We start from the raw sequence: 51,126 nt of genomic DNA on the forward strand, positions 1-51,126 counted from the left end.
CGGGCGACGAAGTCACCGGTAACGAAACCCGCGTGAAAGTCGTCAAAAACAAGGTGGCACCGCCGTTCCGGCAAGCTGAGTTCCAGATCCTTTACGGCAAAGGTATCTACCACGCGGGTGAGGTTATCGATCTTGGCGTGCAGTGCAGCCTAGTGGACAAAGCAGGCGCTTGGTACAGCTATAAAGGCAACAAGATCGGCCAGGGTAAAGCCAATGCGGCGCAGTACCTGGAAGAGCATCCTGAAATCATGAACGAGATTGAAACTCAGATTCGTGATCAGCTACTGGCCAAGGCGGAGCCGAAGAAGGAAGAAGCGCCTGCCGCTGATGTGGCTACAGATAGCGATGATGATCTGCTTTAAGCCGCTACCTCCATTGCATGTGCTAAGAGGGAAACTCGATGTTTTCCTCTAATGTGGATGCTTCTGCACGTGAAGTAGCGATTCAACTACTGGCTCGGCGCGAGTATTCTCGCGCCGAGCTGGCGCGTAAGTTACAGCAAAAAACTTTTGATGCCGATGAAATCTCTGCTTGCCTAGACGCCTTGGCCGAGCAGTCGCTGCAGTCCGATGCACGCTTTGCCGAGAGCTTTATACGCTCGCGTATTTCCAGAGGGCAGGGCCTAATTCGCATTAAAGGCGAGCTTCGCCAACGCGGGGTTGACCAGGAAACTCAGGCCGCCGCGTTGGCAGCAGTAGAAGAGCGTGAAGCGGTAGACTGGTTTGAGCTTGCTCGAGAAACGCTGGAAAGGCGTTTTTCCACTCCGGGTGATTCCCCCAAAGAGCGTGCCAAGCGCGAGCGTTTTTTAGCAGCGCGTGGGTTTGATTTTGAACAAATTCGCTATGCTCTTTCCTGTTTGTAGCCCCGCTCAGGGCTGTCTATAGCCCCGCTCAGGGCTGTCTATAACCCCGCTCAGGGCTGTTACTGCCCTAGCTTACAGCGGCTTTCTTCCTGTTTATTTCTTCTCTGTTTGGGCCGTCTGTTTTGGTTTTGCCACTAACTGCGGCTTTAGTCGTTTGACAACTGCGTTATAATGGTCCCTTTGCGACCCCAGCGGGTGGCGGCGACAGCGCCCTGGGGCATCACGCTTTCTTGTTACGGATACCCTATGAAAAGCGCAGAGATCAGACAGGCCTTTTTAACGTTTTTTGAAGAGCACGGCCACACGGCTGTTCCGTCTAGCTCGCTGGTGCCGGGCAACGACCCGACGCTGCTGTTCACTAATGCGGGCATGGTGCCTTTCAAAGATGTGTTTTTGGGTCGTGACCCTCGCCCCTACGTGCGTGCCACCTCTGCTCAGCGCTGTGTGCGTGCCGGCGGCAAACATAATGACTTGGACAACGTAGGTTACACTGCGCGCCACCACACCTTCTTCGAAATGCTGGGCAACTTCAGCTTTGGCGACTATTTCAAACGTGACGCCATCCGCTTTGCCTGGACATTTTTGACCGAAACCCTGGGGTTACCCAAAGAGAAACTCTGGGTCACCGTACATATCAGCGACGACGAAGCCGAGCGCATCTGGAAAGATGAGATCGGTATCGACCCCGAGCGTTTCTCCAAGCTGGACGAGGACAACTTCTGGCAAATGGGCGACACCGGCCCTTGCGGCCCCAGTTCTGAGATCTTTTTCGATCACGGCCCGGAAGTGTGGGGTGGTCCGCCCGGAAGCCCTGAAGAGGATGGCGACCGCTACATCGAGATATGGAACCTCGTCTTCATGCAGTTCGAGCGCGATGCCCAAGGCACCCTCAATCCACTGCCGAAGCCCTCTATCGATACCGGCATGGGGCTGGAGCGTGTGGCGGCTGTCATGCAGGGTGTGCACTCCAACTACGAAATTGATCTGTTCCAGAATCTTCTTAAGGCGGCAGCAGACGCCACGGGACATAGCGATACCACCGCGCCCTCGCTACGCGTCATCGCTGACCACATTCGCTCCTGTGCTTTCTTGATTGCCGACGGCGTACTGCCCTCCAATGAAGGCCGCGGCTACGTGCTGCGCCGGATTATTCGTCGCGCCATTCGCCACGGCCACAAGCTGGGCGCGGCCGAGCCGTTCTTCCACAAGCTGGTGAGTGCGCTGGATGCCGAAATGGGTGGTGCCTACCCCGAGCTGCGCGAGGCCAGCGAGCAGATCGCCCGCGTACTGCTGAAAGAGGAAGAGCAGTTTGCGCGGACGCTGGATCACGGTATGGGCTTGCTGAACACGGCGCTCGAAGAGCTGCAAGGTGATGTGCTGCCCGGCGAAACCGTGTTCAAACTCTACGACACCTACGGCTTCCCGTTCGATTTGACTGCTGACGTGTGCCGAGAACGTGAAGTGACACTGGATGAAGCCGGTTTCCAGCGTGAACTCGAAGCTCAACGCGAACGCGCTCGTGCCGCCAGCCAGTTTGGCGCGGATTACACGGCCTCTATCGAACTGGACGGCGAAACCCAGTTTACCGGCTACGAGCGGCTGGAAGACCAAGCCACCGTGACCGCCATAGTGGACAGCGAAGGCAATGCTCTGGCGGCTCTGGAAGCGGGCCAGAAGGGCACCGTGGTGCTGGACCGCACGCCATTCTACGGCGAGTCCGGCGGCCAGGTGGGCGATACTGGCTACTTGCACGTCGATGGTGGTCGTTTTCAGGTGAACGATACCCAGAAACAGAGTGGCCACCACCTTCACCAGGGGGTAATGGTCGAAGGGAGTCTGAGTGTCGGCGCCAACGTACGCGGTGAAGTGGACGCCAGCCTGCGCAGCGCGACCATTCGTAACCACTCCGCGACCCACCTGCTGCACAAAGCACTGCGTATGGTGCTGGGCGATCACGTTCAGCAGAAGGGCTCGTTGGTCAACGCCGAGCGTCTGCGTTTTGACTTTAGCCACTTCGAACCGATGACCGCAGAGCAGCTTGCTGAGGTCGAGCGCATCGTCAACGAGCAAATCTTGGCCAACGCGCCGACCAAAATCGAGCAGATGAGCCTCGCCGATGCCAAGGCCAAAGGCGCGGCAGCACTGTTCGAAGCCAAATACGCTGATAACGTGCGCGTATTGACCATCGGTGCCGATGACTTCTCCATCGAGCTTTGCGGCGGTACCCACGTCAAGCGCAGTGGCGACATTGGCTGCTGCCACGTGGTCAGCGAAGTAGGTATTGCCTCGGGTGTGCGTCGTATTGAAGCGATTACCGGCGAAAACGCACTGGCGTATTTCCGTGAGCAAGAAGCCCGCGTTCAGCGGATTAGCGAACGCTTAAAAACCAAGCCAGAGCAAGTGGAAGCGCGTGTCGAATCGCTGGTGGAGCGCAACCGCAGCCTGGAAAAAGAGCTCGAGCAGCTCAAAGCGAAGCTGGCGAGCGCGGCGGGTAGCGATATGCTCAGCCAAGTGCAGGAAGTGGGCGGCGTGAAGCTGCTGGTAACTGAGTTGGATGGCGTGTCTGGTAAAGATCTGCGCGGCGTATTGGATCAGCTGAAAAACAAGCTAGGCTCTGGCGTGATTATGCTAGCCACTGCTGACAAGGCCGCTGGTAAAGTCAGCCTGATTGCTGGGGTCACTTCTGATTTAACTGGCCGTGTTAAAGCGGGCGAGCTGGTTAATCATGTGGCCTCCCAAGTGGGTGGCAAAGGGGGTGGGCGCCCTGATATGGCTCAAGCAGGCGGCAGTCAGCCCGATGCGCTGCCGGATGCGTTGAACAGTGTCCCGGCTTGGTTGGAAAACACACTTCGCTAAATAGAGAGGCCGGTGGCATTATTTGCTACCGGCCTTTTTGCTAGTTAGGAAAGCTGGCAACAATAATATTCACCCTCCATTCCCGAACGTAAAGGAAAAACGGCATATGGCACTATACGTACAGAAGTTCGGCGGCACTTCGGTGGGCTCTGTCGACCGTATCAAGGCCGTGGCGGAAAAAGTTAAAGGCTTTCGCGACCAGGGCCATCAGGTAGTGGTTGTTGTCTCCGCGATGAGCGGCGAGACCAACCGCCTGACCGAAATGGCCCATGCTCTGAACGAGGATCCCGCCCCGCGTGAAATGGATATGTTGCTCTCAACAGGGGAGCAGGTGACCATTTCCCTACTGGCCATGGCGCTACAGCAAATTGGCGTGTCGGCGACCTCGCACACGGGTGCCCAGGTAGGGATTCATACCGACAGCGCCTACACCAAGGCGCGTATTCAGCGTATTGAAACTGACGATCTCAAATCTGACCTGGATGCAGGGAAGGTCGTGGTGGTCGCTGGTTTCCAAGGCGTAGACGAAGACGGCAATATCACCACGCTGGGGCGTGGCGGCTCTGATACCACCGGCGTGGCGCTTGCTGCCGCCTTGGGGGCTGATGAGTGCCAAATCTATACCGACGTAGACGGTGTTTACACCACGGACCCCCGTGTATGTTCCAAAGCGCAGCGCCTTGAAAGCATCACCGTAGAAGAAATGCTCGAACTCGCTAGTTTGGGCTCCAAAGTGCTGCAAATTCGCGCTGTTGAATTCGCCGGTAAATACAACGTGCCGCTGCGGGTACTGTCTAGCTTTGAAGACGGCCCTGGCACCCTGATTGTTGCAGATTCAGACCAAGACGAGGATTCTATGGAAGAACCGCTAATCTCCGGTATCGCGTTTACCAAGAACGAAGCCAAACTCACCCTGCTGAATACGCCGGATGTACCTGGTGTGGCTTCACGTATTTTGGGGCCGATTGCCGACGCGAATATTGAAGTAGATATGATCGTCCAGAACGTTGCACCAGCTGGCGATTACACCGACTTCACCTTCACCGTGGCAAAAGGTGACTATAAAGCCACCAAAAAGCTGCTAGAAGAGACCGTTATTCCTGACCTGGGCGGCGGTGAGCTGCGCGGCGATGACAACATTGCCAAAGTGTCGCTGGTCGGCGTTGGCATGCGCTCTCATGCGGGTGTTGCCTCTAAAATGTTCCGCGTATTGGCCGATGAAAACGTTAATATCCGTATGGTCTCTACTTCAGAAATTAAAATTTCTGTCGTAATTGACGAAAAACATATGGAGCTTGCAGTTAACGCCTTACACAAAGCGTTTGGTCTCGATAAGTCCGATATCGAATCTGAATAACAATTGTGGCCTAAACCTTCTACGCTGAAGTTACTCGCTGCCGTGTGGTGGTGAGCTTTCTTTCAACGGGAGGGTAAGGTGTCATAGGGGCCAAAGCCTTTGGTGGCAGGCGTCACCATGCCGCATAATGGCATGGTGACGCCGCTGGCGGACACATCCCGTTGTATAAAACGTCTGAGAAGGAGATCAGCCATGCTCATCCTAACCCGCCGCGTTGGCGAAACGCTGATGATCGGTGATGAAATTACCGTCACAGTATTAGGTGTGAAAGGTAATCAAGTGCGCATTGGTGTGAACGCACCAAAAGATGTCGCGGTTCACCGTGAAGAGATCTATCAGCGCATTCAGCGTGAACGTAATAGTGAAAGCGAATCAGAATAAATGGCCGCCCGTGTTACGCTCATTAAAGGGCGTTTAAGCGGTGATTTTAGGCCAGCGCGAAAAAAATCGGAATAAGACTGGACACCAGTCATCAAAATCGGTAATATTCGCGCCGTGCCGTTGAGGAGAGGTGGCCGAGTGGCTGAAGGCGCTCCCCTGCTAAGGGAGTATAGGGTTTATAGCCCTATCGAGGGTTCGAATCCCTCTCTCTCCGCCAACTGCATGATGTAACATCGTAATTTGATACGCGCCCGTAGCTCAGCTGGATAGAGTACTTGACTACGAATCAGGTGGTCGGAGGTTCGAATCCTCCCGGGCGCGCCAAGTTGCAAAGCTAAGTGCTTGATGTTACACTGATTTCATTGCTTGATGAATTAGGCAATGACTGAAAAGCGCCCGTAGCTCAGCTGGATAGAGTACCTGACTACGAATCAGGTGGTCGGAGGTTCGAATCCTCCCGGGCGCGCCAGATTTCAAAACCCGCTCTTTAATGAGAGCGGGTTTTCTGTTTTCTAGCCTGACTAACGTGGCTCGCGCGTTAGTCTTGCGATCGTGTAAAGCGCCCCCGCAACTTTGCGGAAGGGCGCTTTTTTTTGGCTCGTAGGAAATGAGGTGGGTCGAACCCGCGTATGGGTCGAAAAAAAGCGCCTCGATAGGCGCTTTATCGGCAGGTTCAACGGCGGCTGGTTCAGGCACTGCGCCCGGCTTAGGCGGGTTCGCAGGCGGCGAGGGCGCTTGCGCTAGGGGTAAGGCTGCCGAGAAGTGCGTCCAAGTCGGTCAGGCGCTTCAGACGCTGAAAATGCTGGTTAGCTTCGGCATTGCCCTGGCGCATTTGTGCAAGCCACTGCTTCACCAGCGACACGACCACGCGGTCAGGAAGGTGTTGGCGCTGGAGCGCGGCGTACTCTTGCAGTACGCTGGCGCGCATTTCCCAAGTGGTTTCCGCCAAACGTTCGCCGGTTTGTTGCCAGTGGCGAATCCGAGGTGCCAGCCAGGGGTCAGCCAGCGCGCTGCGTCCGAGCATCACATCGCAGCAGCCGGAGAGCGTGCGTGCCTTCCAGTAATCCTCAAGCGTCCAGATATCGCCATTGGCCACCACGGGGATCGAGAGGTGGTGGCGCACTTTGCCAATCCACTCCCAGTGAGCGGGTGGGCGATATCCCTCGTCCCGTGTCCGGCCATGTACGACCAAGCGCGCTGCGCCGCCTGCTTCCGTCGCCTGCGCACAGGCCACCGCCAAGCGGCGATTGGCAAATCCCAGGCGAATCTTCGCGGTCACCGGAATTGCGCCGTCTAGCGCCTCTGCGACCGCTTTGACGGCCTGATAGACACGGTCGGGCTGGCGCAGTAGCGATGCGCCGCCGTCGTGGCGGTTCACCAGCTTGGCTGGGCAGCCAAAGTTGAGATCCACGCTAATGGCCCCAAGGGCTAGCGCCTGGCGGGCATTTTCGGCTAGTGCCCTAGGGGCGGAGCCGAGTAGCTGTAGATGGACGGGTACGCCGCTAGGCGTCGCTACCGGGCGGCCGGTGAGTTCGGGGCAGTGTTTGTAAAACACCCGTGGGGGAAGGCGGGTATCCACTACCCTGACAAACTCCGTCACCGTCCAGTCGAAACCGGCCTGACGAGTCAGTAGATCGCGGGTGAGCGCATCGATAACGCCTTCCATCGGTGCAAGACCGATCTTGCCTTTATGTAGTAAATTAACAACCATGACTTCCACTATGGCGCGATTGCATTCTATCCTGAATGTGGCAGGTTAGTGTATTACCCTTATTGCGCCAAGCGCCGTTAGAGGCGTTTGGCGTGCCAATAACCCTATAAAACAAGGAGAGCACGCTATGCAGGGGTCGGAGTTACTCCAAGAGGGGCTCGCTCTAATGGGCCTTGGTATGGGCTTTGTTTTTGTTTTTCTTACTATTTTGGTCATTAGCGTTACGCTGATGTCGAAGTTGATCGACCGCTTTCAGCCTGCTCCAGTGGCAGCGCCAGCGGGTCGAAATAGTGCAAAAACACCCGCCAGTAACGGCCAAAATGACGAAGTTGCCGCGGTGATCAGTGCTGCAGTGCATCGTTACCGCTCGTCCCGCCGTCCGTAAGACGCACGCTTTTGTGTGCCTATTTCGCCCTAATGGCTGTTTTTTTGTTAAATTTACTACATCCATAACGCTAAACTGTGAGCCACGACCATGAACGAAATAAAACGTCCTCTGGGAATCACCGATGTTGTCCTGCGCGATGCGCACCAATCGTTGTTTGCTACGCGCCTGCGCCTAGATGACATGCTGCCCATCGCCGAAAAGCTGGATAAAGTCGGCTACTGGTCTCTGGAAACCTGGGGTGGAGCAACGTTTGATGCGTGTATCCGCTATTTAGGTGAAGACCCGTGGGAGCGTATTCGTGCCCTTAAAGAGGCGATGCCGAACACACCTCAGGCAATGCTGCTGCGCGGCCAAAACCTGCTGGGTTACCGCCACTACGCCGATGACGTAGTTGATAAATTCGTCGAGCGCGCTAAAACCAACGGCGTTGACGTGTTCCGCGTGTTTGACGCTATGAACGACCCGCGCAACCTGGAGCGCGCCATCAAAGCGGTTCGCCAAGTCGGTGGCCATGCACAGGGCACCATTTCCTACACGGTGAGTCCGGTACATACCCTGGATAGCTGGGTAGATCTTGCCAAAACCATTGCTGCAATGGGCGCAGATTCTCTGGCTATCAAGGATATGGCGGGGCTACTCACGCCGTATACCGCTTACGATTTGGTCTCACGGCTGAAAAAAGAGCTCTCCATTCCGGTGCATTTGCACTGCCATGCGACGACCGGCTTATCCACGTCGACCATCCTGAAAGCGGTCGAAGCGGGGGTTGATAACGTCGATACGGCGATCTCCTCCATGTCGATGACCTATGGCCACAGCCCGACTGAATCCGTGGTTGCCATGCTCAAAGATACTGACCGCGACACTGGGCTGGACCTGGAGTTGCTGGAAGATATCGCGGGCTACTTCCGTGAAGTGCGCAAAAAGTACGCTTCTTTTGAAGGTTCGCTGCGCGGCATCGATTCGCGCATTCTGGTGGCCCAGGTCCCGGGCGGCATGCTCACCAACATGGAAAGCCAGCTAAAAGAGCAGGGCGCTGGCGACAAGCTGGATGACGTGCTGAGCGAAATCCCCCGCGTACGCGAAGACCTCGGCTTTATTCCGTTGGTGACGCCCACCTCACAGATTGTGGGCACTCAGGCGGTCATGAACGTCATGATGGGCGAGCGCTACAAGTCGATCTCTAAAGAAGTGCAGGCGCTGCTGAAGGGCGAATACGGCTCTGCCCCGGCACCATTCAATGCCGAATTGCAAAAGCGTGTACTGGAAGGCGGCGAGCCGATTACTTGCCGCCCGGCAGATAACCTCTCTCCAGAAATGGACAAGCTCGCGGCCGAGCTGAAAGAGAAAGCCAGCGCCGATAGCATTCGCCTTGCCGAGGGCGAGCGGGAAGTGGATGACGTGCTGACCTATGCGCTGTTCCCGCAGATTGGCCTGAAATTCCTCAAAAACCGCGACAATAAAGACGCCTTTGAGCCTGCGCCCGAAGCGCCTCAGGCAGCCGCCCCAGCTAAGGCAGAGGCTCCCGCAGCAGCACCTGCGCCTGCCGGTGGTCCGGAAACCTACACCGTGAAGCTCAACGGTAAGGCTTACGTGGTCGAGGTGTCGGAAGGTGGCGAGATTGGCGATATTCAGGAGCAGCCTGCTGCACAGTCTGAGGCCGCCGCCCCAGCGCCCAGCGGTGAAAGCATCGATGCGCCGCTGGCCGGTAACATCTTCAAGGTGAATGTACGCCCAGGCGACCAAGTGGCCGAAGGCGATGTGGTGATTATCCTGGAAGCCATGAAGATGGAAACCGAAGTGCGTGCCAGCAGTGCCGGTACGGTATCGAAAGTCAACGTCAGCGAAGGCGATAGCGTCGCTGTTGGCGATGCACTGATTGAGCTTTAAGGGCAACTCGGGAATGGATAAATTAATTACCTTATGGGAAGGCTCCGGGCTCTATAATCTGGAGCTGGGCCAAGCGGTTATGATCCTGGTAGGGCTTGGGTTGCTCTACCTGGCGATCTACAAGAAGTTTGAGCCCCTGCTGCTGGTGCCAATCGGGTTTGGCGGTATTCTTGCCAATATTCCTGAGGCAGGCTTGGCGATTTCAGCGCTGGATCAAGCGATTGAAGTCGCCAAGCCCGCCGTGCTGCAGCAAATGGCTACAGCGTTGGGCGCGACGCTAGATCCGCTGACTGGGGTAGAGGGTTGGCGCGAGACGCTGAAAGCGATTGCCCATGATTCGGCGGCGCCGGATCAGCTGCGCGCCGCGAAAGATATTGCAGTGAGCGTCGGCTACAGCGACGGCATGCTGTATAACTTCTACAAGGTTGCCATTGGTTCTGGTATCGCGCCGCTACTGATCTTCATGGGCGTAGGGGCGATGACCGATTTTGGCCCGCTGCTGGCCAATCCGCGTACGCTGTTTTTAGGGGCGGCGGCGCAGTTCGGTATCTTTGCCACGCTGTTTGGGGCGGTGCTGCTGACCTCCATGGGCATCATGGATTTCTCGCTCAATCAGGCGGCAGCGATTGGTATTATCGGCGGGGCAGATGGCCCGACCTCTATCTATGTGTCCAGCGTACTTGCGCCGGAGCTGCTGGGGGCGATTGCCGTGGCCGCCTATGCCTATATGGCGCTGGTGCCATTGATCCAACCGCCGATCATGCGCCTTCTGACCACTGAAAAAGAGCGCAAGATCACCATGACGCAGCTGCGTCCGGTCTCCAAGCTCGAAAAAGTGGTCTTCCCGCTGATGCTGTTGATCGCTGTGGCGCTGTTTCTACCGGACGCGGCACCTCTGCTAGGCATGTTCTGCTTTGGTAACCTGATGCGCGAGTGCGGTGTGGTTGAGCGCCTTTCCGATACCGCGCAAAACGCGCTGATCAATATCGTGACGATCATCCTCGGGCTCTCTGTGGGCTCGAAACTGATGGCCGATAGCTTCCTGGCGTTTGAAACCCTGGGTATTCTGGGACTGGGGATCGTAGCCTTCGGCATCGGCACCGCCGCTGGCGTATTGATGGCCAAGCTGATGAACCTAGTCAGCAAAATGCCCATCAACCCGCTGATTGGCGCGGCGGGTGTGTCTGCCGTGCCGATGGCGGCGCGTGTGGCGAATAAGGTGGGTCTGGAAGCGAACCCGCATAACTTCCTACTGATGCACGCCATGGGGCCGAACGTTGCTGGGGTCATTGGTTCGGCAGTGGCTGCCGGTGTGATGATCAAGTACCTGGGCTAAGCGGCTAGTTAGACAGCACGTCTGCCGCTATAGAACGCGGCTTACCGAGCAAGCGCTCGTGTAAGCCGCGTTTTTTTATGTTCGCTGTAGCTCAATGGATGTTTTAAGGCGGTTTTCCAGTCCGCTGATATCCAGCTCGACATCGCGTGGCCAGCCAATGGTTAAGCTCACTCCGTTGCCATCGTACTCCGCCTGTTGCACGGGCAGTGCCTGCTCGTCGCACCAAGCGCGGGCTTGCGCTTCGTGGGCGAAGCGGACCTTTAATAAATAGCTATCCCGCTCGACGACTTCCCGGGTGGGCAGCGTTTCCAGCCCGGCATTGACCGCCTGCGCATAAGCGCGTGCCAAACCTCCGGTACCTAACTTGGTGCCGCCAAAGTAGCGAATCACCACGCAACCAATTTCGCCAATCTGGCTGCCCTGCAACGCCTGGAACATCGGACGGCCTGCGGTTCCGCCGGGCTCGCCGTCGTCGGAAAAGCCAATATGCGTTTGCTCTCCAGGAGGTCCGGCGATAAACGCAGTGCAGTGATGGCTGGCATTCGGGTGGGCAGCTTTGGCCGCTTGAAGCAGCGCGTCGAAGGCGTCGGTGGTAGGAGCGTGGCACACCCAGGCCAAGAACTGACTCTTTTCAACGTCAATCTCGGCGGTGTGCCATGTCTCAGGGGCTAAATCAGGGACTCGATAGCGCAAATAGTACTCCCAGCAGGGTGGATAACGTTAATGGTGCCGGGTTTCCGTTGCGTGGTGGGCTACGCCCATTACCATGCCCAGCACCTGGATATCACAATTATGCAGGAAGACTTCGGACATCGCTGCATCTTCGGGCCATAAATGAATGCCTAAACGGCTGATAGAGAGCTGCTTCAGCGCCACTTCCCGCTGGTTAATCGTTGCTACGACGGTTTCTTGATGAGCGTCGTGCTGGTGGCGATGAATGATGATGACATCGCCGTCGAAGAGGTTGCAGTCGCGCATGCGATCGCCGCGAATACGCAGGGCGTAGGTGTTGCGACGTGTGACGCGAGGGGGTGTGCACGCTTGGCGCGCATGTGATGAGGCGCTGCGAGACGCTAGTGGGGTAGGCGTCGATGGCGCTACCGGTTGAGACAGCGTCTGAGAGGGTACGTAAGAAGGTACGTGAGACGTTACCTGAGGGGATAGGCAAATCGTCATAGTGTGTTCTCCCATGCAGCGCCCGTTGCCAAGGCGTTTGATTGAGTCGATAGCTGTAGTTTTATTCTGTGGTGTCTATTTATACAGTTGTTACAGTATAAGCCTGTTTTTGCATACAGTGCTAGTGCTGTCTCACACCTGGGTTTCTTACGCGGAAATTGAGACAGGTCACGCTGCGACCCAAGACCGCAGAGCGTGACTGGCGAGAAAGGGCCTTTCCGTGTAGAGTTCGACCCAAAATCAACGTGCCTGGAGTGTCTTTTGAGCCTGTGCCTGCAAGCCCGACAATTGGCCTGTGAACGCGACGACCGTTGGCTGTTTGAAGGGCTCGATCTCGATATCCAAAGCGGTGAGATCGTGCGCATTGAAGGCCCCAACGGCAGCGGCAAGACAACGCTGCTGAAAATACTCTCCGGGCAATTAACCGATTACCGTGGCGAGCTTTACTGGAATGGCGAACCCATGCGCCAAGCCCGTGAACATTTTCTCGCCAATTTACTCTATTTAGGTCATGCCCCAGGCGTGAAAGCAGGCCTGTCACCGCTGGAAAATCTAGCTTGGTATCAGGCGCTTAGCGGAGAAAAGGGCAGCGAGCCTGCACGTGAGGCAGCGTTGGCTGCCGTTGGGTTGGCGGGGTTTGAAGATGTTCCTGCCGGCCAGCTTTCCGCCGGGCAGCAGCGGCGCGTGGCGCTGGCACGCCTGACCCTGACCCAGCGGGCGCTGTGGGTGCTCGACGAGCCTTTCACCGCGATTGATCGCCAAGGGGTGGCGGCGCTAGAGGCGCAGCTGGTGGCGCATGCGCAGTCTGGCGGCTGCGTTCTGGTCACTACTCACCACGCATTGACCGAGTCACCTGTGCTTAGGCGCATTCAGCTGGGGTAAGAAGGAGACAGCGTTGCAACGTTCACACGCTCAACTGAGCACCCCAGAGGTGGCTATCCATGCTCCCCAGGGCGGTCTGCTGGTGGCCATAAAGGCAACCCTCAAACGCGACCTCACCCTGATGCTGCGCCGTCGTGGCGAAGTGCTCAATCCGCTGGTGTTCTTTGCGCTGGTGATTACCCTGTTTCCCATTGGTATTTCACCGGATCCAGAGCTGTTGGCAAGCATTGCGCCAGGGCTTTTATGGGTGGCCGCACTGCTCGCGGCACTGCTTTCGCTGGATAGCCTGTTTCGCAGCGACTACGACGATGGCAGCCTGGAACAACTATTACTGGCACCCCAGCCGCTGGCGGCGCTGGGGTTGGCAAAAGTGGCGGTACATTGGTTGCTGACGGGGCTGCCGCTGGCACTGATGGCACCGCTGCTGGGCATCATGCTGTCGCTTCCAGCGGGAAGCTACGCCGTGCTAGCGCTGTCGTTGGCACTCGGTACGGCCAGCTTGAGCTTAATTGGGGCGATCGGAGCGGCGCTAACAGTAGGGCTGGCCCGTGGCGGTGTGCTGCTCTCGCTGCTGGTGCTGCCGCTCTATATACCAGTACTAATTTTCGGCGCAGGTGCCGTACAAGCCGCTATTTTTGGCGAGGGTATTGCCGCGCATCTGGCGATTTTAGGCGCACTGTTAGCGCTGGCGCTGATGTTGGCTCCCTGGGCCATTGCGGCATCGCTGCGCATCAGCATTAACGGTTAGAGGACGGGAACACCATGTGGGCCTTTATCAACAAACTAAGATCACCCAAGTGGTTCTATGCCATTAGCGCCAAGCTGCAGCCACTTTTTTGGGTGGCGGCGACGCTACTGCTGCTGGTAGGCACCGTCTGGGGGTTGGCCTTTGCGCCTGCGGACTATCAACAGGGCAATAGTTTTCGCATCATTTATGTCCACGTACCCGCCGCATTCCTAGCCCAATCCATCTTTGTCTCCATGGCGGTCTCCGGGCTGGTATTCATGGTCTGGAAGATCAAAGTGGCGGATATGGTCGCCACCGTGATGGCCCCGCTGGGTGCCGCGATGACCTTCGTAGCGCTTTTTTCGGGCGCAGTATGGGGCGTGCCCACCTGGGGAACCTGGTGGATGTGGGATGCACGGCTTACCTCCATGCTGATTCTGCTGTTTCTCTACCTGGGCGTAATTGCCTTGCGCGGTGCGTTTAGCAGCCGCGATAGCGGTTCCCGTGCCGCGTCGGTGCTAGCGATGGTGGGCGTGATCAACATTCCGATTATTAAGTACTCAGTGGATTGGTGGTACACCCTTCACCAGCCCGCCACCTTTACGATTACCGGCCGCGCTGCCATGACCATGGATATGTGGGCGCCGCTGCTCATCATGGTGTTGGGCTTTTACAGTTTTTTCATTGCGCTCACACTGATGCGCACGCGTAGCGAAATTCTGCGTCGTGAAGCCAATAAGCGCTGGGTGCGCGAGCTTGCCGAGGAGACGAACTAATGGCCTTTTCCTCGCTAAACGAATTTTTTGCCATGGGCGGTCACGCGGTCTACGTGTGGGCTGCCTGGGGAGTTACTGCGCTGTTGATGCTAATGATCGTGTGGCACGCACGTCAGGAGCGCCGCCAGCTACTCAACGTGGTAAAGCGCCGGGCGCGTCGTGAAAATGCCCAGCGCAACGCTCAGCCATCGCACGCGCAGCCCCTGCAAGAGCCAGTTAACTCTGCTCAGAAGGACGTTCACTATGACGCCTAAACGTAAACAGAAGCTGTTTGTTATCTTAGGGCTATTGTCGCTCACCGCCATTGCGGTGGGGCTCACCCTGTATGCGCTGCGCGCCAACATCAATCTGTTTTTCAGCCCGGTACAAATTGCCCAAGGCGATGCCCCCATGGAGCGCCAAATTCGCGCGGGGGGCATGGTCAAAGAGGGCTCTGTGTCCCGCGACCCGGAAAGCCTCGATGTTGAGTTCGTAGTGACTGACTACGTGGATGATCTAGAGGTCTACTACAGCGGTATTCTGCCGGACCTATTCCGTGAAGGGCAGGGCGTGGTGGTGGTCGGCGAACTGCAGGCCGATGGCCGACTCTACGCCGATAAGGTGTTGGCACGCCACGATGAAAACTACATGCCGCCCGAAGTGGCGCAGGCATTGGAAGAAGCAGGCTACTCCCCGGCAGACTTTCAAGCGAAAGCTGCCGAAGTGGGCAAGCGCCTAGAGCAGGAAGGCTCCCCAGAAGGAAGCGACTATTAACGACTGCACGCACGCTGTGCGATAAAGCCTGATGCTAATTCGGAGCACCCATGTTGATTAAGATCATTCCTGAAATCGGCCACTTTGCCCTGGTCATCGCGCTACTCATGGCGGTGGTTCAGGCGGTGATGCCGCTTGCCGGGGCTGCCACGCGTCGCCCGCTGTGGATGGCCTATGGTCGTCCCATGGCCATCGGCCAATTCCTGTTTGTGACCATTGCCTACCTCTGCTTGACCGCCAGCTACATGCTGGACGATTTCAGCGTGGCTAATGTCGCTAACAACTCCAACTCTCTGCTGCCCTGGTACTACAAATTCAGCGCCGTGTGGGGTAACCATGAAGGCTCGGTGCTGCTATGGAGCTTGATGCTGGCGGGTTGGGGATTCGCGGCATCGGTCTTCTCGGGCGACTTGCCCCGCGACATGGTGGCCAGAGTGCAGGGCATCATGGGCATGGTGTGTGTGGGCTTCTTGCTCTTCATTTTGATGACCTCCAACCCCTTCGAGCGCTTGCTGCCGAACATGCCGCAAGATGGCGCCGACTTGAATCCGCTGCTACAGGACTTTGGCCTGATCGTGCACCCGCCGATGCTCTATATGGGTTACGTAGGTTTCTCGGTAGTGTTTGCCTTCGCCATCGCTGCGCTGTTGGGCGGGCGCCTGGACGCTGCCTGGACCCGCTGGGCACGGCCCTGGACCAACGTGGCCTGGGCATTTTTGACGGTCGGGATCGCGCTAGGTAGCTGGTGGGCCTATTACGAACTAGGTTGGGGCGGCTGGTGGTTCTGGGATCCAGTAGAGAACGCCTCGCTGCTGCCTTGGCTTACCGGCACGGCGCTGGTGCACTCGCTGGCGGTGACCGAAAAGCGCGGCTCGTTCAAGAGCTGGACGGTGTTGTTGGCGATCTCGACGTTCTCGCTGTCGCTGATGGGCACCTTCCTGGTACGCTCGGGGGTACTGACGTCGGTTCACGCCTTTGCCAACGATCCCTCGCGTGGCTTCTTCATCCTGATGCTGCTGGCGATCACCGTCACGCTATCGCTGCTGGTGTTTGCACTGCGTGCACCGCGCGTCAGCCATAAAGTGGGGTTCAACTGGCTTTCGCGGGACTCCCTGCTGCTGATCAACAACATCCTGCTGGTCATCATGACCGTGACGGTGCTGCTGGGCACCGTATACCCGCTGATTCTGGACTCTTTGGGGCTGGGTAAAATCAGCGTAGGCCCGCCTTACTTCAATGCGCTGTTCGTACCGCTCACCGTGGTGATGTGTGTCTTCATGGGCTTGGGGCCGGTGGCGCGTTGGAAAAGCATGAGTGGTCGTGAGCTGTGGCGTAAGCTAGGTCTCGCGGCGGCAGCTGCCATTGTGCTGGGTGTAGCCATGCCGTTGGTCTACGGCGGCGAATGGAATTTGTGGGTGTCATTGGGAATCGTGTCGGCGCTATGGATCGTGCTGCCCATGGTGCGCGACCTGTTCGACAAGACCCGTCACGCCAGCTCGTTTGTCGCCGGGCTGCGCAAGCTCTCGCTCTCTTATTGGGGAATGGTGCTGGGCCACGTGGGCATTGCGGTGACCATCGTGGGCGTTGCCGTCGTTTCGAACTACAACATCGAACGCAACGTGCGCATGTCGCCGGGCACCACCGTGGAAGTGGCGGGCTATCAGTTCACCATGACGGAACTCACCAACCGACGTGGCCCCAACTTCCTGGCCGATACTTCGATCATTCAGGTACAGCGCGGAGACGAGGGACGCAGCTTCGTGATGCGCCCCGAGAAGCGCCTTTACCTCGCCACCGGCATGCCCATGACCCAAGTTGCGCTGCGCCCTGGTTTGTTCCGCGACCTCTATGTGGCCATGGGTGAAGACCTGGGCGACGGCAGCTATGCCATGCGCGTCCAGTACAAGCCGTTTGTGCGCTGGCTGTGGTTAGGCGGCCTGCTCATGGCCTTCGGCGGCATCTTGGCCGTAGCGGATAAGCGCTACCGCCGCGCAGCCGCGCGCCAACCTGCATCCTCACGTATTAATCAATCTCCGTCACAGGAGGCCACGGTATGACACGCCGCCTGCTGTTGCTTCTTTTACCCATCGGTTTTGTGGGCATCGCGCTGTTTCTCTATCAAGGGCTGGGGCGCGACCCTTCACAGCGAGACTCAGCGCTGATGGCGCGGGATTTTCCTGCGTTCGAAGCCTCCACGTTGCGGGATGCCAACCGTCAGGTGGATCAATCGCTGCTGACAGGGGAGGTCACGCTCGTCAACGTATGGGGCGAATGGTGTCCCGCCTGCAAGCAGGAAATGCCGCAGCTGTTAGAACTCGCTGATAACGGCATCCGTATGGTGGGCATCAACTACCGAGATACCCGCGAGAAAGGCTTAGAGTTTTTAAGCGAGTTTGGCGACCCCTTTGAAGTGAATGTTTTCGACCCTGAAGGCAGCCTGGGCTTTGATCTTGGCGTTTACGGCGCACCGGAAACGTTCTTGGTGGATGCCGATGGAGTGATTCGCTACCACCATAAAGGCTACGTGTCACCTGAAGACGTTCGTGAACGCATCCTGCCGGAGGTAGAAAAATGGCGTTAATGCGTGGGATCTTCGCCGTGATGCTGCTGGCACTGGCGGGCAGTGTCGTGGCGGCAGGCATTGAAGTTCGCGAGTTCGACGACCCGGTGATGGAGCAGCGCTACCGTGACCTCACGGCCTCCATGCGCTGCCCGTTATGCGAAAACCAGGCTATCGATGACTCGGACGCGCCGATCTCTGGTGATATGCGCGAGCGGGTCTATCAGCTGCTTCAAGATGGTCAGTCGGATATCGAAATCATCAACCACATGGTGCAGCGCTTTGGGGAGTACATCCTCTACAACCCGCGCCTGGAAAACCGCACCTACCTGCTGTGGGGGCTACCCATTGGGTTGGTGGTGCTAGGCATGCTGGTCGTCGTGCTGATGGTACGCGCCCGCCGCAATGCATCTGCGAAAGCGTTGAGCGCAGAAGAACGCGCCCGCTTGGATGCTCTGATCAACCGCGAGAGGTCTTCATGACACCGCTCTGGATAGCGATTGCACTACTGTTATTGCCTGCTCTATGGCTGCTGATTGCCCCCATGCGCGGTGCCCGCGTTCTGCGCGACCAGCTAGATCACTTTGAAGCCAACGATACGTCTGCCGAGCAGAACGTGGCGATTTTCCAGCGGCGCATGGCGTCCCTGGAAGCGGCATGCGAGCGTGGCGACATCGACGACGCTCGTTTTAATGAAGATCGCCTAGAGCTAGAGCGCAGCCTGCTGGAAGATACTGCCACTCAGGCCAAGCGGCCACTGAAAGCTGCGAGCGCTGGACGGCTGGTGGTGCCGCTGGTCATGGTAGCGGTGGTGGGTGCCAGTACGTTTTGGTATCAGCAAAACGGTGCCGAAGGAGACCTGACGCTCTACGCGATTCAAGAAGAGATCAGAAACGACCCGGAAGGCTCGTTGATGATGTTCCTGGAGCGCATGGAGGCCGAAGCCGAGCGCCAGCCTAACAACCCCAACGTGTGGAGCTCGCTGTTTCGACTCTACCGGGATACCGGTCAGCCTGACAAAGCAGTCGATGCGCTGGAGCGCTTGATCGCCATCGAAGGGCGCATTCCGCCGCTGCTCGCTCAGTTGGCGCAGCTCCGCTTCTTCATGGCCGAGCGGGAGTTAACGCCCGAGGTACAGGCGCTGGTCGATGAAACGCTTGAGCTAGACCCCCGTCAGCCCACCGTGTTGGGGCTTCTGGGCATTCACGCCTTCGATAACGGTGATTATGAAACGGCCGTCGACCGTTGGCGCCGTGCCGTTGCCAATATTTCAGACCCAGAGACGGCTGCTTCCCTGCGTGATGGTATCCGTGTGGCCCAAGAGCGCATGGGTGTCGCACCGGAGCCATCTGCCGCCGCTCAGGGCCAAGGCGTGCGGGTGAGCGTCTCGCTGGATGAGGCGCTGGCAGACCGTGTCAGCGACGATGCGACGGTGTTCATTACCGCACGGGACATCGACGGCGAGCTGCCGCCGCTGGCAGTGATCCGCGCGCAGGTTGCCGATCTGCCGATGACCGTGGTGCTGGACGACACCGCCGCCATGTCGCCGCAAGCGCAAATCTCCCAGGTGCGTGAAGCGCGCCTGGTGGTGCGTGTCTCGGAATCTGGGCAGGCCACGCCGCAGCCTGGGGATCTGTTTGGCGATTTGGCGAGCGTTAGCGTCGGCCCCATTCGCGAAGACGCTACCGCCAATGTCGTTATCAACCGTGTTTTTGAATAACCACCACGTAAGCTACCGCTGCTAAGGGTCGCAATGCGCTTAACCTCTATACGTCTCGTTGGGTTCAAGTCCTTTGTCGATCCGGTCACCGTGCCCTTCGATGGCAACATGACGGCCATCGTTGGGCCCAACGGCTGCGGTAAATCCAATATTATCGACGCCGTGCGCTGGGTGATGGGGGAGTCCTCCGCCAAAACCCTGCGCGGCGAATCCATGGCCGACGTTATCTTCAACGGCTCTACCGGGCGTAAGCCGGTAGGGCAGGCCTCTATCGAGCTGAAGTTCGATAACCGCGATGGCGGCATGGGCGGTTTATACGCCCAGTACTCAGAAATTGCCGTCAAACGCCTGGTGACCCGGGATGGCCAGTCCAACTACTTCTTCAACGGCCAGAAGTGCCGCCGCCGGGATATCGCCGACCTGTTCATGGGGACCGGCCTAGGCCCGCGCTCCTACGCCATTATCGGCCAGGGGATGATCTCGCGGCTGATCGAAGCGCGCCCGGACGACCTGCGTGCCACCCTCGAAGAAGCCGCGGGGATCTCCAAGTACAAAGAGCGCCGTCGGGAAACCGAAAACCGCATGCGGCGCACCCAGGAGAACCTGGAGCGCCTGGACGATATTCGCGAAGAGCTGGATAAACAGCTCGAACGCCTCAAGCGCCAAGCGGAAGCCGCCAAGCGTTACCAAGAGCTCAAACAGCAAGAGTATCGCTTAAAAGGCGAGTTGGCGCTGCTGCGCGGCCGATCCCTGCGGGCCGAACAGTCTCACCAAGAGAGCCGTGTCCGCGAGCTGGAAATTGCCGTCGAAAAAGACGTGTTTGGCGTGCGTCAGTGCGAAACCCGCCTGGAGCAGGCCCGCGAACAGCACGACGAGCTGGCCGACGTGTTGGACCGCCACCAGCAGCAGTTTTATGAAACCACCACGCGCATTGCCCGCTTAGAGCAGGACCAGGCCCACCGCCGCAGCCGCGAAGCGCAGTTGGCCAATGACATTGCCACCGCCCGACGGGATCTCGACGAGCAGCGCCAGGTCAGCGAGGGCGACCAGGAGCGGCTCGCGGTGATCGACGAGCGCTTTGAGGAGCTGCTGCCCGAGCATGAAGCGCTGGAAGAGCAGCTCGAATTGCTCGAGCAGACCCTGGCCGACGCAACGCCAGCGCTGGAAGCCGCTGAACAGCAGTGGGCCGACGCCGAAAACCGCTGGCGCGAGGCCAGCCGCGATGCCGACCGTAGCCAAGACCAACTGCGCGACTTAGAGCAACGTATTGCCCGCCTGCAGGCAGAAGGGCAGCGCCGCCGCCAGCAGCGCGGCGAGCTGGCCGACATGACTGCGCTACAAAACGAGCACGCCGAATACCAAGCCCGCCTGGAAGAAGCCGACCAACGTGCCGACGCCTTCCAAGTGGAGCGAGAACAGTGGCAGCAGCGCTACAGCGATGCCAAAAGCGCCTACCAGCAAGCGGTAACCTGCCGCGACGAGCAGCGCGCTGCGCTGAGCCAGCAGCAGGGTGAACTTGCCTCGCTGCAGGCGCTGATGGATGCCGCTCTGGCCGATCACGACCCTCAGCTAAGCGAAACGCTGGCCGCTCATGGCCTCGCCGATGCATCCCGCTTAGGTGAAGCCATTTCGGTCAGCCAAGGCTGGGAGCGGGTTATTTCCTGGCTACTCGCCCCTTGGTTAAACGCCCGACTGGTAGCCACCCATCAGTTAAACGCGCTGCCCGAAGCGCTAGCGACGGAGTGGTGCTTGATTGATCAAGCGCCGCCTTCCACAGCCACGGCGGGCCCAGGCAATCGCCTCAGCGATTTGGTGAAAGGCGCAGGCGCGCTAACGGAGTGGTTAGCAAGTATTCACTATGTTGATACCGCCGAGGTGGCCGAAGCGCTGCTGGCTAGGCTTGCCCCTGGTGAGAGTGTGGTCAGCCAAGACGGAGTATGGCGCGGTCGCGGTTGGCTGCATCAGCAATCCAATGGCGAAGGCGTCGATGCGCTACTGGTCACTCGTCGCCGCTATGAGGAGCTGGCCGCAGAGCGTGAGCGGGCGGAAGAGGCGCTGGCGCTCTTGGATGAACAGTGCGAAGCCGCCAACGAGACGATTGAAACGTTAGAACTGACCCGTGAGCAGCAGGCGGAGCAGGAGCGCGACCACGCGGCCACCCGCCAACAGCTAGCAGTGCAAGAGCAGCGGCTTGCCCAACGCCTTGAGCATCTCTCCAGCCGCGCCATGGAGCTGGACGACGAACTCGCGCAACTGCAAGAAGATGAGGCGGAGTTAACGCTTACTTTAGAAGAGCAGCGCGCTCGTTGGCACACGGCCATGGAGCAACTGGAAACCGCCGCAGAAGCGCGAGAAACCAGCGCCGAGCAGCGCCACCGCCAGCGTGAGCAGCGCGAGCAGCTCAACCAGCAGTATGCCCCGCTCAAAGCGCGTCAGCAGGCGTTGGCCCTGGAGCGTGAGCGCTTAAAAGCCGAGCGCGACAGCCTGCGCGCGCAGCAGGCCCGCTCAAGCGATACTGAAGAGCGCCTCTCGCTGCGTATTGCCGAGCTGGAAGAGTCCCGTGAAATGCTGGTCGAGCCCGACGAGCTGGCCGCTGAGGAGCTCGAAGAGCTGCTTCACCAGCGCGAACAGCAGGAGCGGCGGCTCAACGAGACGCGCCAGCAGGCACAAGCGCTGGCCGAGCAGCTGCGCAACGATGAGTTAGCCCGCCAGCAGCATGAGCGCAATCTGGAACAGAGCCGCGAACAGCTCCAGCAGCGCCGCATGGAGGTGCAGGCGCTGGCGCTCAAAGCCGCCACCCAGGATGAGCAGTTAGCAGAACTAGGCCACGATGCCGATGCGCTCGCCAGCACGCTGCCCAGCGATGCCAGCGAACCTGCGTGGCAAGAGCGTTTGGAAAGTACCTCGGAAAAAATCCGCCGCCTGGGGGCGATCAACCTTGCGGCCATCGAGGAGTACGATCAGCAGGCCGAGCGGCGTAATTACCTAGAAGCCCAGCATGCCGAGCTCACCGAAGCACTGGAAACGCTGGAGCGGGCGATCAAGCGGATCGATCAAGAAACCCGCGTCCGTTTCCGGGAGACGTTCGATCAGGTCAATAACGGTCTGCAAACGCTCTTTCCCCGTGTGTTTGGCGGTGGGGCGGCGTGGCTGACGCTGACCGGTGATGACCTGTTGGAAACCGGCGTGGCCATCATGGCCCGCCCGCCGGGTAAGAAGAACAGCACGATTCATCTGCTATCCGGTGGGGAAAAAGCCCTAACTGCGCTGTCGCTGGTCTTTGCCATTTTCCAGCTCAACCCGGCCCCGTTCTGTATGCTGGATGAGGTCGACGCTCCGCTGGATGACGCCAACGTTGGCCGCTACGCCAAGCTGGTGAAAGAGATGTCCGAAAGCGTGCAGTTCATCTATATCACCCACAACAAGATTGCCATGGAAGCCGCCGAGCGCCTGATGGGGGTCACCATGCAAGAGCCCGGCGTTTCACGTTTGGTTTCCGTGGGTATCGATGAGGCCGCTGAGTTGGTCGAATAGTGCGTGTGGCTCATGGCTGCGCCGTGTTGCGACTTCCCTAGAGTTTCCTTATTTGCCAAGGCGTGCCTGTCACCTGGGTGCGCCAGCGCAAGCGGATAGTAACGCCATGCCCACGAAATGCTTTGATAACAGCAAGTTGTTGAAAAAACGTGGTGTTGGCGGTGGGGTCGTCGCGGCCGTATAGGCTTAAGTCCCGCTTATCGCTTGCGAATCATTACCTGTTGTTAAAGCGCAATGCGTTCATAAGAAACTAGCGATAGTGAAAAACATTCACTAGCATAACGTTTAAATAGGGTGAACTGAGTGGGTAGCGGCCTCACACGGCACTCCGCGTTTGGCCACCCGTATCAGAGATGGAATGACGCGGAAAGGGCACTTTTGATGGTTGATAAGGTCGAAAAAATCGCCTAAAAAGCTCCCTTAGCGGCTCAAACGTGTGAAAATCAGCAAAAATTGGCTCTTTTCGTAGCAACCGCGCTATGCTTGGTGCTAAATATCGATTTATAAGAAGGTTCCCATATTCTGGCGCAGTGCCGCTCACTGTGCCCTAGTAACCGGTTAGATGACCCATGGAATGCTCGACATGGAATTAAGAGAGTGGTTAATCATTCTAGGACTGGCACTGGTTTCGCTAATCGTTGTCGACGGTGTGCGTAGGCTCCAGCGTCAGCGTCGTGTGCCCCGGCTAGACCAAGCGGTAAAAGATTTGCCTACCGCGAAGTTGGAAGAGTTAGACGACGAGGCGAAAGAAGCCGAGATCAATTGGGAGCTGCCAAACGGCGGTGCTCGGGTGGTCAAGCCCGCCGATTACAGTGGGCTGGGGCAAAAACCCAAGTTAGAGCGCCAAGAGCATCCAGGGCCTTCTAGGGTGCTGTCTGATTTCCGTCGCTCGGTTACCAAACCCTCAGGAAAGCCAAAACCTGCAGCAGCGAAATCTAACAAGGCGGAGCCGGCTGTCCAGGCAGCTACTGCTAATGTGTCAGCAACAGCTGATGCGTCTGCTGAAACCAGAAACGAAATGCGCGAACCGCCACGCCGTGAGCCAAGTGTCTTTACAGCTCGTGAAGAGGCCCCGAAAGCAGAGACCCCCCAGCCAGCGACCCCGGAGTCGTCCATGAGTGCCATGGAAGACGAAGCACCCCAGTCTCAGCAAACAGGTACAGCACCTGCGTCGTTCTCCGCCACTGATGAAGCACCTAGCGAACAGCCGAACACCGCTGAGCTAAACGCCTCTCATACACCAGAGCTCCATGCTGAGCTGGAAAGCAACCAAGCTCCTGAAGAGCCAGCGGCCGTTGAGCCAGATATTACTCCTGAGCCCGAGCCGGTGCTTCGCGCCGAGCCTGAAGATGCGGTATTTGCCAAGCACGCTTCCGACGCACCCAAGCGCCGCCAGTTGCGCGCCGACATGGCAGGCGATCACGAGCTAGATGACGATGAAATCGACGAGTATCGTTTAGTCGATTTTGAAGGCATTGGCCGTTCCTTTAAGCGCCGTATTATTGAGCGCCGTAAAGAGAAAGCCATCAAAAAAGCCGAGAAAGCCAAGCGAGCTGAAGCAGCCGCCAAGCAAAAAGCTGAGCGTAAAGCGCTGGAAGCCGAGCAGCGCCGTGAAGCGAAGCAGGCCGCTGAAGCGGAAAAAGCGCGTATCGCTCAAGAAAAAGCTCAAGCTCGCGAAGCCGCTGCTGCTAATGAAGCTGCCGCCCAACGCGACGCCGTGCAGCAGGCGCATGCCGAGCCTGAATTAGAGCGCTACGCAAACAGCGCTAGCCGCTATGAAGATCACTACCAGAGCGTTGATGACGAGTACGATGACGCTTATGCAGCCCAAGGCGTTGTGCGCGCGCACCCTACGTTGGAAAAAGCTCTGCGTCATGACGTGAACGGCGAGCACGCCAAAGAGACGCTTGCCAATGCTGACGAGTTGGTAGTCATTAGCGTGCTGTCGCGTGATCCCGAAGGTTTTGATGGCGACAAGTTGCTTGAACTAATGATGGCCTGTGGGTTGCGCTATTGCCGCGCGATGGGCGTCTTCAATCGCTTTGAAACGGAAAGCCCCAATAGCGAGCTGCAGTTCTCGATGGTGAACGTGCTCAAACCCGGCACTTTCCCCATCGAAGAGATGGATGAGTTTGTAACGCCTGGGATCACTTTCTTAATGCCCCTGCCCGGCGCGGTGGATAGCTCGGCTGCTTTTGAAGCAATGGTCGAAACGGCCATGGTGGTGGTACGCCACATGGGCGGCGAGCTTAAAGATGAAAACCGCAGCGTGATGACGGCGCAAACCATCGAGTTTGCCCGGCAGCGTGTTCATGAATTTGAGCGTCGCCACCGCCTGCACCGCCATATGCAGGCTCGCTAAACGCCGCGTTGTGCGAACACCCGCCTTCCTCAAGAAGGCGGGTGTTTTTGTTACTAATTACCTGTTTTATTTGTCTTCGGAACCTCTGAATGAGTCAGCCTGCCCCCACCCTGCTGGAAGAGATCAGCCAACTACGCGCTGATCTGGATGACGCCAACTACCGCTACTACGTGCTAGACGAGCCAACGTTAACCGACGCTGACTACGACCGTAAGTTGCAGCGCTTAAAGCAGTTAGAGGGCGAGCACCCCGAGTTGATTTCCCCCGACTCGCCCACTCAGCGAGTCGGCGCCGCTCCGGCAGAGGGCTTTCCCGAGGTTGCCCATGCCATTCCGATGCTCTCGCTGGATAATGCCTTTAGTCGTGACGATATTGTGGCCTTTGCCGAACGCGTGGCGGAACGCTTGGAGTGTCAGGCAGAAGAGATTGAGTTTAGCTGCGAGCCGAAGCTGGATGGCGCGGCGGTATCGCTGGTGTATGAGCAGGGCGTGTTGGTCAGCGGTGCGACCCGTGGGGATGGTCGCACGGGGGAAGGCATTACCTCTAACCTGCGTACCTTGCGCTCGGTGCCGCTTAAGCTCATGGGCAAAAACGTGCCTGAGTTGGTCGAAGTGCGCGGCGAAGTGATTATGCGCCACTCCGGCTTTGAAGCGCTCAACGAGCGTGCCAGAGAAGAGGGCAGCAAAGTATTTGCCAACCCGCGCAACGCTGCGGCTGGCAGCCTGCGTCAGCTCGACCCGCGCATTACGGCGACCCGCCCGTTGGAGTTCCACGCCTACCAAGCAGCACGCTTGGAGCCAGACTTGGGCGATGCCACCCACAGTGCGCTGATGGCACGGCTGTCCACCCTGGGCTTTCGCACTAGTGCAGAGTTAACCACGATGTACGGCCCCGACGCGGTAGCCGACTACTGCGAGCAGCTAGGCGCTAAACGCGACCAGCTTGGCTATGACATTGATGGTGTGGTGATTAAGGTCAACGACCTGCGCCACCAGCGAGAGCTGGGTTTTGTTGCCCGTGCCCCGCGTTGGGCGGTGGCGTTTAAATTCCCTGCCCAAGAAGAAGTCACGACCCTCAACGATGTGGAGTTTCAGGTAGGTCGCACCGGGGCGATTACGCCGGTGGCGCGCCTTGCGCCGGTCACCGTCGCAGGAGTGACTGTCTCTAACGCCACGCTGCATAACGCCGATGAAATTACTCGCTTGGGCGTGATGATTGGCGATACGGTAGCCATTCGCCGCGCAGGGGATGTGATTCCACAAGTGGTGCGAGTGGACGAAGAGAAGCGCCCGGCGGATGCCCGTGCGATTACCTTCCCCGACCACTGCCCAGTGTGCGGCTCGGATATCGAACGCCTGGAAGGCGAGGCGGTGGCACGCTGCTCTGGTGGGCTTTACTGCGCTGCCCAACGTAAAGAGGCGCTGAAGCACTTTGCCAGCCGTAAAGCGCTGGATATCGACGGCCTGGGCGAGAAGCTGATTGAACAGTTGGTGGATCAGGAGTGGGTGAAGACGCCTGCCGATCTCTTCCATCTCAGCGTAGAGCAGCTAAAGAGCCTGCCGCGTATGGGCGAAAAATCCGCCACCAACTTGGTTAACGCCCTGGAAAAGGCCAAGCAGACCACGCTGGCGCGGTTTATCTACGCGCTGGGCATTCGTGAGGTGGGCGAAGCCACGGCTGCTAACGTCGCCAACCATTTCGGCACGCTGCAAGCGCTGCAAGACGCCGATCAAGCGGCGCTGGAAGCGGTGAATGACGTAGGCCCCATTGTTGCCAAGCATATCCACACGTTTTTTCGCCAGCCCCATAACCTGGAAACACTCCAAGCGCTGATTGAGGCGGGCATTACTTGGCAAGAGTCAGAAGTCACCCAAGGCCCCACGCCGCTAGAGGGCCAAACCTGGGTGCTGACCGGTGCCATGGAGAGCATGACCCGTGACGAAGGCAAGGCGCGGCTTCAGGCGCTGGGGGCCAAGGTAGCGGGCAGCGTCTCTAAAAAAACGACTTGCCTAGTGGCGGGCGAAGCTGCAGGCAGTAAGCTCACCAAAGCCGAGCAGTTGGGGGTTGAAGTGATCGACGAAGCCACCTTTATTGAGCGTTTAGCCGCTTGGGAGCAAAGCGAATGAGCCGGTTTATCGAAGTGCCCGCGCGGATGCTGCCGCCAGAAACCTTAACCGCGCTGCTGGAAGCGTTTGTTACTCGACAAGGCTACGACACCACCGATACCGGCGAAGGCATGAGCGGCTGGGTCGCTGAGCTTAAGCAGCAGCTTGACCGACACGAGCTGATCATTGCCCACGACCTAGAGCTGGAAATGACCGAAGTGATGACCCTCGCCCAGTGGCGCTCCTTTGGGCGAGAGTTAGCAGATGATGAAGAAGAGGGCGATTACTGAGCCCGCACCAGCGCGCTAATGATGCGCCGCCCTGGGTGAAGGTGGTCAGCCAATGGCTGCTCAATGGGAAGCGGCTCATCGCAAATGCGCGATGCGATAACCTCCGCGCACAGCGGCGCGCTGGCCAGCCCTCGGGAACCGTGGGCGGTGGAGATCCACAGCCCTGGATGGTGCTCGCCATTAACAGGCGGCACTTTCGAGGCATCTTTACGCAGCACTGCGTAATCCCGCTGCCACGCGGCTGTGTGGGGCACCGGCCCGGCGTAAGGGGTTTTATCGGGGCTGGCGGCTCGCACTGCAGCCCGGCCTTCCAGCGCTTCTGGGCTTAACGTAACGCCAGCTGCCTCTAGCGCGGCGACCCACTCTGGCAGCGCTTGGCGTAGCTCATCAATATTGCGCTGGTGCTCTTCCTCGACCACTTGCGTTGTGGCGTTATTGGGCACAAAGCTGGCGCCAAAGGTCAGTACGTTATCCATCGGTGGTGATACATAGCCTCCCGCACATACCACTTTAGTGGGCACCTTCGTACCTGCTGGCAGCGTTAGCTCGCTGACCTGGCCGCGCACCTGCTGCAACGGCAGCTCGGCGGTTTGAGCAAACTGGTTAGCCAGGGATGCTGTAGCCACGATCACATGATCAGCCTGCAGCGTTTCGCCGCTGGCCAGCGTGACCTGCCACTGCGCCGTTTGGGAGGCTTGCTGGGCTTGCTGTAGCTCGCTGACGTCGCCCTGCCGTAGGGTGATATTGGCGTGCTGCAACAACTGTTCGCAGAGCTTTTTGGGCTGAACCCAGCCCGCCTGGGGATAAAATAGCCCGTGGGCTGCAGAGACCGGTACTTCCGCCAGCTCGCTTAGCGCATTGGTCTGTGCAGACACCACCGATTCTGGCAGCGGATGATTGGCCAGAAAACGCTGCTGGCGGTTAGCCTCTTTATCGCTTAGCGCGAGCTGTAACACGCCACAAGGCTGCCAGAGCGGCGGCTCCTGTGGAAAAGCGGCGGCCAGTTGGCCCAGCCAGCGCTGGCTGTATAGCAGCCCTGCTAGGTAAACACGGCTTTGGGGGTTGGTTTCTACTGCCAGCTTCACATAGAGCGCCCCTTGACGATTGCCGGAGCCGCCCGCGCCAGGGGCGTCACGCTCAACCACCGTGACTTGCTTGCCGCGCTTAGCCAGCGCTGCCGCTACGCTGCTGCCCGCTATGCCCGCGCCAATCACTACCACGTGGTTGGCATCGCGGTGGGCGGGGGGCGTGAACCAGGGCGCCGCGTTGCGCCGCGTATCTGTGGGCGGTGCTTCTATACCGCCCGCTAGCATCTCCCGCTTACGGCCAAACCCCGGCACTTTTTTCCAGTGAAACCCCGCCGCTTTCAGCCCGCGCTTGACGATGCCTGCGCAGGTGAACGTGGCAAAGGTGGCACCGGGGCGCGAACGGGCCGCCATGGCTTCAAAAAGCTCGGGCTGCCACATCTCGGGGTTTTTAGAGGGCGCAAAGCCATCTAAAAACCAAGCATCCACTTGGCCCTCCAGCAGGTTCAGCCGCTCGGTGGTGTCGCCAAAGTGCAGGTCGAGGGTGACGCGCTCGCTTAGGTGCAAACGGTGGATGCCGCTTACCGCCTCTGGCCATAGTTCGCACAGCACTTGTGAATAACCGGCCAGCGACGGCCACGCGCTTAGGGCGCGGGTAAGCGCTTCACGGCCCAGGGGAAATTTTTCTGTGGATAACAGATGCAGCCGTGCGCCTTTTGGGGCGTGCTGCTCAAAGCAGGCCCAGGCGCACAGTATATTTAGCCCGGTGCCAAAGCCTGTCTCGCCAATCACAAAGGCCCGTGCTTCCTGCCAAGCCGCAAACCGCTCGGGAAGTCGGTTGGCCCCTAAAAAAACGTGCTCGGTTTCTGCACGCCCATCCTCACGGGAAAAATAGACGTCGTCGAAGGCGTCTGAATGGGGAGAAGTGTCGTTCCACGTCAGCTGTGGGGCGGTTAACGCTTCAAGTGGGGGTAGAGCACTAGGGGATTGAGCAGGGCGTTGAGTCACGCGAGCATCCGTGGTGGCGATAATTGGTTAAAAAATGATCAATTTGTTAATCGGGGCGCTATCTCTGGCTTATAGAAAAGCGTCCGCCGAGTTTTCACAGAGTTTTCCACAGGCTCTGTGAAAAAGCGGGCGGACCCTCCACGCTCGCCCCTATTGGTCAAGGAAAAACTTTTTTGAACGGCTTAACAATTACCTTGGCATAGACCCCAGCGATGATGTATGGATCGGCATCTGCCCAGGCTTGGGCGTCCTCTAAACTATCGAATTCCGCCACCACTAAGCTGCCGCTAAAGCCCGCTTCGCCGGGGTCATTAGAATCAATGGCGGGGTGCGGGCCGGCCAGAATAAGCCGTCCCTCATCGCGCAGTGCTTCAAGCCGCGCTAAGTGGTCGGGGCGGGCTGCTAAGCGGCGCTCTAAGCTGTTGGCAACATCTTCACTGATAATGGCGTAAAGCATGGGGATAACTCCTTGAAGGCAGGGGTAACGTATCGGCCATAGCATTGACCGCACTCCGGTTAGCGCGCACCATGGCGAGCTTGTTCGTGTTCAACACGCCTATTCTAAACTCGCCACACGGCGTCATGCTAATGCCACTACTTCCTAACGCTCTTGCCTCCGTACTGCCTACCGCATTCGATGCCGACCAGCGCTACTCGGTTGACCTGCACATGCACTCAACCGCTTCTGATGGGGCGCTTTCCCCGACGGATCTGGTAACCCTATGCGCTGGGCGTGGGCTTACTCACATGGCGCTCACCGACCATGACACGATGGAAGGGGTGGAAGAAGCGAGCCGCGCCGCCCAGCAGGCAGGGCTTTGCCTGGTGCCGGGGTGTGAGTTATCCACCCGCTGGCAGGGGATTAATATTCACGTGGTAGCGCTAATGCCCGGCGGGCTGCAGGGGCCGATGATAGAGGGGCTTGAGCAGCAGCGGGAAGCGCGTATCAAGCGCGCTGAAGTGATCGCCGAGCGTTTAGAAAAAATGGGTTTACCCAACGCGCTGGAAAAAGCCCGCGCCCAGGCAGGCGGCGACCGCCCCCTAGGGCGACCTGACTTTGCCCGAGCGCTGGTGGCGGAAGGTGTGGTAGCCGATTGGGCCGGAGCCTTTAAGCGCTACCTGGGCAGTGGTAAAAAAGGCGATGTTAAAGCCCATTGGCCGGAAATTAGCGAAGCAGTGGGTTGGGTAGTGGCGTCTGGCGGAGTGGCCGTGCTGGCCCATCCGCTGCGCTACGGGCTTACCCGGCGCAAGCGCGGCCTGTTGATGGATACCTTTATGGAAGCCGGTGGCCAAGGCGTAGAGCTTGTTAGCGGCCAGCAAAACCCAGACGCCACCCGTGATTTGGCGCGCCAGTTGGTAGAGCGGGAGCTGTACGCCTCGTTGGGCAGTGATTTCCACTTTCCTGGCAGCCATGCAGCGCCTGGCAGCATGAGTCCGGTGCCCCGTACCGCCGCGCCGCCTATTTGGCAGCACCCCCGTTTAGCCCACCTGCGCGATGCCCCGAGCGGTATGCTGGGTGCTAAGCCGCTGAATAAGTTAAGCTAAAAGTGATATCGCTAAAAACCTTAGCTAACCAGATGCCTACAGGCAGGAGTAAGCGATGAGCCAATATTTTCAGATTCATCCGGAAAACCCACAAAAGCGGCTGATTGACCAAGCCACCGAGATTATTCGTAAGGGTGGAGTAGTCGCTTACCCAACGGACTCAGGCTACGCGCTGGGCTGCCATTTAGGCGAAAAAAAGGCCATCGAGAAGATCAAATGGCTGCGCTCGCTGGATGACAAGCATAACTTTACTCTAGTGTGCTCGGATCTTTCCGAAATAGGCACTTACGCTAAAGTGGATAATGCCGTGTTCAGGCTGCTGAAGGCTCACACGCCCGGCCCCTACACCTACATTCTGGATGCCACTACCGAAGTGCCGCGCTTGCTGCTGCACCCTAAGCGCCGCTCAATTGGTGTGCGGGTGCCCGATCACCGCATCACCCACGCGCTGCTAGAGGCGCTGGGTGAGCCGCTAATGAGCGTGACGCTGATTCCGGTTGGCGAGGCGCTGCCGATGAGCGACCCCGAGGAGATTCGCGAGCGCTTTGGTGCCCATCTGGATTTGATTATTGATGGCGGTGCCTGCCACCTTGACCCAACGAGCGTGATTGATCTTCGTGAACTGCCGCCCAAAGTCGTGCGGGAAGGGCGTGGCGATATAACGCCGTTTCAAGAGTAGCGGTCACTGAGCACTATTAAAACGGGGGCGCTTAGCGTCTCCGTTTTCGTATCGGCGAGGTGCTATTTATCCTCGCTTGGCGTCTCATCGTCGCTGCTCTCTTTGTGCGCTTTTTTGCGCGGGTCCTCGCTGTTCTCATCCAGCCAAGTGCCGCAGCGCAGGCAGTAGCGGGCACGCTTTTCGTGGCGGTCGTGGCCGCAGCCAGGGCAGGCTTCTTCTGAGTAGCGGTCTTCACGAATCGAGCGGATCACTTGGGCAGAAAACACCCCGGTGGGCACGGCAATAATCGAGTAGCCAATCAGCATCAGAATCACTGTGATGGCTTTGCCCAGCGAAGTGGCGGGCACAATATCCCCATACCCGACGGTGGTAATGCTCACGATGGCCCAATATATCGACATGGGGATGCTGGTAAAGCCCGACTCAGGGGACTCAATGGTGTACATCAGCGCGGCAAACAGTGTGACCACCATGAGAATGCTACTGAAAAATAGCAAAATCTGGCGCAGGCTACGTTTAAGCGCATCCAGCAGTAGCCTGCCTTCCCCCACAAACTCCATCAGTCGCAAAATGCGGAAGATGCGCAACACCCGCAAAATCCGCACCATCACCAGCGCATGCGCGCCAGGCACTAGTAGCACTAGCCAAGTGGGGATAATTGCAATCACATCCACCACGCCGTAAAAGCTTTTTAAATACACCGTGGGGCGTTCAAGGCAGTAAAGCCGTACCAGCAGTTCCAGGCTAAACAGCAGTGTAAAGGCCCATTCGATGTAGAAGAAAATATGCCCATAACGCTCGGCATAGATCTCAACGCTATCGAGCAAAATCACCGCAACGCTGAGCAGAATGGCGACGATTAGCGCAATATCAAACGCCTTCGCCCCCGGCGTATCGGATTCAAAAATAATATGGAACAGCCGGGCGCGGAGTCCTTCGGCGCCGGGAGTAAGGGGAAAGCTCATCGCGTCATCCTGAGGTGGGCTTAATGAGTGGTTGAAACGTGTTTAGCGTAGCGCGGTTTCATAAGCGAAGCGACGAGCCAAATTTAACGCAGCCGCGCCGTAGGCGGTGGTGGGCATGCCTGCGCTATCTAATGCCTTAGGCAGCATCTCAGCATCTGCCCGTGCGGCGCTATCCAGCTGCGGGTGCTGGGCAAGCGTTGCCAATGCCTGCTGCGCGGCGATTAAGTGCGTCGCGTCACCGCTATCGTGATAGGCGTCGAGTGCGACTGTCGCGCGGTGTAGCCACTCGGCCGGGTGCTGGGCATCAGGCAGCGGCCACTGCTGGCGGCCCAGCGCATTGCCCCGCGATGCCTTACTGCTGTCGGAGGGACGCAGTGGTACTTGGCTGGCCAGCTCGGCCGCCAGCGACCATAGCGCCTCAGGGTCGCCTGCTTTTAACTCTAGCTCCACTTCGCAAATCGGCGCGCGAGCCTTGCCACAAACGATCTCGCCCTCATCCAGCACCAGCTCAATCTTGCTGCCTTGCCAGGCAAGCTGCCAACTGCGGCGGGTGAAGTCTGTGCTTAGCGTCGAGCGCAGTGCCGCAATTTTGTCTGCTAACGCGTTTTGAAAGGGCGGCAGGGCGGCCAGGGCGGATTGATCTAAGCTGGGGTCAGGAACTTGCCACTCCCACTCCTGTCGGCTGGAGAGCCCGCCACCCCCTTGGCCGGCGGTTTTTACCGTCTGCAATACTTGGCTATCCAGCTGGCGCAGGCGCACCGCTATTCGTGCGGCGGCTAAATCTCCCGCCGGGGTATCGAAGTAGGTGTTGGCCAGCTGCTGCTGAACGGGGGGAGTGCTGGCGAGCACCGGATGGTGTAACAGCGCGTCGATCTGGGTGGGTGGCAGTGCCAGTTTTAGCTCTACCTCGGTCGGTGCTGGCATACTGGTTGAGTTTTTCATGACAATCGCCACCTCACTATTATGACATTTTGGTTAATTTTTGATGACATTATGAACTTTTCATGACGGCGGCGGACGCACTCTTTATACTGGCGCCCGCCATTTCCAGGCTCCCCGAAAACAGGCTAAAGGCTATATGGTAACCTCCAACCCTTTTTCCGCGATGTTTGGCCGCTCGCCATTCCAGCCGTTGCTGGCCCACATCGTCAAGGCCAATGAATGTGCCGACCAACTGCTGCCGTTCTTCGAGGCAACACTTGTCGGTGATTGGGACACGGCGGCTGAGCTGCGCGAGAACGTCACGCGCTTAGAGCACGACGCCGACACCCTGAAAACAGAACTGCGGCTGAACCTGCCTAACACCATGTTCCTGCCGGTATCGCGTTCTGACCTGCTCGATTTGATCAGTGTTCAGGACAAGATTGCCAATAAAGTGCGCGACATTACCGGCATTATGCTGGGCCGTAAAATGCGCGTACCCAATGAGCTGGCCGAACCGATGCGCGACTACATGCGCACCAGTGTGGCCTGTGTGGCCCAAGCTCGCCAAGCGCTTGAAGAATTGAAAGACCTGCTGGAATCCGGTTTTGGTCGCAATGTTTCCGATGTCATGCAAAACATGATCCGCGAACTGCACACCCTTGAGCACCAGGCCGATAGCCAGCAGGTGGCGATTCGTCGTCAGCTGTTTGAGCTTGAGAGCCAGCTACCGCCGGTGGATGTGATCTTCCTCTACAAGATCATTGAATGGGTGGGCGAAGTCTCTGATCGCGCTGAACGCGTAGGTAGCCGCCTGCAGATTTTGACCGCACGCTAAGGGATACTCATGCAGATTATTGCCCAGCACGGTGACATTTTTATCATTCTGGCCTGTGTATTTGGCTTCTTTATGGCGTGGGGCGTCGGCGCAAACGACGTCGCTAACGCCATGGGAACCTCGGTGGGGTCGAAAGCGATTACCATCAAACAGGCGATCCTTATTGCCGTTGTCTTTGAGTTTTTAGGCGCATGGCTGGCCGGTGGCGAAGTTACCAACACCATTCGTAAAGGCATCATCGACCCGGAGTTGCTGCAGGAAGACCCACAGCTGCTGGTGTACGGCATGTTAGCGGCGCTGCTGGCAGCGGGAACCTGGCTGCTAGTGGCCTCCATGAAAGGCTGGCCCGTTTCCACCACGCACTCCGTTGTGGGCGCGATTGTGGGCTTCGCGGTGGCAGGCCTGGGGGCTTCTACCGTGGATTGGGGAGCGGTTACCAAGATTGCGGCAAGCTGGGTCGTTTCCCCGCTGCTGGCCGGTACCATCGGCTTTGTGCTGTTCAAATCGGTCCACCACCTGATTTTTGAAAACGATAACCCGTTTACCGCCGCCAAGCGCTACGTGCCGGGCTATGTATTTTTGGTGGGCTTTATTGTTGCCATGGTCACGCTGACCAAAGGGCTCTCCCACGTGGGGCTCGACCTGACCTTTAACCAAAGCCTGCTGCTCTCCATCCTGCTCGGCTTGGTCATTATGGGCATTGGCATGCTGATGCAGCGCCGCATCAAATTCGAAAAGACCGCTAACGACCATTTTGGTTACGCCAACGTGGAGCGAGTGTTCGGCGTACTAATGATCTTCACCGCCTGTGCCATGGCCTTTGCCCACGGCTCTAATGATGTTGCCAATGCGGTTGGCCCGCTGGCAGCGGTGATCAGCGTGGTGCAAACCGGCGGTGAAATTGAGGGCTCGGCCCTTGTGCCCTGGTGGGTACTGGTACTAGGTGGCGGCGGTATCGTCGTTGGCTTGGTTACCTATGGCCATAAAGTCATCGCGACGGTCGGTACCGGCATTACTGAGCTGACGCCTAGCCGTGGTTTTGCGGCCACCCTGGCGGCGGCTACCACCGTAGTGCTGGCATCGGGTACTGGTCTGCCCATCTCGACCACTCACACCCTAGTGGGCGCGGTGCTGGGCGTAGGCTTGGCCCGTGGTATGGCGGCGCTTAACCTGCGAGTGATTGGTACCATTGCTATGTCGTGGCTGATTACGCTGCCTGCTGGTGCTGGTTTGGCGATTCTGTTCTTCTTTATGTTTAAAGGCATGTTTGGTTAACAGACGGAGCTAACTCCGCACCGAATGCCACAGCTCGGCTGAACCGCCAAGCCTACAGCGGCACCTTCTTAGCAAAAATCCGCGTAAGCCCTCGCCCACTCGAGCGGGGATACAAGCGGGCAGCGCGATAGCGCTGCTGGGTTTGCGGCATGGGGCCCAGTGGCATAAGCTGTACATACATCCATGCATCAATGGCGCGCCATGCTGAAGGCTACGAAGGTACGACTCTACCCCACGACCGAGCAGGCGGAGTTCCTGAACCGCCAGTTCGGCGCGGTGCGCTTCGTCTATAACACCGGCCTTCGCATCATTTCCCATCGCCACAAGCGTCACGGCCAGTCGCTGAGCGCCAAGCACGACATCAAAAAGCTGCTGCCGGTGGCCAAGAAGTCGCGCAAATATGGGTGGCTGAAAGAAGCTGATTCCGTGGCTCTCCAGCAGGCGTGCTTGAACCTCGACCATGCTTTCCAGCGCTTCTTCGACCCCGCGCAGAAAGCCGGCTATCCGCGCTTCAAGAGCAAGCGGGGCAAGCAGTCCAGCTATCACTGCGTCGGCGTCAAGGCCGGCGACGACTGGATCAAGGTGCCCAAGCTTGGACCCATCAAGGCCAGGATGCATCGACAGGTCGAGGGCAGGCTGAAAAGCATCACCTTGACCCGTACCGTCACCGGCAAGCACTACGCCTCGCTGCTCTACGAAACAGAGCAGGCCGCCCCAGCACCGCTGAAGGCGGTCGACGCCGCCAAGGTCCTCGGCCTCGATATGGGGCTGTCGCATCTGGCCATTGACTCCACCGGCCGCAAGATCGCCAATCCGCGCTTCCTCAAGCAGGCGCAGCAAAATCTCAAGCGCAAGCAGCAGGCGTTGTCCCGCACGAAGAAGGGCAGCGCCAATCGGGCCAAGGCACGGTTACTCGTCGCCAAGGCGCACGAGCGGCTGGCGAATGCCCGCCATGACTTCCAGCACAAGTTCTCTCGACAGATCGTTGACGATAACCAAGCGGTGATCGTCGAGACGCTGAAGGCCCGCAACATGATGAAGAACGCCAGGCTAGCCAAGCACATCGGCGATGCGTCCTGGCATGCCTTGGTGACCAAGCTGGATTACAAGGCCAAGGAGCAGGGCAAGCATCTGGTCAAGATCGACCCGTGGTTTGCCAGCTCCAAGACCTGCCATGTCTGCCAGCACAAGATGGACGCCATGCCGTTGAACATCCGGTCGTGGGAGTGCCCCGCCTGCCACACACAGCACGACCGGGACATCAACGCGGCGCTGAACATCAAGCATCAAGGCATTATCGAGCTGAAGGCGGAAGGGCTGTCCGTCTCTGCCCATGATTACCGCTTACAAAAGTGATATATCATGCTAGAGTCTCAATATGGACCTCTTCTTCAGCACGAACAAATTCAAGCTCAACGGCCTAAGCTACTCCGGTTTTCCAATCCTTATTTCTAGGGAGGGGAAGGTTGTTGAGGAAGCTCTGGACTTTTGCATAGCACACCTGATCAAGCGTGGAAGGGTTCAATCCAAGAAGTCGTGGGTCACCTACGGGAAAGCGTTGTATCAGTTCTTTGGCTGGTGTGAGGTGAATGACATTGACTGGTGTGATGTGGGCAATGACCGAGAAGCGACGATCCTGGCGGAGTTCCGTGATTGGAATCTGAGTCCCGAGGGTGGAAGCCTTTCCGCAGCAACGGTGAATGCGCGACTACGACTTCTTTGCGCGTTCTACCGGTATGCCGCCAACAGTGGTTGGGTGACGACTGTTCCGTATTCGATGGAAACGGTAACGGTGAGGCAACCTAAAGGCTTCCTCGCTCACGTCGATGCGAGTGGTGGGAGTCGCACGACCGCAGATGTCATGCTGAGGACCCCGCGAACCGTAATTCGGGTGCTGAGCAAGCATCAGTCGGTTGATCTCTTGAATGCTACCACCAATCCCACTCACAAGCTGATCATGCGGTTGGCGCTCACGACAGGACTGCGCCGTGAAGAGCTGGCTACGTTTCCGCTGAAGTACGTGATCGATCCAGTGATGTACACCAAGCACCGCTCCTTCATCCGGATCAATCTCGATCCGCGCGACATGACCATCAAGCGGAATCAGCCCCGGGGAATCGACGTGCCTCGCACCGTCATGGAAGCCCTCTGGCAATACGTCCTGAACCGTCGCCATCAGCATGAGAACATTTCTGGCCAGCGCCAGTCCGTTTTGTTCCTGACGGAATCCGGCCAACCCTACGCGAACGACGGGGCAGCCTTTCTGGGCCTTGTAAAGAAGGCTGGGGCGGCTGCCGGCATTCCTTACATCAACGTCCATATTCTGCGGCATACCTACGCCACGCATACGCTGTACGCAATGATGCAATCCAAGGCCCAGACCCATGCCTTGCTGTACGTACGCGACCGCCTGGGCCACGCCTCGGTCACATCCACCGAGAAATACCTGCACTGTCTCTCAGAGCTTGAGGATGCGCTGATGAACGACTACCAAAGCGAAATCGATCTGATCAGCAGGGAGATTGGCAGTGCCTAGAAAAAAACTTCAATCGACAGCCTCCCGCCCTGGCAAAGATGCCAGTGACAAAACGTTGGAACTCACGAGTCTACCTCCAGCTCAGATGGTCGTGTCCTTGCCCGAAAATGCGACGGGTCGACGCAACCTTGATTTCGCTAAGCACTACGGAAACGGATGCGATGTGGTGGTCTATGCCACTCAACGCGCACTGGATCTTATGGCCAGGGCCTGCGCCGAAAGCGATGGAAAAACGCTCAGCGCGGCTACTATCGCTAGATATCACCAAAACGGGTTATCAGCCTTTCTACCCTTCTGTGCCACAATGTCTGCCGCGTTGAAACGTGAGCTGCGCCTGGATGATATTGACCGTCAGTTTATCGACCAATTCATTGCCCATTTGCGGCAGTCGGATGTCCGCTTGTCGAGCCAGAAGGTTCGATACGCAACCACCAAGGCGGTACTGGCGGCGATGGGAGAATCAGGCTGGATTGCCAAAGATATTTTTCCGCGCAACCCCTTTCCAAACTCCAACCGATCAATGAAGGGACAGACCGCTTTGAGCGAGCCAGAGCGCCGTAGCGTTCTGCAGGCGCTAAAAACCGATATGCGGGCGATTATCAAAGGAAGTGGGTCGCTAACCTCAGAAGAACTTGCTGTCTGCCTGCTGGCCATTGCAGCGCGAACGGGCATCAATCCGACCCCCGCCCTGGAGCTCCTGACCGACTGCCTTCAGCCCCATCCCATCAAGTCAGACAGGTACGTGCTGGTCAGCTTTAAGCGTCGCGGCAACGCCACGCACATCCAGAGCCTGCGTCGCGCCGCCGATGTTGAGTCGATGGTGTCGGCGCTGCCTGACGTGGCCCGCATCATAGATCTTGTGCGCGAGCGCAACGACACGATACGACAGTCGAGTAACTCCCCGGCGTTTCTGTTTGTCTACGAGAGCCTATCCAGGAAAAACGCCGGGAAAATGGGCCGGCTGGCTCAACACACTCTCACCCGCGGCATTAAGGCGTTTCTCGACCGGCATCAGATAACCGATGCTGACGGCAAGCCTCTGAGGCTCAACGTCATGCGTCTGCGTAAGACGTTTGAGAACCATCTGTTCACCCTGTCCGGCCAGGACCCCTTCCTGACAGCAAGGCTCGGTGGCCATACCCCGAAGGTGTCCGACAACCACTATCTGGAAGCTCCGGAAAGGGCTGAGCAAGATTGGCGGCTCATGGGCGAGGTTCGAACTGAAGAGCTATTGAACCACGGCAAGGTTGCACCTCTGCCGACACAGAACACGCCGATAGCCCACTGTCGGGATACCTTGAACGGTGAACGTGCACCCAAGAATGGCGAGCACTGCCAGAAGTTTCTGGCTTGCTTTCGTTGTCGGTCATTCGTTGTGACGAGTGATGATCTCCACCGTGTCTTCAGTCTTTATTGGGCACTGGTCAGGATGCGCCAGAAAATGGGTGCGAGCGCGTGGAAACGGGTCTACGGTCATATCATCCGAATCATCGACCAAGAGATCGCCCCGCAATTTGATGGCGAGCTGGTGAGTATCCAACGGCAGCGGGCGGAGGTCGACCCACACCCCTTCTGGCGTGATCCGGAGCGCTTGGAGGACATAGCATGAACGCAGCCGAATTCCGTGCAGGGCAACTCAAAGCCCTCCATGCCGTCCAGACAGGAATGATCAACCCAAACGCGCTCATCTCGGGCATGCGTCTGGAAGACGGCTCCTACTACGTTCTGAGCCGCTACAGTGATGATGTGTGGACTCTGCCAGACAGCCTTTTTCCTGCTGGAGCGAAAGATACCCAGAAAAAGCTCAACTTCTTACGTGTGCCTGTGATGTTTCGAGAAACGCTGCGTGCCTGTACGGCGCATTACATCCTGAACGGCATTGAAGGCCGCAGCCGACCCAAGGGCATCACGATATACCAGTTTTTCCAGAGCGTGACATTGTTTCTGACTTGGCTTCAGGACCAAAGCATAGCCCGACTGAGCGACGCGACGCCGCTGATCGGGCATCAATATGTAAGCTTTTGCAGAGGGCTGAGGGGCCGAAAAGGGAAACCGCTTTCAGGTGGCACGCTGAAGCAGCGTTTCTTGGCTGTAGAAACAGTCCATATCCTCAGTCAGCAGTCCGATGACCCTATGCGACACCCCTGGCCGGAATCGTCAGCAAAGTACCTGGCAGGGCTGACGGGGCAAGGCAATCCTCAACTCCAAGAAGCCAGAACCGAAATCATTCCGGATGATATTCTAGGACCACTGTTCCAGTCGTCGATTGAATGGCTGGACCGGGCCGATGAGATCATTAGTCTCCGCGCTCAGGTGGAAGGCTGGAAGTCAGAGGATCGGAGTTTTAGGTTCATTCAACCGCGCCTGAAAAAACTCGGCTGGACGTTAAGCGGCATTCGTACAGCGGAGCAACACCTTCAAACGGCGTGCATGAGCATCATCCTGATCACCACCGGTATCCGCGTATCCGAACTCTGTTCACTGGAAAATCAGTGTGCGTTCAAAACGCTGGATGAAGAGGGTGAGCCCTTTCATTGGATGCGCGGCACCTCGTACAAGACAGGCGCGGGAGCCTGTGAATGGCTGGTAGCCGAGATTACTCACCGCGCCCTCACGGTGGCGGAGAGCCTGGTGCGCTCCCTGCAAGCGCAACTGGAACAACGTATTTTTGATCTGCGAACTGACGATCCGAAGGACCCCGACATTGCGCGACTGAAAGAGCATACCCGTCGTCTATTCCTCGCGGTCTCAACGAGACAGAACAACCGAGTCGGAACTCTTTCGAGAGATTCGATCATTGATCGCCTCAATGCGTTTGCTGCCCAGTGTGGGCTGGACTGGCGCTTTGCGCCGCACCAGTTCCGGCGCACCTTCGCGGTCTACGCGGCTCACAGCGCCTTTGGCGACCTTCGCTACCTGCGGGATCATTTCAAGCACTGGTCGCTAGACATGACCACTTTGTACGCCATGTCCCGGCTCCAAGATGCCGAGCTTTACGACAGCGTGGGCCTGGCCGCACTGAGCATCAAGACCGATCTTCTGGAGCACTGGCTGGAGCCTGATGCCATTCTGGTGGGAGGTGCTGCCGAACCAATCCGGGCCTTCCGCACGAAGAACGAGGCGCTGGCTGCCAAGGAGAATCGCGCTGAGATGGCTAAGACGATCAGCCCCCTAGTTCATCTGCGAGCCACTGGTGTCGCGTGGTGTACCGCCGACACCGGAGGTTGCAACGGTGGCCAGGGCGTAGAGAAAACACGTTGTGCTGATTGTGGCAATGCGGTTATCGATGAGTCACGTAAGGCTGTATGGCAGGGTATTTATGCACAGCAGATCGAGTTGCGCGACCTCACAGACATTGGACCTGGAGGAACCGAGCGAGTCGAGCGTGATCTTAAGCGCTGCGAGGCGGTCCTGAAGGGGCTTGGGGCAACTGAAGAGGATCTGGCTTATGTCGCAACCTAAAGATACTTCCCAACCCCCAACGCGGGGTGAATTGACCGCAAAGGCTATACGCCAAGCCATTGTAAGAATAGAGAAAGGTCGCCCCAAGGTGGTTAAGCCGGGACGCAAGCTCAGCATCCAGTCTGTGGCCGAGGAAGCCGGGGTCAGCCGAGCCACCATTCACAACAATCACCCTGGACTCGCTGAGCGTATTCGAGAATCCGGAAACAAGGCTGTCCGGGCACAACGGGACGAAAAGAATACCGAGCTCAAAGAGCTGAGAGCCAAATACACCGGACTCAGACAGGAGCATGTTCACGCCCGCGAACTCAATCGAGACATGGCTTCTGAAATGGCCACTCTAGTCGCGGAGAATCAGCGTCTACGAGCCATCGCAGAGAACAAAAAAGTGATCGGTTTTCCCTCGAAATAAACCTAAAGCTGTTACCTTTCTAATTAATCAATAAAATCAAGATCTTATTATGTTGTAACATAATACAAGCTGCGGTAATCCCATGGAGGCTTGCGTAAGTCCGGCACATCGTCGGCAGCTGCCTGAGAAGTGGGAAGCCTCGCCCGCTAGGGCGGGGAGTAGTCACCACACGATCTTTGAATAAGATCTTTGCAATAGAAGGTGCCGCTGTTTTTTGTGCTCTGTTAAAGTAAACAGCGTTACCTTCATTCACCTGCTGCCGGAGAGCGGCCCTTGGACACTCGTTTCCCCTTTGTAGATTGGTTTCGTAATGCCTCCCCATACATTAATGCGCACCGGGGGCGAACCTTTGTCATCTTGATTGAGGGCGAAGCCATGGCGTCGGGCCGAGGGGAGCAGCTCATCCAGGATTTAGCGCTGCTGCACACCTTAGGTGTGCGCTTGGTAGTGGTGTTCGGCATTCGCCCTCAGGTACATGAGGCACTGACTGCCGCTGGCGTAGAACCCACCCGGGTGGATGGCCGCTGGGTGGCCGATCGCGCGGTGATGGCCCACGTTGAGCAGGTAGCGGCGCACCAGCGGCTCTGGCTGGAAGCCCGGCTTTCCCTTGGTCTGCCCAGCACGCCGCTACACGGCGTAGAACTCAGCGTGATTTCCGGCAACCTAGTCACCGCCAAGCCGCTAGGCGTGCGCGAAGGAGTGGATTTTGACCATAGCGGCGAAGTGCGCCGGGTGCGGGCCAGCGCCATTGAGGGGCTGCTGGAAAAAGGCTCGCTAGTGCTGCTGCCACCGCTGGGATTCTCCAGCACGGGTGAAGTGTTTGATTTAGACGCCTCGGAAGTGGCCCAGCACGCCGCCGTGGCCCTAAAGGCCGATAAACTGATTCTACTGGGCGAGTCGGAAGGATTGGAGGACGAGCAGGGCGCGCTCTTGCGCCAGCTTTCCCCTTTTGAGGCAGAGCCGCGCCTGCAGCAAGCCGCGCCGGGTAGCGAATTGGCGCGACACTTGAGTGCTGCCTGCACCGCCGCCCGTGAGGGTGTAGCACGCACTCACTTGCTCTCGTGGCGCAATCATGACGCGCTGCTGGGCGAGCTGTTCACCCGTGACGGCGTGGGCACCATGATCACCCAGCACCGCTACGAGCAGCTGCGCCCGGCCACGCTCAATGACGTGGCGGGCCTGCTGGAGCTGCTGGAGCCTCTGGAGCGGCGCGGCATGCTGGTGGCCCGCTCCCGAGAGCGGTTAGAGCACGAAATTGATGATTACATGGTGATTGAGCGCGACGGCATGGTGATCGGCTGCGCGGCGCTGCACGTCTTCCCCGAGACCACCGTGGGCGAGCTGGCCTGCGTGGCCGTGCATGGCAATTACCGGGGCGGCGAGCGCGGCGAGCGACTGGTCGAAGCCCTGGAACGACGCGCCCGCCAGCAGGGGCTTTCCGATATGTTCGTGCTCACCACTCATACCGCCCACTGGTTCGTGGAGCGCGGCTTCCGCGCCGCCAGCCTGGAAGACCTGCCCCCCCTCAAACGCGAGGCCTACAACCACGCCCGTAAATCCAAGGTGCTGGTGAAAAATCTGGCGGGTTAGTGGGGGAAACCGGCACCATGCGCGCTATCGACTACCTAATGACAATTTCCCGGCAGAAGCTGGGCGCGGCCACATCGCCTTTCAGCACCAGGCGGCGGCCTTCGGCCTCTACCAGCTGCTTGGTCTCTTCGGCGTCGCGGCTCTCCTTGAGGTGCACGATCACACTGTCGGCCCCTTCACGGGCGTAGTGCACGGCAATCACCAGTGCGGCGCTATTTCTGATAGCGCCGTTTTACTTCCACGCTCAAACACCCCTCACCCAGCTTCAATTTGAGCAGCTGGCCCGGCTGAGTATCCTGGGCGCGGCGCACGATCTGGCCTTGTTCGTCCTGGGCGATGGCATAGCCACGGCCTAGTACTGCCAGCGGGCTGACCGCGCTGAGTGCCCGGGCGGCGCTGTGCAGGCGTGCCTGGCGCGCTTCCAGCTGGCGCTGTATGGCGCTGGCCAGGCGGCGTTGCAGGCGTTCGATGCGCTCGCTTTCTGCCCGGTGCAGCCGGGCCATGTCCTGGCTGGCCAGCCGACGGCCGAGCTGGCCAAGCTGGCGCTGCTGCTGGCTCAGCGTGAGCTGCATGGCGCGCGCTAGCCGCTGGGCGAGGGCTTGCAGGTGCTGGCGCTGGTGGGTCAGCCGCTCTCCCGGGTGGCGGAGCCGAGCACGCAGGGCGTCCAGCCGCTGGTTATCGCGCTCCAGGTGGGTTTGCAGGGCACGCTGCAGGCGCTGTTCGGCTTGCCGAAGCTGGCGTTTGAGGGCGTGCTGGTCGGGTACCAGCCGCTCGGCGGCGGCAGAAGGGGTAGGGGCGCGCATGTCGGCGGCAAAATCCGCCAGGGTGACATCCACCTCATGGCCCACGGCAGACATCACCGGCAAACGGGAGTGGAAGATGGCCCGGGCCAAGTGCTCGTTGTTGAACGCCCACAGGTCTTCCAGACTGCCGCCGCCTCGGGTGATCAGCACCGCATCCTGGGCGGGGTCGAGCCGCGTCTGGCGGTTGATCAGCGCTAGGGCAGAGATCATTGCCGGGGCCGCCTCTGCGCCCTGTACCGGCACGGGGATCAGCGTCACGTCGGTCAATGGCCAGCGCGCAGCCAGCACCGCCAGCACATCGCGGATGGCGGCGCCGCTGGCGGAACTCAGAATCAGCAGCTTGCGGGGCGGAAAGGGTAGCGGGCGGGTGTTGGCAAATACCCCTTCGCCTTCCAGCTGTGCCTTCAAGCGCTCGTAGGCCGCCAGCAGCTCGCCCAGCCCCGCCGCCTGCACGGCGTCGGCGATCAGCTGGTAATCGCCACGGGGCTCGAACAGCGAGACCCGGCCGCGCAGCTTGACCTGGTCGCCATCGCGCATGGGGGCCGATACGAACCGTGCCCGCTGGCGAAACAGCGCGCAGCGCACCTGGGCGCGGTCATCTTTCAGCGTGAAGTAGATGTGCCCGGACGCCGGGCGCGACACGTTGGAAAGCTCGCCTTCCACCCACACATCGCCCAAGTCGTTCTCCAGTGCCTTGCGCGCCTTGAGGTTGAGTTGACTGACCGATAGCAGGGGGGCGTTGGGAGCGCTCATGGGAGTTTCCAGTCGCGGGTGAAAGTGGGGATGCGGCCGCTCATTAGACAATACGTGCAGGGCGCACAGCAATGGCCCTGGCGGGTTCTCTGGCGTACCATGCGCGCGGAAGGTGGCGCTGCAAGATAAGCGTCATCAAAATGTCACAAAACCGTGTTACGGTGCCCGCCGACACAGAAGTGTCATGAAAGCGTCACAATAGATGTTCACCAACAGGGCAGATTGCTCATGTCGAATCTCGGACCTTCACAAGATCGTCCTGCGCTGGCTCGCCAAGCGCCTCACGAAGTGCCCGCCTGGCTAAGAGGTATCTACGCTGGCTTGTGCTTGTATCTGTTCCTGGCTGCTCTGAACGTTTTGGGTGCGGGGTTAGGCACCTTCGGCAGCGACAGCGACGTTCTGACCCGCGCTTTCGCCTATGGCCAGAACCCCTTCATCGCCTTGATGGCGGGCGTGCTGGTCACCATGGTCGTGCAAAGCTCCTCGTTCACCTCGGCGCTGATCGTGACCCTGGTGGCCAGTGGCGAAATGACCCTGGGCACGGCGGTGTTCGCTATCATGGGGGCCAACATCGGCACGGCCGTCACGGGCGTCATCGTGGCGCTGGCCAACGTGCGCATCAAGCGTAACTTCCGCCGCTCGTTCACCGCGGCGCTGATGCACGACCTGTTCAACATCCTCACGGTGCTGCTGATCTTCCCGGTGGAGTGGCTGACCGGCATGTTCCACGAGCGCGGCTACGGCATCTTCACCCGCCTGGCCGCATGGCTGGCGGACCTGATTGGCCTGGAAGAAGTCGCCCGCCCCAACAGCCCGATCAAGACCATTACCGCTCCGGTGGTGGATGCCGCTAACTGGCTGGGCGCGGCGCTGATGCCCACCACCGCCGCCGCTGGGCTGATGGTGGCTGGCATCGGCCTGCTGCTGATGTTCGCCGCCCTGGTGTTCATGGTGCAGAACCTGCGCGGCGCGCTGCTGCGCCATATGGATGGCCTGTTCCGTACCTACTTCTTCCGTACCGATGCGCGGGCCTACGGCGTGGGCGTGATCTCGACCGTGCTGGTGCAGTCCAGCTCGATCACCAGCAGCCTGATGGTGCCGCTGGCGGGGGCAGGGGTGGTGCGCCTGCGCCGTGTGCTGCCGTTCATGATGGGGGCCAACCTGGGTACCACCGTGACCAGCCTACTGGCGGCGACCGCCAACCCGATTGCGGCGGCGATGACGGTGGCGCTGTTTCACGTTATCTTCAACCTTACCGGCACCGCGATCTGGTGGCCGCTGCGGGTCATTCCGTTGCGCATTGCCACCTGGTATGGACGCCTGGCAGGGCAGCACATTCGCTATGCGTTCCTGTTCCTGATCGGTGTGTTCCTGATCGTGCCGCTGGTGGGCATCACGCTGACCGAATTCTTTATCCGCCTGCGCTAAGCGCGGCCAGTTGAGGGGTTTCCCCATGTTCAAACAGCTTTTTAGTGCGCTTACCTCGGAAACCAGCATCGACCAGGCCTACGCGGACCTGACCCAAATGCTGGAGCATGGCGCCTGGATGTTCTCACGGGCCAACGAGGTGCTGTACAGCACCGTGGCCGCCGAGGACGTACGCACGCCCCTGTACGAGCGCGACGTGGCGGTCAACGAGCTGGAGCGCTCGATTCGCCGCAAGGTGCTGCGCCACCTGACCGTCAACCCCGGCCACGACGTGGCCATTTGCCTGGCGTTGATGAGCGTGGCCAAGGACGCCGAGCGTATCGGCGACTACTGCAAGAACGTCTTCGAGGTAGGCGTGTTCTACACCGAAGGCTTCCATGTAGACCGTTACCAGAAGCCCCTGGACAGCATCTCCGAGCGCTTGCGAGGGCTGTTTAGCGAGCTGATTGCGGCCACGCGCAACTCCGATGAGCAAAAGGCCCACGGCGTCATCACCGCCACCCGGGAGATTCGTCACATCAGCGACGAGCTGATCGAATCCCTACTGCGGGAAGAGGACAGCATCGAGTTCCACGAAGCCGTGGCCTACTCGCTGCTGGCGCGCCACTACAAGCGTGTGGCCTCGCACCTGGCCAACATCGCCACGGCGGTAACGGGCCGCCTGGAAGACCTCGACTTCCCCAGCGAAGCCGACGACCACGCGCTGGACTAAACCGCCCGTGCCGCACCACAGTGGGCTTCGCCCAGGCCAACGCAGAGGGCCACCTTCAGCAGATCATCGCAGGATGGTTTGCTGGGGCGGCCCTCAAAACGTTATAATAGGCGATTAACTTTTTACGCCCCATCTTCCCACTTCTCAATGGGTGTTGCCGCTATGCTACGTATGGCCCAAGAAGCGCTTACGTTCGATGACGTACTCCTCGTTCCCGGCTTCTCCGACATTCTGCCAAAGGATGTCAGCCTCAAAACCCGCCTGACCCGCAATCTCTTCCTGAATATTCCCCTGCTTTCCGCTGCAATGGATACTGTAACTGAAGCGCGTCTAGCCATTGCGATGGCTCAGGAAGGCGGCATCGGCATCATCCACAAGAACATGACCATGGCGCAACAGGCCGCTGAAGTGCGCAAGGTGAAGAAGCACGAAAGCGTCATTGTCAAAGACCCGGTCACCGTTAGCCCCAAAGCCAAGCTGGAAGACCTGCTGGCCATGGCCCGCGAAAACGGCTTCTCCGGCTTCCCAGTGGTAGAAGGAGAAACCCTGGTAGGCATCGTGACCGAGCGCGACATGCGCTTCCAGCCTAACGTGGGCGACAGCGTTGCCGACATTATGACTCCCCGCGAGCGGCTGGTAACAGTGAAAGAAGGCACCGACCTTGAAACTAGCAAAGCCAAGATGCGCGAACACCGCATTGAGAAAATGCTGATTGTCGATGACGCCTTCCATCTGCGCGGCCTGGTGACTTTCCAAGACATCGAAAAAGCCCGTACCTACCCGATGGCCGCTAAAGATAGCGACGGCCGCCTGCTAGTAGGCGCAGCGGTCGGCACCGGCCCGGAAACCCCGGACCGCGTCGCGGCACTGGCCGAAGCCGGCGTTGACGTGATCATCGTCGATACCGCCCACGGCCACTCCCAAGGCGTCATCGACCGCGTTCGCTGGATCAAAGAGCACTTCCCCGAGATTCAAGTGATCGGCGGCAACATCGCCACCGCCGCCGCTGCCAAAGCGCTGGCCGAAGCAGGCGCAGACGCCGTGAAAGTAGGCATCGGCCCCGGCTCTATCTGCACCACGCGTATTGTGGCAGGCGTTGGCGTACCGCAAATCACCGCCGTTTCCAACGTGGCCGAAGCGCTGAAAGAGTTCGACATTCCGCTGATTGCCGATGGCGGCGTACGCTTCTCTGGCGACTTGGCGAAAGCCATTGCCGCTGGCGCAAGCGCCGTGATGGTGGGTGGCCTGCTGGCCGGTACCGAAGAAGCACCGGGCGAAGTGGAGCTTTACCAAGGCCGTACCTACAAAGCCTACCGTGGCATGGGCTCCATGGGCGCGATGTCCCAGAGCCAGGGCAGCGCCGACCGCTACTTCCAGGACAAGGACGCCGGAGCCGAAAAGCTGGTGCCGGAAGGCATCGAAGGCCGCGTACCCTACAAGGGCATGATGAGCGCCATCGTTCACCAGCTGATGGGCGGCCTGCGCGCCTCCATGGGTTACACCGGCTGTCGCGACATTCAGGAAATGCGCACCAAGCCCGAGTTCGTACAGATTACCGGCGCTGGCTTTAACGAGTCCCACGTTCACGACGTGCAGATCACCAAAGAAGCCCCCAACTATCGGGTGAGCTAACCAGCGCTTTAAGTTACACGGCGGCGGGCATTGCCCCGCCGCTTGCTTTTTAGCCAATGCGGCCGTTCCGCGTTATAGAGGCTCCGCCATGAGTGACATTCACGCCCATAAGATCCTGATTCTCGACTTTGGCTCCCAGTACACCCAGCTGATCGCCCGCCGGGTACGTGAAATCGGCGTATTCTCTGAAATCCGCGCCTTCGATATCACCGAAGAAGAGATTCGCGAATACAACCCTAACGGCATCATCCTGGCCGGTGGCCCGGAATCCGTCACCGAGCTGGACTCCCCCCGAGCCCCCGAGTGCGTGTTCGAAATGGGCCTGCCGGTATTTGGTATCTGCTACGGCATGCAAACCATGGCCGAGCAGCTGGGCGGCAAGGTGGAAGGCTCCAACCAGCGCGAGTTCGGCTACGCCCAGATCCGTCTGGACGCCGAAACTGCCCTGTTCAAGGACATCAAGGACCACGTAGACCCGGCCACCGGCAACGCCCTGCTGGACGTGTGGATGAGCCACGGTGACAAGGTCGCCAAGGCCCCGGACACCTTCACCGTGACCGCCTCTACCCCGAGCTGCCCGATTGCGGCCATGGCCTGGGAAGAGAAGCAGTTCTACGGCGTACAGTTCCACCCGGAAGTGACCCACACCCTGCAAGGCCAGCGGATTCTCGAGCACTTCGTGCTGGATATCTGTAAAGCCGAAAAGCTGTGGACCCCCGCCCAGATCATCGAAGACCAGGTACAGCGCGTACGCGAGCAAGTCGGCGACCGCCACGTACTGCTGGGCCTTTCCGGCGGCGTAGACTCCTCCGTGGTAGCTGCGCTGCTGCACAAGGCGATTGGTGACCAGCTCACCTGCGTGTTCGTGGATAACGGCCTGCTGCGTAAGAACGAAGGCGACCAAGTGATGGAAACCTTCGCCAAGCACATGGGCGTGAAGGTGATTCGTGTAGACGCCGAAGAGCTGTTCCTCAGCAAGCTGAAAGGCGAAAACGACCCGGAAGCCAAGCGAAAAATCATCGGCAACACCTTTATCGACGTGTTCGATGAAGAAGCCAGCAAAATCGAAGGCGTAGAGTTCCTGGCCCAGGGCACCATCTACCCGGACGTGATCGAGTCCGCTGCCTCGAAAACTGGCAAAGCGCACGTGATCAAATCCCACCACAACGTGGGTGGCCTGCCGGAAACCATGAAGCTCAAGCTCGTCGAGCCGCTGCGCGAACTGTTCAAAGACGAAGTGCGCAAACTCGGCCTCGAACTCGGCCTGCCCTACGATATGGTCTACCGCCACCCATTCCCTGGCCCCGGCCTGGGCGTGCGGATTCTCGGCGAAGTGAAGAAAGAGTACGCCGACATTCTGCGCGACGCGGATGCCATCTACATCGAAGAACTGCGCGCCGCCGGTTGGTACGAAAAAACCAGCCAAGCCTTCGCCGTGTTCCTGCCGGTGAAATCCGTAGGCGTGGTTGGCGACGGCCGCCGCTACGAATGGGTCATCGCGCTCCGCGCCGTCGAAACCATCGACTTCATGACCGCCCGCTGGGCGCACCTGCCCTACGAGCTGCTGGAGAAGGTTTCCAACCGGATTATCAACGAGTTGGAAGGCGTTTCGCGGGTGACTTATGATGTGAGCAGTAAGCCGCCTGCTACGATTGAGTGGGAGTAGCCGGCAACGACGGGCACTCTCTGGTAACCGTCTGTCAATGACAGGCGTTCATTCAACCCGGCGCCATTGCCGGGTTGTTTGTTTGTAACTATTCAGGTGGCTGCGGATGGGGTATCGCCAACCAGCTGATTTTTCTGGCATAGTGCACAGCATCATTCGGCACACCTATGCGGTGATATGACCATCAGCGATATCAACGTCGACGAGGCC

Annotated in this window: 43 protein-coding genes, 3 tRNA genes and 1 pseudogene; 38 read left to right on the forward strand and 9 right to left on the reverse strand. The window is 58.8% G+C overall.

Translation table 11 applies throughout. From position 1 onward, the window contains the following. From NH344_RS13695 to NH344_RS13730, 8 genes and pseudogenes are all read left to right on the forward strand, one after another. Positions 1 to 362, forward strand: a pseudogene (locus NH344_RS13695) (DNA recombination/repair protein RecA); the annotation flags it as partial. A gap of 38 nt (positions 363 to 400) precedes the next feature. Beyond that, positions 401 to 862 (forward strand): regulatory protein RecX, encoded by a 462-nt coding sequence (locus NH344_RS13700; RefSeq protein WP_044630005.1) that lies wholly within the window; start codon positions 401 to 403, stop codon positions 860 to 862. Between the two features lie 246 nt (positions 863 to 1,108). Continuing rightward, positions 1,109 to 3,718: an alanine--tRNA ligase gene (gene alaS / locus NH344_RS13705; RefSeq protein ID WP_253028017.1), complete on the forward strand. Its 2,610-nt coding sequence runs from the start codon at positions 1,109 to 1,111 to the stop codon at positions 3,716 to 3,718. 106 nt (positions 3,719 to 3,824) lie between these two features. Continuing rightward, positions 3,825 to 5,075 (forward strand): aspartate kinase, encoded by a 1,251-nt coding sequence (locus NH344_RS13710; protein ID WP_044630003.1) that lies wholly within the window; start codon positions 3,825 to 3,827, stop codon positions 5,073 to 5,075. 192 nt (positions 5,076 to 5,267) lie between these two features. Beyond that, entirely contained in the window at positions 5,268 to 5,456 is a 189-nt protein-coding gene (gene csrA, locus NH344_RS13715) for a carbon storage regulator CsrA (RefSeq protein ID WP_009722197.1), read from the forward strand. A 124-nt stretch (positions 5,457 to 5,580) separates the two neighbouring features. Further along, positions 5,581 to 5,673, forward strand: a tRNA-Ser gene (locus NH344_RS13720). 30 nt (positions 5,674 to 5,703) lie between these two features. Beyond that, positions 5,704 to 5,780 (forward strand) — tRNA-Arg (locus tag NH344_RS13725). Between the two features lie 68 nt (positions 5,781 to 5,848). After that, a tRNA-Arg gene (locus NH344_RS13730) sits at positions 5,849 to 5,925 on the forward strand. Between the two features lie 237 nt (positions 5,926 to 6,162). On the opposite strand, the gene NH344_RS13735 is transcribed toward NH344_RS13730, so the two are convergent. Next, the gene (locus NH344_RS13735; protein ID WP_233420304.1) at positions 6,163 to 7,167 is read right to left on the reverse strand and encodes a tRNA-dihydrouridine synthase; all 1,005 of its coding nucleotides are present in this window, start codon (positions 7,165 to 7,167) and stop codon (positions 6,163 to 6,165) included. 127 nt (positions 7,168 to 7,294) lie between these two features. Here NH344_RS13735 and NH344_RS13740 point away from each other — a divergent pair, with 127 nt between their 5' ends. From NH344_RS13740 to NH344_RS13750, 3 genes are all read left to right on the forward strand, one after another. Further along, complete coding sequence (locus NH344_RS13740; RefSeq protein ID WP_044630001.1) at positions 7,295 to 7,552, forward strand: OadG family transporter subunit; 258 nt, start codon at positions 7,295 to 7,297, stop codon at positions 7,550 to 7,552. A 90-nt stretch (positions 7,553 to 7,642) separates the two neighbouring features. Continuing rightward, positions 7,643 to 9,445: a sodium-extruding oxaloacetate decarboxylase subunit alpha gene (oadA, locus tag NH344_RS13745; RefSeq protein WP_062361590.1), complete on the forward strand. Its 1,803-nt coding sequence runs from the start codon at positions 7,643 to 7,645 to the stop codon at positions 9,443 to 9,445. A gap of 13 nt (positions 9,446 to 9,458) precedes the next feature. Further along, positions 9,459 to 10,781: a sodium ion-translocating decarboxylase subunit beta gene (locus NH344_RS13750; protein WP_044629999.1), complete on the forward strand. Its 1,323-nt coding sequence runs from the start codon at positions 9,459 to 9,461 to the stop codon at positions 10,779 to 10,781. Between the two features lie 75 nt (positions 10,782 to 10,856). Here NH344_RS13750 and NH344_RS13755 read toward each other — a convergent pair whose 3' ends face one another. After that, a complete protein-coding gene (locus tag NH344_RS13755; RefSeq protein WP_235253677.1) occupies positions 10,857 to 11,474 on the reverse strand; it encodes a YigZ family protein in 618 nt (205 codons plus the stop codon). Between the two features lie 27 nt (positions 11,475 to 11,501). Further along, positions 11,502 to 11,957 (reverse strand): S24 family peptidase, encoded by a 456-nt coding sequence (locus tag NH344_RS13760; RefSeq protein ID WP_228169011.1) that lies wholly within the window; start codon positions 11,955 to 11,957, stop codon positions 11,502 to 11,504. Between the two features lie 261 nt (positions 11,958 to 12,218). Here NH344_RS13760 and ccmA point away from each other — a divergent pair, with 261 nt between their 5' ends. The 13 genes from ccmA to NH344_RS13825 all read left to right on the forward strand — a co-directional run bounded on the left by ccmA (position 12,219) and on the right by NH344_RS13825 (position 27,666). Beyond that, positions 12,219 to 12,839, forward strand: coding sequence for a cytochrome c biogenesis heme-transporting ATPase CcmA (gene ccmA / locus NH344_RS13765; protein WP_044629996.1), 621 nt, complete (start codon positions 12,219 to 12,221; stop codon positions 12,837 to 12,839). 13 nt (positions 12,840 to 12,852) lie between these two features. Further along, a complete protein-coding gene (gene ccmB / locus NH344_RS13770; protein ID WP_054641333.1) occupies positions 12,853 to 13,587 on the forward strand; it encodes a heme exporter protein CcmB in 735 nt (244 codons plus the stop codon). Positions 13,588 to 13,601: 14 nt separating this feature from the next. Beyond that, a complete protein-coding gene (locus NH344_RS13775) occupies positions 13,602 to 14,342 on the forward strand; it encodes a heme ABC transporter permease (RefSeq protein WP_058579617.1) in 741 nt (246 codons plus the stop codon). Next, positions 14,342 to 14,596 carry a heme exporter protein CcmD gene (gene ccmD / locus NH344_RS13780; RefSeq protein WP_153842159.1) on the forward strand — a complete coding sequence of 85 codons (255 nt, stop codon included), beginning with the start codon at positions 14,342 to 14,344 and terminating at the stop codon, positions 14,594 to 14,596. The genes NH344_RS13775 and ccmD overlap by 1 nt, the downstream gene beginning before the upstream one ends. Continuing rightward, positions 14,586 to 15,095 carry a cytochrome c maturation protein CcmE gene (ccmE, locus tag NH344_RS13785; protein ID WP_044629992.1) on the forward strand — a complete coding sequence of 170 codons (510 nt, stop codon included), beginning with the start codon at positions 14,586 to 14,588 and terminating at the stop codon, positions 15,093 to 15,095. The genes ccmD and ccmE overlap by 11 nt, the downstream gene beginning before the upstream one ends. Positions 15,096 to 15,145: 50 nt before the next feature. Then, the gene (locus NH344_RS13790; protein WP_253028018.1) at positions 15,146 to 17,152 is read left to right on the forward strand and encodes a heme lyase CcmF/NrfE family subunit; all 2,007 of its coding nucleotides are present in this window, start codon (positions 15,146 to 15,148) and stop codon (positions 17,150 to 17,152) included. Continuing rightward, complete coding sequence (locus NH344_RS13795) at positions 17,149 to 17,676, forward strand: DsbE family thiol:disulfide interchange protein (RefSeq protein WP_058579615.1); 528 nt, start codon at positions 17,149 to 17,151, stop codon at positions 17,674 to 17,676. The genes NH344_RS13790 and NH344_RS13795 overlap by 4 nt, the downstream gene beginning before the upstream one ends. Continuing rightward, positions 17,667 to 18,137 (forward strand): cytochrome c-type biogenesis protein, encoded by a 471-nt coding sequence (locus NH344_RS13800; protein ID WP_062372367.1) that lies wholly within the window; start codon positions 17,667 to 17,669, stop codon positions 18,135 to 18,137. The genes NH344_RS13795 and NH344_RS13800 overlap by 10 nt, the downstream gene beginning before the upstream one ends. Beyond that, complete coding sequence (gene ccmI / locus NH344_RS13805; protein WP_253028019.1) at positions 18,134 to 19,375, forward strand: c-type cytochrome biogenesis protein CcmI; 1,242 nt, start codon at positions 18,134 to 18,136, stop codon at positions 19,373 to 19,375. The genes NH344_RS13800 and ccmI overlap by 4 nt, the downstream gene beginning before the upstream one ends. Before the next feature lie 33 nt (positions 19,376 to 19,408). Further along, positions 19,409 to 22,909 carry a chromosome segregation protein SMC gene (smc, locus tag NH344_RS13810; protein ID WP_230834677.1) on the forward strand — a complete coding sequence of 1,167 codons (3,501 nt, stop codon included), beginning with the start codon at positions 19,409 to 19,411 and terminating at the stop codon, positions 22,907 to 22,909. Between the two features lie 583 nt (positions 22,910 to 23,492). Then, positions 23,493 to 25,271: a cell division protein ZipA gene (gene zipA / locus NH344_RS13815; protein WP_253028020.1), complete on the forward strand. Its 1,779-nt coding sequence runs from the start codon at positions 23,493 to 23,495 to the stop codon at positions 25,269 to 25,271. Between the two features lie 89 nt (positions 25,272 to 25,360). Continuing rightward, complete coding sequence (gene ligA, locus NH344_RS13820; RefSeq protein WP_253028021.1) at positions 25,361 to 27,397, forward strand: NAD-dependent DNA ligase LigA; 2,037 nt, start codon at positions 25,361 to 25,363, stop codon at positions 27,395 to 27,397. After that, positions 27,394 to 27,666: a YheU family protein gene (locus tag NH344_RS13825; protein ID WP_044629984.1), complete on the forward strand. Its 273-nt coding sequence runs from the start codon at positions 27,394 to 27,396 to the stop codon at positions 27,664 to 27,666. The genes ligA and NH344_RS13825 overlap by 4 nt, the downstream gene beginning before the upstream one ends. Here the strand turns inward: NH344_RS13825 and mnmC are convergent. Then, positions 27,660 to 29,699 carry a bifunctional tRNA (5-methylaminomethyl-2-thiouridine)(34)-methyltransferase MnmD/FAD-dependent 5-carboxymethylaminomethyl-2-thiouridine(34) oxidoreductase MnmC gene (mnmC, locus tag NH344_RS13830; RefSeq protein ID WP_253028022.1) on the reverse strand — a complete coding sequence of 680 codons (2,040 nt, stop codon included), beginning with the start codon at positions 29,697 to 29,699 and terminating at the stop codon, positions 27,660 to 27,662. The genes NH344_RS13825 and mnmC overlap by 7 nt on opposite strands. Before the next feature lie 157 nt (positions 29,700 to 29,856). Further along, positions 29,857 to 30,156, reverse strand: a complete 300-nt coding sequence (locus NH344_RS13835; RefSeq protein WP_074210984.1) for a YciI family protein — start codon at positions 30,154 to 30,156, stop codon at positions 29,857 to 29,859. A gap of 131 nt (positions 30,157 to 30,287) precedes the next feature. Here NH344_RS13835 and NH344_RS13840 point away from each other — a divergent pair, with 131 nt between their 5' ends. Beyond that, a complete protein-coding gene (locus NH344_RS13840; RefSeq protein WP_074211633.1) occupies positions 30,288 to 31,244 on the forward strand; it encodes a PHP domain-containing protein in 957 nt (318 codons plus the stop codon). A gap of 55 nt (positions 31,245 to 31,299) precedes the next feature. Continuing rightward, a complete protein-coding gene (locus NH344_RS13845; protein WP_062361567.1) occupies positions 31,300 to 31,923 on the forward strand; it encodes an L-threonylcarbamoyladenylate synthase in 624 nt (207 codons plus the stop codon). Positions 31,924 to 31,985: 62 nt separating this feature from the next. Here the strand turns inward: NH344_RS13845 and NH344_RS13850 are convergent, their stop codons facing one another. Both NH344_RS13850 and NH344_RS13855 read right to left on the reverse strand, forming a co-directional pair. Next, on the reverse strand, positions 31,986 to 32,888 hold the full coding sequence (locus NH344_RS13850) for an ion transporter (RefSeq protein WP_062361564.1): 903 nt from the start codon (positions 32,886 to 32,888) through the stop codon (positions 31,986 to 31,988). Positions 32,889 to 32,930: 42 nt separating this feature from the next. Then, positions 32,931 to 33,830, reverse strand: a complete 900-nt coding sequence (locus NH344_RS13855; RefSeq protein ID WP_172515480.1) for a CYTH domain-containing protein — start codon at positions 33,828 to 33,830, stop codon at positions 32,931 to 32,933. 136 nt (positions 33,831 to 33,966) lie between these two features. On the opposite strand from NH344_RS13855, the gene NH344_RS13860 reads away from it, so the two are divergent. From NH344_RS13860 to argA, 8 genes are all read left to right on the forward strand, one after another. Next, positions 33,967 to 34,647, forward strand: coding sequence for a TIGR00153 family protein (locus tag NH344_RS13860; RefSeq protein WP_044629978.1), 681 nt, complete (start codon positions 33,967 to 33,969; stop codon positions 34,645 to 34,647). A 9-nt stretch (positions 34,648 to 34,656) separates the two neighbouring features. Continuing rightward, positions 34,657 to 35,922, forward strand: a complete 1,266-nt coding sequence (locus NH344_RS13865; protein WP_253028023.1) for an inorganic phosphate transporter — start codon at positions 34,657 to 34,659, stop codon at positions 35,920 to 35,922. 201 nt (positions 35,923 to 36,123) lie between these two features. Beyond that, on the forward strand, positions 36,124 to 37,278 hold the full coding sequence (locus tag NH344_RS13870; protein ID WP_253028024.1) for a transposase: 1,155 nt from the start codon (positions 36,124 to 36,126) through the stop codon (positions 37,276 to 37,278). A gap of 22 nt (positions 37,279 to 37,300) precedes the next feature. Beyond that, positions 37,301 to 38,458, forward strand: a complete 1,158-nt coding sequence (locus NH344_RS13875; protein WP_137093415.1) for a site-specific integrase — start codon at positions 37,301 to 37,303, stop codon at positions 38,456 to 38,458. Continuing rightward, complete coding sequence (locus NH344_RS13880; RefSeq protein ID WP_137093414.1) at positions 38,451 to 40,067, forward strand: phage integrase SAM-like domain-containing protein; 1,617 nt, start codon at positions 38,451 to 38,453, stop codon at positions 40,065 to 40,067. The genes NH344_RS13875 and NH344_RS13880 overlap by 8 nt, the downstream gene beginning before the upstream one ends. Then, a complete protein-coding gene (locus NH344_RS13885; protein ID WP_137093412.1) occupies positions 40,064 to 41,920 on the forward strand; it encodes a tyrosine-type recombinase/integrase in 1,857 nt (618 codons plus the stop codon). Before NH344_RS13880 ends, NH344_RS13885 begins: the two co-directional genes overlap by 4 nt. Then, a complete protein-coding gene (locus tag NH344_RS13890) occupies positions 41,907 to 42,332 on the forward strand; it encodes a hypothetical protein (RefSeq protein WP_137093410.1) in 426 nt (141 codons plus the stop codon). The genes NH344_RS13885 and NH344_RS13890 overlap by 14 nt, the downstream gene beginning before the upstream one ends. A 273-nt stretch (positions 42,333 to 42,605) precedes the next feature. After that, a complete protein-coding gene (gene argA, locus NH344_RS13895) occupies positions 42,606 to 43,922 on the forward strand; it encodes an amino-acid N-acetyltransferase (protein ID WP_235253770.1) in 1,317 nt (438 codons plus the stop codon). Positions 43,923 to 43,953: 31 nt separating this feature from the next. On the opposite strand, the gene NH344_RS13900 is transcribed toward argA, so the two are convergent. Both NH344_RS13900 and xseA read right to left on the reverse strand, forming a co-directional pair. Beyond that, positions 43,954 to 44,115 (reverse strand): hypothetical protein, encoded by a 162-nt coding sequence (locus tag NH344_RS13900; protein ID WP_235253769.1) that lies wholly within the window; start codon positions 44,113 to 44,115, stop codon positions 43,954 to 43,956. A 19-nt stretch (positions 44,116 to 44,134) separates the two neighbouring features. Beyond that, positions 44,135 to 45,478 carry an exodeoxyribonuclease VII large subunit gene (gene xseA, locus NH344_RS13905; RefSeq protein ID WP_253028025.1) on the reverse strand — a complete coding sequence of 448 codons (1,344 nt, stop codon included), beginning with the start codon at positions 45,476 to 45,478 and terminating at the stop codon, positions 44,135 to 44,137. A gap of 228 nt (positions 45,479 to 45,706) precedes the next feature. On the opposite strand from xseA, the gene NH344_RS13910 reads away from it, so the two are divergent. The 4 genes from NH344_RS13910 to guaA all read left to right on the forward strand — a co-directional run bounded on the left by NH344_RS13910 (position 45,707) and on the right by guaA (position 50,916). Continuing rightward, positions 45,707 to 46,906 (forward strand): sodium:phosphate symporter, encoded by a 1,200-nt coding sequence (locus tag NH344_RS13910; protein WP_074210981.1) that lies wholly within the window; start codon positions 45,707 to 45,709, stop codon positions 46,904 to 46,906. Positions 46,907 to 46,931: 25 nt separating this feature from the next. Continuing rightward, positions 46,932 to 47,618 (forward strand): PhoU domain-containing protein, encoded by a 687-nt coding sequence (locus tag NH344_RS13915; protein ID WP_058578694.1) that lies wholly within the window; start codon positions 46,932 to 46,934, stop codon positions 47,616 to 47,618. Positions 47,619 to 47,780: 162 nt separating this feature from the next. Beyond that, a complete protein-coding gene (guaB, locus tag NH344_RS13920) occupies positions 47,781 to 49,250 on the forward strand; it encodes an IMP dehydrogenase (protein ID WP_054645354.1) in 1,470 nt (489 codons plus the stop codon). An 88-nt stretch (positions 49,251 to 49,338) separates the two neighbouring features. Next, positions 49,339 to 50,916, forward strand: coding sequence for a glutamine-hydrolyzing GMP synthase (gene guaA / locus NH344_RS13925; protein WP_253028026.1), 1,578 nt, complete (start codon positions 49,339 to 49,341; stop codon positions 50,914 to 50,916). The last annotated feature ends 210 nt before the right edge of the window (positions 50,917 to 51,126 follow it).

Origin of the sequence: Halomonas sp. Ps84H-12 (genome assembly GCF_024124725.1) — a bacterium.
Taxonomy (GTDB): domain Bacteria; phylum Pseudomonadota; class Gammaproteobacteria; order Pseudomonadales; family Halomonadaceae; genus Vreelandella; species Vreelandella aquamarina.

Bases quoted from the DNA above. Each gene is read 5' to 3' on its own strand.
- NH344_RS13700 (WP_044630005.1), top strand. From the start codon at position 401: ATGTTTTCCTCTAATGTGGATGCTTCTGCACGTGAAGTAGCGATTCAA.
- alaS (WP_253028017.1), top strand. From the start codon at position 1,109: ATGAAAAGCGCAGAGATCAGACAGGCCTTTTTAACGTTTTTTGAAGAG.
- NH344_RS13710 (WP_044630003.1), top strand. From the start codon at position 3,825: ATGGCACTATACGTACAGAAGTTCGGCGGCACTTCGGTGGGCTCTGTC.
- csrA (WP_009722197.1), top strand. From the start codon at position 5,268: ATGCTCATCCTAACCCGCCGCGTTGGCGAAACGCTGATGATCGGTGAT.
- NH344_RS13735 (WP_233420304.1), bottom strand. From the start codon at position 7,167: ATGGTTGTTAATTTACTACATAAAGGCAAGATCGGTCTTGCACCGATG.
- NH344_RS13740 (WP_044630001.1), top strand. From the start codon at position 7,295: ATGCAGGGGTCGGAGTTACTCCAAGAGGGGCTCGCTCTAATGGGCCTT.
- oadA (WP_062361590.1), top strand. From the start codon at position 7,643: ATGAACGAAATAAAACGTCCTCTGGGAATCACCGATGTTGTCCTGCGC.
- NH344_RS13750 (WP_044629999.1), top strand. From the start codon at position 9,459: ATGGATAAATTAATTACCTTATGGGAAGGCTCCGGGCTCTATAATCTG.
- NH344_RS13760 (WP_228169011.1), bottom strand. From the start codon at position 11,957: ATGACGATTTGCCTATCCCCTCAGGTAACGTCTCACGTACCTTCTTAC.
- NH344_RS13775 (WP_058579617.1), top strand. From the start codon at position 13,602: ATGTGGGCCTTTATCAACAAACTAAGATCACCCAAGTGGTTCTATGCC.
- ccmD (WP_153842159.1), top strand. From the start codon at position 14,342: ATGGCCTTTTCCTCGCTAAACGAATTTTTTGCCATGGGCGGTCACGCG.
- ccmE (WP_044629992.1), top strand. From the start codon at position 14,586: ATGACGCCTAAACGTAAACAGAAGCTGTTTGTTATCTTAGGGCTATTG.
- NH344_RS13790 (WP_253028018.1), top strand. From the start codon at position 15,146: ATGTTGATTAAGATCATTCCTGAAATCGGCCACTTTGCCCTGGTCATC.
- NH344_RS13795 (WP_058579615.1), top strand. From the start codon at position 17,149: ATGACACGCCGCCTGCTGTTGCTTCTTTTACCCATCGGTTTTGTGGGC.
- NH344_RS13800 (WP_062372367.1), top strand. From the start codon at position 17,667: ATGGCGTTAATGCGTGGGATCTTCGCCGTGATGCTGCTGGCACTGGCG.
- ccmI (WP_253028019.1), top strand. From the start codon at position 18,134: ATGACACCGCTCTGGATAGCGATTGCACTACTGTTATTGCCTGCTCTA.
- smc (WP_230834677.1), top strand. From the start codon at position 19,409: ATGCGCTTAACCTCTATACGTCTCGTTGGGTTCAAGTCCTTTGTCGAT.
- zipA (WP_253028020.1), top strand. From the start codon at position 23,493: ATGGAATTAAGAGAGTGGTTAATCATTCTAGGACTGGCACTGGTTTCG.
- ligA (WP_253028021.1), top strand. From the start codon at position 25,361: ATGAGTCAGCCTGCCCCCACCCTGCTGGAAGAGATCAGCCAACTACGC.
- NH344_RS13825 (WP_044629984.1), top strand. From the start codon at position 27,394: ATGAGCCGGTTTATCGAAGTGCCCGCGCGGATGCTGCCGCCAGAAACC.
- NH344_RS13835 (WP_074210984.1), bottom strand. From the start codon at position 30,156: ATGCTTTACGCCATTATCAGTGAAGATGTTGCCAACAGCTTAGAGCGC.
- NH344_RS13840 (WP_074211633.1), top strand. From the start codon at position 30,288: ATGCCACTACTTCCTAACGCTCTTGCCTCCGTACTGCCTACCGCATTC.
- NH344_RS13845 (WP_062361567.1), top strand. From the start codon at position 31,300: ATGAGCCAATATTTTCAGATTCATCCGGAAAACCCACAAAAGCGGCTG.
- NH344_RS13850 (WP_062361564.1), bottom strand. From the start codon at position 32,888: ATGAGCTTTCCCCTTACTCCCGGCGCCGAAGGACTCCGCGCCCGGCTG.
- NH344_RS13855 (WP_172515480.1), bottom strand. From the start codon at position 33,830: ATGAAAAACTCAACCAGTATGCCAGCACCGACCGAGGTAGAGCTAAAA.
- NH344_RS13860 (WP_044629978.1), top strand. From the start codon at position 33,967: ATGGTAACCTCCAACCCTTTTTCCGCGATGTTTGGCCGCTCGCCATTC.
- NH344_RS13865 (WP_253028023.1), top strand. From the start codon at position 34,657: ATGCAGATTATTGCCCAGCACGGTGACATTTTTATCATTCTGGCCTGT.
- NH344_RS13870 (WP_253028024.1), top strand. From the start codon at position 36,124: ATGCTGAAGGCTACGAAGGTACGACTCTACCCCACGACCGAGCAGGCG.
- NH344_RS13875 (WP_137093415.1), top strand. From the start codon at position 37,301: ATGGACCTCTTCTTCAGCACGAACAAATTCAAGCTCAACGGCCTAAGC.
- NH344_RS13885 (WP_137093412.1), top strand. From the start codon at position 40,064: ATGAACGCAGCCGAATTCCGTGCAGGGCAACTCAAAGCCCTCCATGCC.
- NH344_RS13890 (WP_137093410.1), top strand. From the start codon at position 41,907: ATGTCGCAACCTAAAGATACTTCCCAACCCCCAACGCGGGGTGAATTG.
- xseA (WP_253028025.1), bottom strand. From the start codon at position 45,478: ATGAGCGCTCCCAACGCCCCCCTGCTATCGGTCAGTCAACTCAACCTC.
- NH344_RS13910 (WP_074210981.1), top strand. From the start codon at position 45,707: ATGTCGAATCTCGGACCTTCACAAGATCGTCCTGCGCTGGCTCGCCAA.
- NH344_RS13915 (WP_058578694.1), top strand. From the start codon at position 46,932: ATGTTCAAACAGCTTTTTAGTGCGCTTACCTCGGAAACCAGCATCGAC.
- guaB (WP_054645354.1), top strand. From the start codon at position 47,781: ATGCTACGTATGGCCCAAGAAGCGCTTACGTTCGATGACGTACTCCTC.
- guaA (WP_253028026.1), top strand. From the start codon at position 49,339: ATGAGTGACATTCACGCCCATAAGATCCTGATTCTCGACTTTGGCTCC.